This window comes from Methylosarcina fibrata AML-C10 (genome assembly GCF_000372865.1).
In the GTDB taxonomy this organism is placed as follows: domain Bacteria; phylum Pseudomonadota; class Gammaproteobacteria; order Methylococcales; family Methylomonadaceae; genus Methylosarcina; species Methylosarcina fibrata.
The window spans coordinates 321,390-379,060 of the sequence record NZ_KB889965.1; the positions used below are offsets into that span (position 1 = coordinate 321,390).

49 protein-coding genes (2 of these 49 cut by a window edge) are annotated in these 57,671 nt (G+C 54.9%); 24 read left to right on the plus strand and 25 right to left on the minus strand.

Going from position 1 to position 57,671, the window contains the following annotated elements; genetic code table 11:
• The 6 genes from infB to A3OW_RS0101635 form a co-directional block, all read left to right on the plus strand.
• Positions 1-1,222, plus strand: partial view of a translation initiation factor IF-2 gene (infB, locus tag A3OW_RS0101610; RefSeq protein WP_020561684.1) — the 3' end only. The gene continues 1,421 nt to the left of window position 1, outside the view; the window shows 1,222 of its 2,643 coding nt (coding positions 1,422-2,643); its start codon lies beyond the left edge, outside the window; its stop codon occupies positions 1,220-1,222.
• Positions 1,223-1,229: 7 nt separating this feature from the next.
• The gene (gene rbfA, locus A3OW_RS0101615; protein WP_020561685.1) at positions 1,230-1,592 is read left to right on the plus strand and encodes a 30S ribosome-binding factor RbfA; all 363 of its coding nucleotides are present in this window, start codon (positions 1,230-1,232) and stop codon (positions 1,590-1,592) included.
• A 6-nt stretch (positions 1,593-1,598) separates the two neighbouring features.
• Positions 1,599-2,501 (plus strand): tRNA pseudouridine(55) synthase TruB, encoded by a 903-nt coding sequence (truB, locus tag A3OW_RS0101620; RefSeq protein ID WP_020561686.1) that lies wholly within the window; start codon positions 1,599-1,601, stop codon positions 2,499-2,501.
• Between the two features lie 129 nt (positions 2,502-2,630).
• Positions 2,631-2,900, plus strand: coding sequence for a 30S ribosomal protein S15 (rpsO, locus tag A3OW_RS0101625; RefSeq protein WP_020561687.1), 270 nt, complete (start codon positions 2,631-2,633; stop codon positions 2,898-2,900).
• 99 nt (positions 2,901-2,999) lie between these two features.
• Complete coding sequence (gene pnp / locus A3OW_RS0101630; RefSeq protein ID WP_020561688.1) at positions 3,000-5,078, plus strand: polyribonucleotide nucleotidyltransferase; 2,079 nt, start codon at positions 3,000-3,002, stop codon at positions 5,076-5,078.
• A 365-nt stretch (positions 5,079-5,443) separates the two neighbouring features.
• Complete coding sequence (locus A3OW_RS0101635; protein ID WP_026223255.1) at positions 5,444-6,640, plus strand: thrombospondin type 3 repeat-containing protein; 1,197 nt, start codon at positions 5,444-5,446, stop codon at positions 6,638-6,640.
• A 99-nt stretch (positions 6,641-6,739) separates the two neighbouring features.
• Here A3OW_RS0101635 and A3OW_RS0101640 read toward each other — a convergent pair whose 3' ends face one another.
• From A3OW_RS0101640 to A3OW_RS0101660, 4 genes are all read right to left on the minus strand, one after another.
• Positions 6,740-7,525 carry an alpha/beta fold hydrolase gene (locus tag A3OW_RS0101640; protein WP_020561689.1) on the minus strand — a complete coding sequence of 262 codons (786 nt, stop codon included), beginning with the start codon at positions 7,523-7,525 and terminating at the stop codon, positions 6,740-6,742.
• Entirely contained in the window at positions 7,518-8,534 is a 1,017-nt protein-coding gene (locus A3OW_RS0101645) for a M14 family zinc carboxypeptidase (RefSeq protein ID WP_020561690.1), read from the minus strand. The genes A3OW_RS0101640 and A3OW_RS0101645 overlap by 8 nt, the downstream gene beginning before the upstream one ends.
• Positions 8,535-8,770: 236 nt before the next feature.
• Entirely contained in the window at positions 8,771-9,583 is an 813-nt protein-coding gene (locus A3OW_RS0101655; protein WP_020561692.1) for a lysophospholipid acyltransferase family protein, read from the minus strand.
• A gap of 19 nt (positions 9,584-9,602) precedes the next feature.
• Positions 9,603-10,388 (minus strand): GNAT family N-acetyltransferase, encoded by a 786-nt coding sequence (locus tag A3OW_RS0101660; protein WP_020561693.1) that lies wholly within the window; start codon positions 10,386-10,388, stop codon positions 9,603-9,605.
• 320 nt (positions 10,389-10,708) lie between these two features.
• On the opposite strand from A3OW_RS0101660, the gene A3OW_RS0101665 reads away from it, so the two are divergent.
• The gene (locus tag A3OW_RS0101665; RefSeq protein WP_020561694.1) at positions 10,709-13,738 is read left to right on the plus strand and encodes a tetratricopeptide repeat protein; all 3,030 of its coding nucleotides are present in this window, start codon (positions 10,709-10,711) and stop codon (positions 13,736-13,738) included.
• 13 nt (positions 13,739-13,751) lie between these two features.
• On the opposite strand, the gene A3OW_RS28795 is transcribed toward A3OW_RS0101665, so the two are convergent.
• Positions 13,752-13,883, minus strand: a complete 132-nt coding sequence (locus A3OW_RS28795) for a hypothetical protein (protein WP_020561695.1) — start codon at positions 13,881-13,883, stop codon at positions 13,752-13,754.
• Positions 13,884-14,079: 196 nt separating this feature from the next.
• Entirely contained in the window at positions 14,080-14,805 is a 726-nt protein-coding gene (locus A3OW_RS26170) for a hypothetical protein (protein ID WP_020561696.1), read from the minus strand.
• 146 nt (positions 14,806-14,951) lie between these two features.
• Here A3OW_RS26170 and ppnN point away from each other — a divergent pair, with 146 nt between their 5' ends.
• Positions 14,952-16,340: a nucleotide 5'-monophosphate nucleosidase PpnN gene (ppnN, locus tag A3OW_RS0101680; protein WP_020561697.1), complete on the plus strand. Its 1,389-nt coding sequence runs from the start codon at positions 14,952-14,954 to the stop codon at positions 16,338-16,340.
• A gap of 49 nt (positions 16,341-16,389) precedes the next feature.
• Positions 16,390-18,717 (plus strand): DNA topoisomerase 3, encoded by a 2,328-nt coding sequence (locus tag A3OW_RS0101685; RefSeq protein WP_232422433.1) that lies wholly within the window; start codon positions 16,390-16,392, stop codon positions 18,715-18,717.
• A gap of 347 nt (positions 18,718-19,064) precedes the next feature.
• On the opposite strand, the gene A3OW_RS0101695 is transcribed toward A3OW_RS0101685, so the two are convergent.
• From A3OW_RS0101695 to A3OW_RS0101715, 5 genes are all read right to left on the minus strand, one after another.
• A complete protein-coding gene (locus A3OW_RS0101695) occupies positions 19,065-20,951 on the minus strand; it encodes a fibronectin type III domain-containing protein (RefSeq protein ID WP_083918115.1) in 1,887 nt (628 codons plus the stop codon).
• 605 nt (positions 20,952-21,556) lie between these two features.
• The gene (locus A3OW_RS0101700) at positions 21,557-21,865 is read right to left on the minus strand and encodes an EscU/YscU/HrcU family type III secretion system export apparatus switch protein (protein WP_020561701.1); all 309 of its coding nucleotides are present in this window, start codon (positions 21,863-21,865) and stop codon (positions 21,557-21,559) included.
• Complete coding sequence (gene fliK, locus A3OW_RS0101705) at positions 21,862-23,034, minus strand: flagellar hook-length control protein FliK (RefSeq protein WP_020561702.1); 1,173 nt, start codon at positions 23,032-23,034, stop codon at positions 21,862-21,864. The genes A3OW_RS0101700 and fliK overlap by 4 nt, the downstream gene beginning before the upstream one ends.
• Before the next feature lie 6 nt (positions 23,035-23,040).
• Positions 23,041-25,920: a bifunctional diguanylate cyclase/phosphodiesterase gene (locus A3OW_RS0101710; protein WP_020561703.1), complete on the minus strand. Its 2,880-nt coding sequence runs from the start codon at positions 25,918-25,920 to the stop codon at positions 23,041-23,043.
• Between the two features lie 12 nt (positions 25,921-25,932).
• Complete coding sequence (locus tag A3OW_RS0101715; RefSeq protein ID WP_020561704.1) at positions 25,933-26,664, minus strand: PEP-CTERM/exosortase system-associated acyltransferase; 732 nt, start codon at positions 26,662-26,664, stop codon at positions 25,933-25,935.
• A gap of 91 nt (positions 26,665-26,755) precedes the next feature.
• On the opposite strand from A3OW_RS0101715, the gene A3OW_RS0101720 reads away from it, so the two are divergent.
• The 10 genes from A3OW_RS0101720 (at position 26,756) to mutM (ending at position 39,478) form a co-directional block, all read left to right on the plus strand.
• Positions 26,756-27,541: a methyltransferase domain-containing protein gene (locus tag A3OW_RS0101720; protein WP_020561705.1), complete on the plus strand. Its 786-nt coding sequence runs from the start codon at positions 26,756-26,758 to the stop codon at positions 27,539-27,541.
• 515 nt (positions 27,542-28,056) lie between these two features.
• Positions 28,057-30,159, plus strand: a complete 2,103-nt coding sequence (locus tag A3OW_RS0101725; RefSeq protein WP_020561706.1) for a V-type H(+)-translocating pyrophosphatase — start codon at positions 28,057-28,059, stop codon at positions 30,157-30,159.
• 527 nt (positions 30,160-30,686) lie between these two features.
• Complete coding sequence (locus A3OW_RS0101730) at positions 30,687-31,256, plus strand: ANTAR domain-containing response regulator (protein ID WP_020561707.1); 570 nt, start codon at positions 30,687-30,689, stop codon at positions 31,254-31,256.
• Between the two features lie 28 nt (positions 31,257-31,284).
• A complete protein-coding gene (locus A3OW_RS0101735; protein ID WP_020561708.1) occupies positions 31,285-32,208 on the plus strand; it encodes a GAF domain-containing protein in 924 nt (307 codons plus the stop codon).
• A 30-nt stretch (positions 32,209-32,238) separates the two neighbouring features.
• The gene (locus A3OW_RS28420; protein ID WP_020561709.1) at positions 32,239-32,511 is read left to right on the plus strand and encodes a hypothetical protein; all 273 of its coding nucleotides are present in this window, start codon (positions 32,239-32,241) and stop codon (positions 32,509-32,511) included.
• A gap of 340 nt (positions 32,512-32,851) precedes the next feature.
• Positions 32,852-34,249, plus strand: coding sequence for a CmpA/NrtA family ABC transporter substrate-binding protein (locus tag A3OW_RS0101745; protein ID WP_020561710.1), 1,398 nt, complete (start codon positions 32,852-32,854; stop codon positions 34,247-34,249).
• Between the two features lie 133 nt (positions 34,250-34,382).
• Positions 34,383-35,399 carry an ABC transporter permease gene (locus A3OW_RS0101750; RefSeq protein WP_020561711.1) on the plus strand — a complete coding sequence of 339 codons (1,017 nt, stop codon included), beginning with the start codon at positions 34,383-34,385 and terminating at the stop codon, positions 35,397-35,399.
• A 12-nt stretch (positions 35,400-35,411) separates the two neighbouring features.
• The gene (locus tag A3OW_RS0101755; RefSeq protein ID WP_020561712.1) at positions 35,412-37,217 is read left to right on the plus strand and encodes an ABC transporter ATP-binding protein; all 1,806 of its coding nucleotides are present in this window, start codon (positions 35,412-35,414) and stop codon (positions 37,215-37,217) included.
• A gap of 108 nt (positions 37,218-37,325) precedes the next feature.
• Positions 37,326-38,522, plus strand: coding sequence for an alginate export family protein (locus A3OW_RS0101760; protein ID WP_020561713.1), 1,197 nt, complete (start codon positions 37,326-37,328; stop codon positions 38,520-38,522).
• Positions 38,523-38,662: 140 nt separating this feature from the next.
• Entirely contained in the window at positions 38,663-39,478 is an 816-nt protein-coding gene (gene mutM / locus A3OW_RS0101765; protein ID WP_020561714.1) for a bifunctional DNA-formamidopyrimidine glycosylase/DNA-(apurinic or apyrimidinic site) lyase, read from the plus strand.
• Between the two features lie 13 nt (positions 39,479-39,491).
• Here the strand turns inward: mutM and A3OW_RS0101770 are convergent, their stop codons facing one another.
• Complete coding sequence (locus A3OW_RS0101770; RefSeq protein ID WP_020561715.1) at positions 39,492-39,716, minus strand: hypothetical protein; 225 nt, start codon at positions 39,714-39,716, stop codon at positions 39,492-39,494.
• 148 nt (positions 39,717-39,864) lie between these two features.
• On the opposite strand from A3OW_RS0101770, the gene A3OW_RS27560 reads away from it, so the two are divergent.
• Positions 39,865-40,056 (plus strand): hypothetical protein, encoded by a 192-nt coding sequence (locus tag A3OW_RS27560; protein WP_157385764.1) that lies wholly within the window; start codon positions 39,865-39,867, stop codon positions 40,054-40,056.
• 305 nt (positions 40,057-40,361) lie between these two features.
• On the opposite strand, the gene queG is transcribed toward A3OW_RS27560, so the two are convergent.
• The 13 genes from queG to A3OW_RS0101850 form a co-directional block, all read right to left on the minus strand.
• A complete protein-coding gene (gene queG, locus A3OW_RS0101780; protein WP_020561717.1) occupies positions 40,362-41,447 on the minus strand; it encodes a tRNA epoxyqueuosine(34) reductase QueG in 1,086 nt (361 codons plus the stop codon).
• Between the two features lie 152 nt (positions 41,448-41,599).
• Positions 41,600-43,504, minus strand: a complete 1,905-nt coding sequence (gene ftsH, locus A3OW_RS0101785; protein ID WP_020561718.1) for an ATP-dependent zinc metalloprotease FtsH — start codon at positions 43,502-43,504, stop codon at positions 41,600-41,602.
• A gap of 180 nt (positions 43,505-43,684) precedes the next feature.
• Complete coding sequence (locus A3OW_RS0101790) at positions 43,685-44,140, minus strand: tellurite resistance TerB family protein (RefSeq protein WP_020561719.1); 456 nt, start codon at positions 44,138-44,140, stop codon at positions 43,685-43,687.
• Between the two features lie 41 nt (positions 44,141-44,181).
• The gene (locus A3OW_RS0101795; protein ID WP_026223260.1) at positions 44,182-45,369 is read right to left on the minus strand and encodes a TerD family protein; all 1,188 of its coding nucleotides are present in this window, start codon (positions 45,367-45,369) and stop codon (positions 44,182-44,184) included.
• Between the two features lie 32 nt (positions 45,370-45,401).
• Positions 45,402-46,346, minus strand: coding sequence for an HpcH/HpaI aldolase/citrate lyase family protein (locus A3OW_RS0101800; protein ID WP_026223261.1), 945 nt, complete (start codon positions 46,344-46,346; stop codon positions 45,402-45,404).
• Positions 46,343-47,455, minus strand: a complete 1,113-nt coding sequence (locus tag A3OW_RS0101805; protein WP_232422310.1) for a cysteine protease StiP family protein — start codon at positions 47,453-47,455, stop codon at positions 46,343-46,345. Before A3OW_RS0101805 ends, A3OW_RS0101800 begins: the two co-directional genes overlap by 4 nt.
• On the minus strand, positions 47,452-48,210 hold the full coding sequence (locus tag A3OW_RS0101810) for a hypothetical protein (RefSeq protein ID WP_020561723.1): 759 nt from the start codon (positions 48,208-48,210) through the stop codon (positions 47,452-47,454). Before A3OW_RS0101810 ends, A3OW_RS0101805 begins: the two co-directional genes overlap by 4 nt.
• On the minus strand, positions 48,179-49,372 hold the full coding sequence (locus A3OW_RS0101815) for a phosphoribosyltransferase domain-containing protein (protein ID WP_020561724.1): 1,194 nt from the start codon (positions 49,370-49,372) through the stop codon (positions 48,179-48,181). The genes A3OW_RS0101810 and A3OW_RS0101815 overlap by 32 nt, the downstream gene beginning before the upstream one ends.
• Before the next feature lie 75 nt (positions 49,373-49,447).
• Positions 49,448-50,458, minus strand: a complete 1,011-nt coding sequence (locus A3OW_RS0101820; RefSeq protein WP_020561725.1) for an ATP-grasp domain-containing protein — start codon at positions 50,456-50,458, stop codon at positions 49,448-49,450.
• A gap of 4 nt (positions 50,459-50,462) precedes the next feature.
• Positions 50,463-51,059 (minus strand): TerD family protein, encoded by a 597-nt coding sequence (locus A3OW_RS0101825; RefSeq protein WP_020561726.1) that lies wholly within the window; start codon positions 51,057-51,059, stop codon positions 50,463-50,465.
• Positions 51,060-51,338: 279 nt separating this feature from the next.
• A complete protein-coding gene (locus A3OW_RS0101835) occupies positions 51,339-51,917 on the minus strand; it encodes a TerD family protein (protein WP_020561728.1) in 579 nt (192 codons plus the stop codon).
• A gap of 288 nt (positions 51,918-52,205) precedes the next feature.
• Entirely contained in the window at positions 52,206-52,781 is a 576-nt protein-coding gene (locus A3OW_RS0101845; RefSeq protein ID WP_020561730.1) for a TerD family protein, read from the minus strand.
• Between the two features lie 302 nt (positions 52,782-53,083).
• Complete coding sequence (locus tag A3OW_RS0101850; RefSeq protein WP_020561731.1) at positions 53,084-54,247, minus strand: hypothetical protein; 1,164 nt, start codon at positions 54,245-54,247, stop codon at positions 53,084-53,086.
• A gap of 326 nt (positions 54,248-54,573) precedes the next feature.
• On the opposite strand from A3OW_RS0101850, the gene A3OW_RS0101855 reads away from it, so the two are divergent.
• The 4 genes from A3OW_RS0101855 to nhaD all read left to right on the plus strand — a co-directional run.
• Positions 54,574-54,993 carry a hypothetical protein gene (locus A3OW_RS0101855; protein WP_051091781.1) on the plus strand — a complete coding sequence of 140 codons (420 nt, stop codon included), beginning with the start codon at positions 54,574-54,576 and terminating at the stop codon, positions 54,991-54,993.
• 141 nt (positions 54,994-55,134) lie between these two features.
• Positions 55,135-55,929 (plus strand): RMD1 family protein, encoded by a 795-nt coding sequence (locus A3OW_RS0101865; protein WP_020561734.1) that lies wholly within the window; start codon positions 55,135-55,137, stop codon positions 55,927-55,929.
• Between the two features lie 42 nt (positions 55,930-55,971).
• Complete coding sequence (locus tag A3OW_RS0101870) at positions 55,972-56,814, plus strand: 23S rRNA (adenine(2030)-N(6))-methyltransferase RlmJ (protein WP_020561735.1); 843 nt, start codon at positions 55,972-55,974, stop codon at positions 56,812-56,814.
• 155 nt (positions 56,815-56,969) lie between these two features.
• Positions 56,970-57,671 carry the 5' portion of a sodium:proton antiporter NhaD gene (gene nhaD / locus A3OW_RS0101875; protein WP_083918116.1) on the plus strand. It continues 972 nt past the right edge of the window, so 702 of the gene's 1,674 nt are visible here — the first part of the coding sequence; its start codon is at positions 56,970-56,972; its stop codon lies off the right edge, out of view.

The window sequence follows — 57,671 nt, forward strand, 5'->3', positions numbered from 1 at the left end:
GGAACACGCCCGGGCCGCCAATGTGCCGATCATCGTCGCGATCAACAAGATCGACAAACCCGACGCCAATCCGGACAAAGTGATGCAGGAACTGGCCAACATCAACGTGATTCCGGAAGAGTGGGGCGGCGACGTCCAGTTTCTGAAAATTTCCGCCAAGACCGGGGAGGGCATCGACGAGCTGATCGAAGCCTTGATCGTGCAAACCGAGATTCTGGAATTGAAAGCGCCGGTCGAAGGTTCGGCATCGGGCATCGTCGTCGAGTCGAGGCTGGACAAGGGCCGAGGCGCCGTGGCCACCGTTCTGGTACAGAAAGGCACCCTGGAAAACGGTCAGATGGTGCTGTGCGGACAGGAATACGGACGAGTCCGCGCGATGTTCAATGAAAACGGCAAGGCGCTCAAGGAAGCCGGACCCAGCGTGCCGGTCGAGATTCTGGGCTTGTCGGGCACGCCCAATGCCGGCGACGAGTTTCTGGTCGTGCAAAACGAACGGATCGCCAGAGATCTGGCGAAACACCGGGAGGAGCGCAAAAAATCCAGCCGTCATGCAGCCCAGAGCGCGTCGAAACTGGAGGAAGTCTTTTCCAGGATGTCCGCGGGCGAGATCGCCAGCCTCAATCTGGTCATCAAAACCGACGTTCAGGGCAGTCTGGAAGCCTTGCGCAGCTCGTTGACCGACCTCTCCAGCGAGGAAGTGGAGGTCAAGGTCGTCTATGGCGGCGTCGGCGGCATCAACGAAGGCGACGCCAATCTCGCGCTTGCCTCCGGGGCCATTCTGATCGGTTTCAACGTGCGCGCGGACGCGACCGCCAGAAAACTGATCGAGGAAAAAGGCATCGATCTGCATTATTACAGCGTCATTTACGACGCTATCGACGAAGTCAAGAAATCGATCAGCGGCATGCTGGCGCCCGAAATCAAGGAACAGATCGTCGGCCTGGCCGAAGTCCGGGATGTGTTCCGTTCGCCGAAATTCGGCGCAATCGCCGGCTGCATGGTCGTGGAAGGCTACGTCAGGAGAAACCTGCCGATCCGGGTTCTGCGCGACAACGTGGTCATTTACGAAGGACAACTGGAATCGTTGCGCCGCTTCAAGGACGACGTCAGCGAAGTCAAAATGGGCATGGAATGCGGCATCGGCGTGAAGAACTACAACGACGTCAAAGTCGGCGACCAGATTGAAGTATTTGAACGTACCGAAGTGAAAAGGGTCCTATAATTATTTTATGAGAAAAGAATTCGGCCGTAGCGACCGCGTTTCATCCGAGATGCAGAAGGAGCTTTCCTTCATTCTGCAGCGGGAAATCAAAGACTCCAGGTTGGGTTTCATCACGATCACCGAAGTGAACGTGTCGAAAGACCTGGCAGTCGCCAAAGTGTACGTCACCGTCCTGAACGTCGACGAGCAGGGCAAGCGGGACAATGTGAAACGGCTTAATGAGCTGGCGCCCGTGATCCGGCATGAATTGGCGAAAAGAATGCGCTTGCGCCACATTTCCGAGTTGCGTTTTTATTACGACAACTCCTTCGATACCGGCATGCGGGTGGCGGAGTTGTTGAGCGATCTCGACAAGCCTTCCGAGCAGTAGGAACGCATGGCGAAACGCAAGTCGGGACGAAACGTCCACGGCATCGTGCTGTTGGACAAGCGCTTGGGCGTGTCTTCGAATAAGGCCCTGCAGGAAGTCAGGCGTTTGTTCGACGCCAATAAGGCAGGACACACCGGCAGCCTCGATCCGATGGCTTCCGGACTGTTGCCGCTTTGTTTCGGCGAGGCGACCAAGGTATCGGGAATGATGCTCGACGACGACAAGCGTTACCGCGTAGTGATCCGGCTGGGCATTCTGACCGAAACCGGGGACAGCGAAGGCGCCGTGCTGGCGATCCGTCCGGTGCCCGGGATTTCCGGGGAGGCGTTGCAGGCCTGTCTTCAGAGCTTCACCGGTGAAATCGATCAGATTCCTCCGATGTATTCGGCGCTCAAGCATAACGGCAAAAAACTGTACGAATTGGCGCGGGCCGGAGAGACGGTCGCGCGCAAGGCCAGACTCATCCGGATTTACGAACTGAAGCTGCTCGATTTTTCGGAAGACCGGCTGACCCTGGAGGTGTTCTGTTCGAAAGGAACTTATATCCGGTCTCTGGCAGAAGACATCGGTCATTATTTCGGCTGCGGCGGCACGGTCATCGAGTTGCGGCGTTTGCAAGCGGGCATTTTCGATATAAAAAACGCAAAAACTCTCGAGCAGTTGATGTCGATGAACGAAATCGATTTGCGCCAGCAACTGATTCCGGTCGACGCGCCGTTGCAGTCGCTGCCGGCGTTGCGATTGTCGGAGCGGCAGGCGGCCGGCATCCGGTTCGGCCAGTCGCTTCATGATGTTCCGGCGGCTCTGGGAACGGTCCGGCTCTATCATGAAAGTGCGTTTTTAGGCTTGGGAGAAATGCTATTGGATGGTAAACTAGCGCCCAGAAAGTTGTTCAATATGACTGATTAAAGGCAAGAAGAAACCAGCCCAGGCGATGAATTTTTGCTTTAACTCCGTTTCTACACCCTATCGTGGAAACGGAAATTTACCGGCCCTTTATGAAAGGGCTTTATTTTTTAATCTTAATAGGGATTAACCATGCCATTTACTGCAGAACAAAAGAAAGCCATCGTTGAAGAGTACCGTCTTTCACCCACCGATACCGGTTCCCCGGAAGTGCAGATCGCTTTATTGACGGCGCACATCACTCATTTGACGCCGCACTTTGCAGAGCACAAAAAAGACAATCATTCACGCCGCGGCCTGTTGCGGATGGTGAATCAACGCCGCAAGTTGCTGGACTATCTTAAAAATAAGGACGTCAACCGCTATCGCACCTTGATCGACCGGCTTGGTTTGCGTAAATAACCGCTTGCTTGAAAACGGCGCATTTTATGTGCCGTTTTCATTTTTGCAGCGACCCACACGAGAAACCTCTATATAACCTCTAAGCAAAGGAACCTTATAGTGAATCCTATCAGGAAAGAATTTCAGTACGGCGATCAACTCATTACGCTGGAAACAGGCGAAATAGCGCGCCAGGCCAACGGCGCCGTTATCATCGACGTCAACGGCACATCCCTACTGGTCACCGTCGTTGAAAAAAAAGAAGCCAGTGGCGGCGATTTTTTTCCGTTGACTGTCAATTATCAGGAAAAAGCCTATGCCGCCGGAAAAATTCCGGGTGGTTTTTTTAAACGCGAAGGCCGCCCAAGCGAACAAGAAACATTGATTTCGCGTTTGATCGACCGACCGATCCGCCCTCTCTTTCCTGAGGGTTATACCAACGAAGTTCAGATCATTGCCACGGTCATTTCGCTGAATCCCGAAGTGGATACCGAAATTCCCGCCCTGCTCGGCGCGTCCGCGGCGCTGGCCATTGCCGGCCTGCCTTTCAACGGCCCGATCGGCGCGGCCTGCGTCGGTTATAAAGACGGTCAGTATCTGCTGAATCCTTCGCCGTCGGCCTTGAAGGAATCCCGGTTGCAGTTGGTCGTTGCCGGCACCGCGAGAGCCGTGCTGATGGTGGAATCGGAAGCCGATTGCCTGAGCGAAGAAGACATGCTGGGCGCCGTGCTGTTCGGTCACGAGCAAATGCAGACCGCCATCAACGCCATCAATGAATTTGCGGCGGCGGCCGGCGCCGGCGTCGTCGAATGGACCGCCCCGGAACCGGACGTCGAACTGGTCAAACACATCACCGACGAAGTGGAAGAACCCATCAAGGAAGCTTACCAGATCGCGCAAAAACTGGTTCGCCAGGAACGGTTGAAAAACATCCGGAACGCGGCGGTCGAAAAGCTGATGGCGATGGGCGACTATTCGGAAAACGGCATTCGCGGCATCATCGAGCATCTGGAATACAAGATTGTGCGCAACGCCATTCTCGACGAAGGCAAGCGCATCGACGGCCGCGACCTGGACTCGATCCGCCCGATCACGATCCGCACCGGCGTCTTGCCGAGAACCCACGGCTCCGCCTTGTTTACCCGCGGCGAAACCCAGGCTTTGGTCGTGACCACGCTGGGTACCCAGCGCGACGCGCAGGTGATCGATGCCCTGGCCGGCGAATATAAAGAGCTGTTCATGCTGCATTACAATTTCCCGCCGTTCAGCGTCGGCGAAACCGGTTTCGTCGGTTCGCCCAAGCGCCGCGAGATCGGCCACGGCCGTCTGGCGAAACGCGGCGTCGCCGCCGTCCTGCCCAACATGGAAGAATTTCCGTACGTCATCCGGGTGGTTTCCGAAATTACCGAATCGAACGGCTCCAGCTCGATGGCTTCGGTTTGCGGCAGCAGTCTGGCGCTGATGGATGCCGGCGTGCCGATCAAGACGCCGGTCGCAGGCATCGCGATGGGCCTGATCAAGGAAGGCGACCGTTGCGCGGTCCTGTCGGACATTATGGGCGACGAAGACCATCTGGGCGACATGGATTTCAAAGTGGCCGGTTCCGCCGACGGCATTACCGCGCTGCAAATGGACATCAAGATCGACGGCATTACCGCCGAGATCATGAAAACCGCGCTGGAACAGGCCAAAAAAGGCCGTATCCATATTCTCGGCGAAATGAACAAGGCGCTGCCCGCGACCCGCGAGCACATGTCCGACTATGCCCCGCGCATCATTACTTTCAAGATCGATCCGAGCAAAATACGCGAAGTCATCGGTAAAGGCGGCGCGACCATTCGCGGCATCACCGAAATCACCGGCGCCAGCGTGGATCTGACCGACGACGGCGTTGTCAAGATTGCCTCGGTGGACAAGGCCGCGGGCGAAGAAGCGCGCCGCCTGATCGAGGAAATTACCGCCGAAGTCGAAGTCGGCAAGATCTACGAAGGAAAAGTCGTCCGGCTGATGGATTTCGGCGCGTTCGTCACCATTTTGCCCGGCAAGGACGGTCTGGTTCATATCTCCCAGATTTCCGACGAACACGTCGACAAGGTCAGCGACAAGTTGGCCGAAGGCGACATGGTGCGGGTCAAAGTCCTGGAAATCGACCGGCAGGGTCGGGTCCGGCTCAGCATGAAGGAAGCCGACAAGGAATAAAGGCGAACGGAAAAATATTGTTCCTATAAAGGGCCGCAAGGCCCTTTTTTATTGCGCCAGGAAGAATGAGAGTCGAATGACGAGGTTTTAATTTTATATTAAGAATTTCTTTTTATTATGATTTTGTAACAAAACGTTTTCATATTTCAGTGAGAACCTATAGTAGCCGGGCCTGGTCTGCGACAGAACATTGTTTTTATCGATTTGCTATTTACAGTCCCATAAAAAATATCCATTCGATGAGTTTCATGATTTGCCCAAGAATAACTCATGATTTAAGGCATTTTCCAGGACAGCTCATTTCAAAACAAGGTTTTTTCCGATGAAGTTTTCTTTTTTACTTATCAGTGGAGCTCTACCTTACCATGCACGTTCACTTCAAAAAACTTCTGAGCATTCCTTCGCTTTTGCAATCTGCCCTGGTGGGTCATCAGGCCTTTGTCGAATCTCCAGGTCATGTTTCGAATGAAAAACGTCTTCGTAAATCCATAAAACATGGCGCGGATCCGCGTCGAAACGGGCTTTTTTTCGTCCCATTCCTGTTCGTTTTGTTTTTGGCCGGAACCGGGCAGGTCAAGGCCGTCGTCAATGCCGAACAAATCGGTTACGTCGGCTGCTCGATGACCGTTGATGCCGTGGAAGGTTATCTGGAACTGGGCGGCGGCAGCTTGTGGCCGAGTGCCGAAGAAAATTACAGCAGCGGCGGCGTGACTTACTGGGCCGAGAATTTGAGTGGAATCAACCATTATTGGGACTGGTTGCAAGAGGCCTTGATCGATCAGCCCGATACAACCGTCATCTGGTGGCAATTGTGCGCCTTGTCCAAACAAGACGGCAACGATCGGACTTTACTGGAAGATGCCCGAGCCGTCCGCGATGAAATTAAACGGCTGGCTCCCGAGGCTACGATTTATGTTTCCGCGCAGCCGAGCTATTCAGACCCGAACAGTCCGGTGGACCCCGTTTGCCGTATTGCCGGTGCGAACGGGCCTCAACGGATGGAAGAGCTGGCTGCCGAGCTGGTTTCGGAAGGCGGAGTCGAACAGGGTCCTGTGCTTGGCCCCTTGACGCCGGACCTGTTATTGGATGACGGCTGTCATGCCAACAGCGAAGGCGAGCTTTTCATGGGGCAGCAACTGGCCGACTTTTTTGGAATGGGCGAAGGAAATAGCGAAGACAGCGACGGCGATTCGGTTAACGACAACCTCGACAATTGCCCGACCGTCAGCAATCCCGATCAGGCCGATACGGACGACGACGGCGTCGGCGACGCGTGTGAATCCGGCTCATCCGCACCATTGACGGTTTCGCCCAATCAAATCGGACGGGGTACTCAAACAACGCTGGCATTGACGGGGCAGGGATTCGACTCGGGTATGACGGTTTCGATTGTTCCGTTTCCGGCAGGCGTCCGGATCGAGTCGGTGACTGTCAAAAGCTCGACCAGTGCGACGATCGGGGTCAATGTGGCCTCCACCGCTCGCCAAGGCGGACGAGGAATCAAAGTGATTACTTCCGCCGGTCAGACGGCAACCAGCCAGTTCGCATTCAAAGTGCAATAAGCCGCTGGTAGCGTCGGGATTGCACAGGTCCAGGGACGGACGCCAACCGGAAAACCGGCATGGCTTGAAAAAGTCAATGCCGGTTCCGGAAGACCGGACTTATTTTTCGTCCGTTGGTTCAGGTTGGTTCAACCAGTTTTTGATCCGGCCAACCACCCATTCGCCGTCATCGACCGTCAGATCGTGCCCCCCCCACGGATGCGTGTCAAGCGTCAGATGCCATTGGTTGCTTATCGCTTCCGAACAGCTCGGAGCGACCAGCCGGTCGCCCCGGCTGTTTAACAGCAAGACCGGTTGGCCGGGCTTTGGTTCTCCCGGATCGTAAGTGGCGGCCGCCAGGATCTGGCAGCAGGTGTTCTGGGGGCTGACCGGGCGTTCCTTTTGAATTCTTTCCCAGTCGCGGGCCAACTGTGGATAGTGCTCTTGCCGATTGCTCAGCAAGTGCAGCAGGGCCGATTCCCGTTCCAGTACGCCGCGTTTCCACGTCAGGGCGGCCAGTCTGCCATAGATTTGCCAACGCAGACGCCGATAAAAAGGGCTGATTCCGGCAAAACTGCAATTGATCAGCACCGCGCCGCCGATATCGTCAGGATAAGTTCGCATCCATTCCCAGGCCACCATCGCGCCCAGCGACAGGGCCAGAATCGTTGCCGGCCGTTGCAGGGCGCCCTGCTCAAAAGCTTCGGCTCGGACCTTGTCGGCGATACCTCTGATCGTCTTGGGGCTGACGGACCGGTAATGGCGGCCGGTGCCGGGCAGATCCAGCGGCGTCACCGTTGCTTCCGGAAAGGCCGCTTGCAGCGTGCCGATGAAGTCGCCCCAGTGCGCCGATTCGCGGGTCAGACCGCGAAGCAGGATCCAGTTGTTTCCGGACGGATTATTCATACCATAATTCCATTGCTTTTTGTTCATGGCGGGTTTTCTGATGCGGGTCCAGCGATGCCCAGGCCCTAGGGAATAATAAACAGCGGTGCAGAAAATCGAATAGCAGGAAATGACGGCGGAAAATCCGCTGCTGCCGATGCGGCAGCAGCGGATGAAAAAGGCCGTGTCGGGAGAAAAGATGCAGCGGGCTTTTACGCAGCCAGAGCCACGACCCCATTTCCAGCGTTAGTGGCAGAAACAGTCGGTCTCCCGTATTGATTTGCTGAAACCGATCGAACAGATAGTCCCACAGGTCTCCATTGATCAGATATTCCACGCTGGTCGGTTCGATTTTATAAACGTGATACGGATAGCACCGGTCGAACAGCTCCTTCAGGGCAAGCGTTTCGGCCAGGAAAGCGAAAGGCGTTTTACGCGAGGCATAAGGAAACCACAAACGGTCCCGGATGCCGAATCCCGAATGCAGATCGAGCGCTATGGACAAAGAGGAATTGAACAGGTGCCGTTCGACGACCCGGCACAAGGCCAGGGCTTCTTTTTCCATGCGCGCGTGATGGCCCCGGTACCAGGGCAGGCGGGAACTCAGCCGCTGGCCGCCGTAGAGGCGGGCGGCGTCCCGGCTTTCCACCGGGGAATTGCGCATCAGATCGACGCCGTTGCCGTTGCAGCGGGTACCTGCGTAAACGCCGACGGGATTGACGATGGGGACGAAAACCAGCCTGGATTGGTCAAGCCTGGCCAGAAATTCCTCGTCCCAGTCCAGCAGCCGGCTGATCGATTGCAAATAGGATAGAATCACTTCGGAACCTATTTTTTCGAGTCCGTGCACGCCGCCGAAAAAAGCCTGGACCGGCACGTCGTCCTGCCGGGAGCCGAGCGCAATGCAGTAGATCGGGAATTCTGCGTTTTTGTAGGGTATGCGCTCGACGATCTCGACCCGAGCGTGATCGCCCAATTGTTCGATGATCCGTTCCAACTGGTCGAGTTCGGGAAATCTCAAACCGGTCATCATGAGTCCTTATTGGCTTTTTTCAGGGTCATACAGCGTGAACTGCCGTCGAATGCGATGCGTCCATGGTATCAGATCTTGATCCGATCGGATAAGGAAAGGCGCCTGCCCGTCGATGAGTCGATCGGGTTGAGGCAGGCCGCAACCGGGATACATCGAATTTTCCCAGAACATGGACGATAAAAAGCGCGGATTTCCGGACGGAAGGAACCGTTGCCAAGGCGCGGCCGTTTATCCTAAACCGGGCCCATGGGCAACGCGATTGGTTCAAACTCTGTATCCGGTTCGGCGGATGAAGGTTCAATGGACAGATGAGCCGCAATCTTTTCCCTGGTTTCCTGACTGATTCTGTGGCGGGTTTTTCCTTCGGTGGCAATGCAGGGTAGAAAACAGAGCGTCGCTTCGATCTTGTCCAGCATCAGCATCTTGAGCAAATGACCGATAAAAGTCTCGTCGCCGATAAAAGGCGCCAGATCTTTGGTCGCGCCCTGATATTGAATGCTGACCGGCTGCACGGCGGACTTCGTCGACAAGGCGGGCTGAAACAGGGAGGCATGAAAATTCAGCACCTCGTTGCCTGCCGTCGTCGTGCCTTCGGGGAAGGCGATGACGGTGCAGTTCTGTTCGAGCAGACAGGCGATTTTATCCGAAGTGACCGCGATATTTTTCTTGTCGCCGCGGCGAATAAAGACGGTGCCGGCCTGCCTCGACAAAAAACCGATCACCGGCCAGCCGGCTATATCGCTTTTGGCGACGAAATAAGCCGGCAAATACTGGCCGATGACGATGATGTCCAGCCACGAGACGTGATTCGCGGCCAGCATCGCTCGTTGCCCGGACGGCTTGCCTTTTAGGTCGACCCGGAGGCAAATCAGTACGGCGAAGCATTGCAGCCATCGCCGCTTGATCGCATCACGCAGGGTTCTGGCGCGGATGTCGGAACAGGCGCAGCCGATCGCCGGGAAAAGGCCGGCGGCGATGATCAATCCCGCGCCGAACAGCAAAAGCAATGAGAACAGCCTATAGCACAGACGAATTTTCGCTTTCATCGACTTCCTTTCATTCAATTCAAGCAAAAACGGATACGGCTTCCTTCGTCTGAGCGCCTCTCAGATAATGTTTGCTGTAGCGTTCCTGAAGCTGTTCCAGCGGCAATAAAATGAATACGTCCATGCAATTGAAATCCTTGTCCCAATAAGGTTCTCCGCAGACCAGCGCGCCGAAGCGCAAATAGGCTTTCAGCAGCGGCGGAATGCCGGACTCGTCGCGGCCGCATCTTAATTCTTCGGGAACGGGAACGGTCGGTTTGACCTGAAGGCCGGGCGGCGCCATGTTCCTGGCGTCGAAGTGGCGATAGACCGCGTCCACGGCGTAACCGCTGGGGCCGGGCGTGATGCTTGCGCAGCCCAGGAGATAATCGAACCGGCCTGCCGATGCGTATTGAGCGAGCGCGGACCAGAGCGTGGTCAGTACGGCGCTGCCGCGGTAATCGGGATCGACACAGGTGCGGCCGATTTCGAGAAATCGGCCGGGCAGGGCCAGAACCTGGTCGAGTTCGAATTCTTCCTGCGAATAGAAACGCCCGAGCCGCCGCGCCTGATCCTGTCCGAGCAAGCGCGTATACCCGACGATTTTACGATGAATATTGTCGTAGACGATCAAATGATCGCAATACTCGTCGATTTCGTCATAATCCAGACCTTCCGATTCGGTCTTCAGCCGGGCGCCCATTTCCTTCGCGAAGATCCGGTAACGCAGCGCCTGGGCTTCTTTGACCAAATCCTCCGAGTCGGCTAAAAAGCACGAAAGTTTTTTGACGGATTGTGTCGAAGTGTCCGTTTCTGTATGTTTCATCGGTAACCCTATCGTTGAATTGAGATAGGGATACCTTAGGCAAGCAAGATGTCAGTTTCGTGTCGGTTCGGTTAACGCTGGATGACAATCCGGAGACAATAGGATGACCGGCGGCGCCTCGGGCTGGATAATCCTCAGTAACGTCCAATCGCAGTGCTCCGGTTTGAGTTCGATTCGAAAGGATAGGGGACTTGCATCACGTATCGCCAAATAGAATGCATAGGAATTGCGTTAGATTTTTGCAAAATTACCGAGGTCGGCTAATCTTGGACGATAGCGGCGGAACCGATTCGCCGACATTGTTTATGGAGTAGCCGATCATGTTGCGCAAGACTTTGCTATTAATGATGTTATTGGGCGTATCGGGGTTGTACGTCTGGACCCATTTGCCACAATTTCCGCCCCTGTTCAAACTTTATCTCAAAATGGCGCAACCGGAGAGCGAAACCGCATCACCGGCTTCGATGAAATGGGCGAATCTCAGTTTACAGCAAATCAGGGAACAGCGCCGCGAGCCGTACCGAGTCAAGCCGGACCGGCGCTTTTTGTTGGCGCTGGACGAAATCCGCCGATTTGCCGACCCTGAGGCTGCATCGCTGCCGCCGCCACGTTTCGAAAACGGGCGCTGGCGAATCGATGCCGGCAACAACCCAGCGTTCGAATTCACGGAACTGCCCGATTTTGCGTCCGGCCTGGCCGTTTTGCAGAAAGCCGCGACCGAAGCGTTGACCGGCATGCCTGTCAAGGCGTCTGAAACGCCGCCGGCGATGCCGTCCGTAGGCTTCGATCCCGCCAGGCTGCGACATAATCTGAAGACGTTGAACCAGCGCTGGCAAGCCGGGAATCATGAGGCCGGCATTCTGTTCGAGGCCGCTGAAAATCTGACCCATTGGGCCTTTGTCGGTCTGGACGAAATGGAAATCGCCGACGCCGTTCAGGCCAGGGCGCTGGCCTTTCTGGCATTGGCCAAGACGGCGAACGCTCAACCTTTGACCGAAACCGAAAGCATGCTCGCTACTCGGATGGGTTATGGCGGTCATGGTCTGGCGTTAGCCGAGCGCTTGTCGGACGACTCGTTGTGGCGCTTGTATCTGACTCGAAAAGACGACGAGCTGGCAAAGAAATCCAGGGAGCGGGCTTCTGTCGACAAATATCTGCTGCTCCGCCGTCTGGCCGAGTCCGGACAAATCAAGGCCTGGATCAACGTTATCCGGCGCAACTTCGACGATCAGCCAGTGCCCATCCACGCGTTTGCGACCATTCTGGATTCCGGAGAATTTCATCCGCGCAGCGACATTGCCCGATCCCTGCATTACCTGGTGTTCTATCACTTGCTGCAGGATTCCGGCCAGCAGGCGGCGAACGATCCGAAGAGTTCCGCATCGTCGTTGATCGAAGCGGCGGGACTGAGCGTGCTGAGCCGATTCATCGATGGCTTCGACGGCGTTCTGATCCATCATTTCGATTCCGTTTTGAGCAACTTGGGCGGCGATTTGAACGGCCCCTTTCTGGACCGGCCCGTGTTCGAAACCTATTACCGGAGTTATTTTTTCTCCGGACTGTATCATTACGGCAATTTTCTGCTGAATCAATACAGTTCGACCGAAGCCGCCTCCCGATTTGCCGCCGTCCTCGGGAACTCGAAGCAAGGCATCGCCGGCGAATTTTCGGTCTGGTATCATCGTTCGATCGCAGCCGAACAAGGCGAGGCCAGGGTTGCCGATTTGATCGGTGATTTGGACGGTCTGCCGTCACTCGGTCTGCCGCCCCTGAGTCATACGCTGGCAGCCTCGTTGCAACGCCTGTCTTTCGGCGCGCCTGAAATTGCCGCGACCGCCGGGAAAATCTGGCCTCGCGCCGACTCCCGAATCTCTCACCGCTTCGAGCTGGCCTCTTTGTTGAGTCAAAGTCTGCTGGATTTGAACGAAGCCGAGCGCATTTACCAGTCCATTGTTCGCGATGCACCGAAAACCAACAGCCAAGTGCAAGTCTGGCTGGCGCATTACAACGGCAACGACGATCAATTGCTGGCGATGGCGCGCGACGACGATTTGCCGCCCAACGTTCGGGCCAAAGCCTTGTCGCTGGCGGACGACGAAGCGCTCGAAAGCACCGTTCAGCAGGTGTATCGGGAACTCGTCCAACGTGCTCCGGACGACTGGACGACATTGTCCTACTATCTTGAATTTCTTAAGGAACGCAAGGATTACCAGGCGATCGTCGAACGGGTCGTGCCGTGGATCGAACACGACGGCCGAAGCAGCACCGGCTTCGATTCTCTGAAAGCCCGAGTGACTCTGTCGAATGCTCTGCTGGCTCAAGGCAAAAAGCAGGAAGCCTGGAGTACTCTGAAGGATGTCATCGGCAGCGATTACGGGCTGGTCTTGCGGCAAGGCGTCAAAGTTCTGTCGGCTCTGGGCGACGACGAGAAGGCTACACAACTGGCGTTGCACGCGGTCGAACGCTATCCGTCCAGTCTGAACTCGTTAACCGGTTTGCTGGAAGTCTTGTGGCGGCAGAAAGCCAGCGACGATGCCGCCAGATTGTTGAAACAATGGCCGCATCGCATTTCCGAAGCAGACTGGCGCTGGACGGTCGGCGACAGCTTTGCGAGGCAGTTCGGCGACCGGCCCAAGGAAGCCGAACAGGCATTCGGAGCACTGATCCGGGCCGGCGTCGATCCATGGTCTTTACAGGGAATTGCTGCGGCCATCGCCAACCGGGGCGACAGCGCAACGGCCTTTCAACTGCAATCGCAGTTGCGCTGGAATGGCCCCGGTTATCTCGAGATGCTGGTCAAATCCTACCGTTATCTGAAAGAGGCCAAAGGGAGGGACGCGGCTTTGGCCTGGTTGAGCCCGCAAATTCCGCCCCGGATTCGCAACATGGCCAGCATGATCTATTTCGGCCAACACGAATACGATTTGCTGTGGGATCTTATTCCAGACCCGGAAGCAGGCGATTATCCGGAAGCGGTCTGGTTGTACCGAGCCGCCGCTTCCCTGATGCAAACCGACCTGGCCGACGACCGGCACCGCCTGTTGCTTGACCATTACCGTTCGGAAAGCAGTGACGATTATCACCGTCTGGGCCGATACCTGCTGAAATTGATTGACGAGCCGGAGCTTACGGCACAAACCTTGGCTGCCAAAGAGGTCTGTGAAACCGCGTTCTTTCTCGGTTGGCGGGCCAAGTCGGAGCGCCGTTATCACGATGCCGCCGACTGGTTTCTGACCAGCGTCGCCACGGGGCTCCAACAAAACGGTGAATACCGTTGGTCGTTCGAGCAATTGTATCTTTGGCACAACCAAGGTCTCAGCTTGAAGGTATTGGCCGATCGAGGCGCCTGACGAGTTTCGGAAACTACGTTTCGGTCTCGGGCACGATTTGCAACAAAGCCGTGGGCTTGACCGAAACGTCGCCGGAAAAAGGCCGGCTGTGGGACGCCAACAGCAGCAATGACGTGGCGATGGCGATCGAAAAAATGGTCAGCATGATCCGATTGGTCGGCGCGCCTCCAGCACCAGCATGAAATGCAGAGTTTTCGCCAAGTCCACTGGCAAGATCTTCATAATCATTTGCATTGGCAGTGATGAGTCCCCGCAGGATGTCTTATTAAAAAAAAGACCTGCGAGATTTTTAAAACCCCGCAGGTCCGTGTTCCGTCTTTTCGTTTCTTCAGGACTGACTACTAATGATCTTCATAGCCTGCAAAACGCTGCTGCGGGTCTTTGCGCCGATGGTCCCGCTGATTGTTCGGCGGTTCATGACGTACCGTCTGGGCACCGTTGCCCTCTGGATTGTCGAAGCGTGGACGGTTGTCGTTCGAGTTGTTTCGGTCGTTCCTGCCTTGAAGAGGGCGGTTTTGCCCGTAATTGCCGGCATCCTGACGGGGACGGCCGTACGGATGGCCGGCAGGCTGATGACCGGGATTCGAATCCGCTCCGTTCCAGGATTCCCGAGGCTCTTTCCGTCCGTAGCGGGGAGAGCGGTCGGGTGCATCGTTTACCGGTTCCCTTTTTCCCCATTGCGGGTATTCGGGCTCGGAATGACGAGGGTGACGATCGTCCGGCTCCGCTTTCAATCTACCTTCCTTAGGCCAGGGCGGATTGGCATGATAGATGACCGGAGGGTGGTCATGATGAGCGTGATCGTCATGGTCGTGGTCATAATTTTTATAAACGGGATACGGTTTATAAACAGGATAAGGTTTATAAACGGGATATGGGGCGGGAAGGTAGCTGGGGGGATAAGCGCCGTAATAGCTCCTCTGGGTAATCACGGTACCGCCGCCGTACACCGGATAGGAGGCGGCGGCCGGGTAATAGACGGCCTGCCGGTAAGGCGCGCAGGCGGCCAGCCATAAGACGGCAACGCTTAAAAACAATCCCTTGGCTTGTTTGGCGGATCTGTTCATGTTCTATCCTTTTGCGCTGGTTGATTTTAGCTAAAGGATAGCGGATCGATGCTGAATGTTGGATGAATTGCTGTAAAATTCCTTTACTGCCGGCTGGAACCAAAACGCTCGGCAATCAGGTCAAACAAAAATGAATCAGGAGTCCGATGAAAAACGAAGTCATTGATGCAATTGTCTCGCCCGAAGGCCGGCTGGACGTGCTTTCCCGCGCCGAAGTGAACAAGCTTCTGGATACGAGTCAGGGCGGGCTGTACAGGACCTTCAGAAACTGCTCGCTGGCGGTGCTGAATTGCGGTTCCACGATGGACGACGGCAAGGAGCTTCTCGAGCGGTATCCGTCCTTCTCCATTCGCGTCATTCAGGAGCAGCGCGGCATCAAGCTGGAGGTGAAAGACGCTCCGGCCAGCGCCTTCGTCGACGGCAAAATGATTACCGGCATCAAGGAGCATCTGTTCGCGGTATTGCGCGACATCATTTATGTCAGCGACGAGATTTACGATACTCCCAAATTCGACCTCAACTCGTCCTACGGCATCACCAATGCCGTATTCCATATTTTGCGCAACGCCAATATTTTGCGCCCGAGGATCAATCCGAATCTGGTCGTTTGCTGGGGAGGCCATTCGATCAGCCGCAAGGAATACGACTACACCAAGCAGGTAGGGCATGAAATGGGCTTGCGCGGCCTGGATATCTGCACGGGGTGCGGGCCGGGCGCGATGAAAGGGCCGATGAAAGGAGCGGCGATCGGCCACGCCAAGCAGCGCATCAAGCACGGGCAGTATCTCGGCATTTCCGAGCCGGGTATTATCGCCGCCGAGTCGCCGAATCCGATCGTCAACGACCTGGTCATTTTGCCGGATATCGAAAAACGTCTCGAAGCCTTCGTTCGCGCCGGCCACGGCATCGTGGTATTTCCGGGCGGCGCCGGCACCGCGGAGGAGATTTTGTATTTGCTCGGCATTTTGCTGCATCCGGACAACATGGACATGCCCTTTCCTCTGATCTTTACCGGACCGGCAAGCGCGGCCGACTATTTCGACCAGATCGATCGCTTCATCGAGGGGACTCTCGGCAAGGCCGCCCGGCAGCGTTACCGGATCATCGTCGACGATCCGGCCAGAGTGGCGGTCGAAATGCTGGCCGGCATCAAGGAGGTGCGCGAGTTTCGCAAACAGACCGGCGATGCCTATTATTTCAACTGGCAACTGAAAATCGACAAAGTGTTTCAAATGCCTTTCATTCCGAGCCACGACAACATGAAGAATCTGGCATTGCACAAAAATCAGGAAACCCACCTGTTGGCCGCCCATCTGCGCCGGGCTTTCTCGGGCATCGTGGCCGGCAACGTGAAAGACGAAGGCATCCGGGCGATCGAGCAGTACGGTCATTTTGAAATTCAGGGTGATGCCGGCATCATGCAGTTGATGGATTCGTTGCTGGCGTCCTTCGTCACGCAGCATCGGATGAAACTGCCGGGAAAAAAATACGTGCCTTGTTACCGGATCAGTCAAAACGCGGAGCCGGTGGCCTGACGCATTCGGCATCCGATTCAAGAGGTAAAGCAATTCATCGATCATGAAAGTGATTTTGACTGAAAAACCGTCGGTAGCCCGTGACATCGCCCAGGCTCTGGCGGTACGGAGCCGGAAGGACGGTTATTTCGAAGGCAACGGCTATCAAATCACCTGGGCGTTCGGGCATCTGGTCGGCCTCAAGGAGCCGGACGATTACAATCAAGCCTGGAAGCGCTGGTCGCTGCAAACGCTGCCCATCATTCCCGAGCCATTCGCGCTGAAAGCCCGGGGCGATGACTCTGCGATCAAACAATTGGCCGTCATCACCCGTCTGTTTCAAGGCAGCGACGAAATCATCTGCGCAACCGACGCGGGCAGGGAAGGGGAACTGATCTTTCGCTACATTTTAACCTGGACCGATTGCGTGCATAAACCGGCCAGACGCCTGTGGATCAGTTCGTTGACGGATGAAGCGATTCGTCAAGGTTTTCAACAGTTGCAGGATTGCCGTGTCTACGAGGGACTTTACCGGGCGGCAAAATGCCGAAGCGAAGCGGACTGGATCGTCGGCATGAACGCCACCCGGCTGTATACTCTCAAGTTCGGCCAGGGCGGCACGCTGTGGACTTTGGGGAGGGTGCAGACGCCGGTACTGGCGCTCGTGGTGCAACGCGACCGGGAGATCGTTCATTTTATTCCGAAGGACTTTTGGGAGTTGATCACGGTTTATCGTGAAACCCGCTTTCAATATACCGGCGGGCGGTTTGAGCGGTCGGACGATGCAGAAGCGCTGTTGAATCGCATCAAAACCGATGACTTTCGGATTACCGGCGTCAAGGGCAAGCAGGAGCAGATATGGCCGCCTCTTCTCTACGATTTGACCGATTTACAGAAGGACATGAGCCTGCGCTACGGTTTTACCGCAGAGAAAACTTTGAATGCGGCCCAGGCGCTGTATGAAAAGAAACTGATCACTTATCCGCGCACGGACAGCCGCTGCCTCGGCAGCGACATGAAGCCGCTGATGAAGCCGCTGCTGGAACGGTTGGCCCGGCGCTTCGCCGAGGCTGTGGCCGGCCTCGATCTTGAGCGTCTGGTTATGGGCGATCGCCTGTTCAACGACGACAAAGTCAGCGATCATCACGCCATCATTCCGACCATGACCTTGCCGGGCCTTCTCGCCGACGAGGAAGCCAAAGTGTTTGACGCCGTGGCGCAACGATTGATCGCGGCTTTTTATCCGCCTTGCCTCAAGGAAGTTACCAGCGTTCACGGCCAGGCCGGCGGCACGGAATTCAAGACCACCGGAACGGTCGTTATCGATCCGGGCTGGCAGGCATTGTTTAAAATCCCGGAACCGGCTTCGGAAGACAAAGAGCAAAAGCATCTGCCTCGGTTTGTACCCGGCGAATCCGGGCCCCATCAACCTGCCGTTACCCAGGGCAAAACGACGCCTCCCAAACCTTTCACCGAAGCCAGCCTGCTCGGCATGATGGAATCGGCGGGAAAGACTTGCGACGACGAAGAGCTCCGGGAAGCCCTCAAGGAAAAAGGTCTGGGCACGCCCGCCACCCGCGCGGCGATCATCGAAACGCTGATCCGGAGAAATTATCTGCAACGCCAGAAAAAGACGTTGCTGAGCACCGAAGCGGGCCGTCATTTAATCTCGCTGATCGCCGATGAGCGGTTGAAATCGGCGGCGATGACCGGAGAATGGGAATCCAAGCTCAAAAAAATCGAACGCAACGCCTACGATCCGGATCAATTCATGGCCGAAATTGTCGCTTTTACCCGTAAAATGCTGGAAACGCAGCACCGGATCGATGACAGCCGGTTCGGCGATTGCCCTTTATGCGGCCATGCTGTAATCGAAGGCAGGCAGGGGTACGGCTGTAGCCGATGGAAAGAGGGATGTCGTTTTGTTTTGTGGAAACAGGTCTTCGGCGTCGAGGTCAACCACGAGATGGCTCGTCAGTTGTTGCAGAACTTCCAGACCGACTCGGCTTATTCCGTTCATGTCGATGACGAGATCTTTCAGGCTCGGTTGACGCTGAACCCACAGGGGCAAGCAGGCTATCTTAGATACCAAAGTCAGTCGAGCCCGGTAACGGCCGCTCTGGCGGATTGTCCGCTCTGCGGCGGCAAGATCGTCGAAACCGCCAAAGGCTACAGTTGCAGCGAATGGCGCAGCGGCTGCAAAATGGTGATCTGGAAAACCCTCGCCCATAAAGAAATCACTCCGGCGATGGCGAAAAAATTGTTGACTCATGGCGAAACCGGCGTGCTGACCGGCTTCAAATCGGGCCAGGGCAAAGATTTCAGCGTTAATCTGAAGCTGGTCAACGGACAAGTCCGGATGGAGTTTGCCGGTCGCTCCGGCTCCAGGACAAAGTAATAAAACCATCGAAGCGAAACTCGATGGTTCCGGTAACGCCCAAAGGCTTTTTGAATTGCTTAATTTGTTTCTTGTCGCGAACTTGTCGGCGATGAAATGTCATCGGAGCAGAGAAAGGCACGGATGAAAACCGTTTAATGACGGTCCTGATGAATGCCTTGGAGACCGTTGGAAGAGGTGGGGATAACGAGGAGCTTATTGAAAAAGGCAGAGCCGGGGATGTTGCACCCCGGCTCGATTGATGTTGAATGAAATACCGATTTCCCTGTTCCGGTGCTGCGTCAGCATGACTTACCGCAGCACCGATTTCCCTTTCATCGAATCCTTGATAAATTTTTCCGGACGGGTTACTGCAGGCTGCCGGCCGTCATGGAATCTTCCACCACGTTGTGCTCGCCGTTCATCAGAATGCCGTCGCCCCAGGTGTCGTGGACGTTGACATGACTGATTTTGTTGTTGCTGCCGGTGATTTGGATGCCGTAGCCGCCGAGGAACTCGCCGTTGACGTTGCTGTTTTTGATTTCGAAGCCGGACACGGTGTTGCCGCTGCCTTCGATGGACAACAAGGCGCCGTCGTCGAGACCGGGCAAGGCGGTGTTGCCGTCGATCACCGGCTTGTCGTTGCCGTAAGCGCTCAGCGTAACGCCGCTTTGGGTGAGGCTCACGGTTTCCGCGTAAGTGCCGCCCATGACGTAGATGATGTCGCCGCTGGCGGCGCTGTTCAAGGCGGCCGTGATGGTTTTCAACGGTTGCGACGTCGAGGCGCCGCTGTTGCTGTCGGAGCCGGCGGCCGAAACGTAATACACGTTGCCGGCGGTCAGGCTGCTGCTAGTCACGGCGCCGCTGGACAGTGCGGACACGCTTCCGCTCGCCGTGGACGTGCCGGTGCCGGCCGTCGATACGCCGTTCAGCTTAGCATTGTCGGCCGTGATGCCGGTGCTGTCGCCGGCAGTGGCCGCTGTTGTTGCGGTGGAACCGGATACCGCCGTTGTCGTGTCGGCCGTTGCGGCGGTCATCGACGACGTGGTCGCCGTGGCCGAGAACACACCGTATTTGGTGTACCAGCTCTTGACGGTATTCATGATGTTCGTGTCGTTGCGGACATCTTTGTGAGAGTAACCGGCATAGATCTTCAACTCATGAGTCACGCCATTGCTGGTCAGCAGCGAGTCGAGCGTTTTATCGTCCTCGACAGGCACTGTGGAATCGGCGTCGCCGTGGTGCATCTGATAAGGCACCTTGATGCCGTTGGCTTGAGCCGAAGAAGTCCAGGTCGGCGCTTTCTTGTCGCTGACGCCGCCGGCGGTATGCGAGGCCGCCTTGAAATCGTTCGGATAGGAACCGACCAGCGCGGCGGTGACGAACGCACCCATGCTGTGGCCGTGAGCGACTATGCGCTTCATGTCGACATAACCCAAACCGCAGAGAATGTCCCAGGTTTTATGGGCCCGCTGAATATTGGCGGTACTGGCTCCCTGATCTCCTGTAGGAGAGCCTGTATCGTTGCTCGCGTGAGTATAGTTGGTACCGATCGCCACCATGCCCCATTGCTGGAACAGTTTGGCCGTTTCGACCGGAGCCGTGCCGCCCAGGCCGTGGCTGACGATGCCGCCGGGGAACGAGCTGCCGCCGGTGCTGGGTTTGAAGAGGATGCCCTTCAGGTTATAGCTGACGCCGCCGTCGGTAGAAACGTAGGTCCAGGTGGCACCGCTATTGGAAGTGGGATCGCCACTCAGCTTGAAATTCGACATATTGGCGTTGCAGGCACTGCCGTCGCTGCCGCCACCGCCACCGCCACCACTACCGTCAGAGGCGAGAGTCGTCGCACTGACCGATCCGGATTTGGACGAGGTATTGCCCGCAGCATCGTAGGCCGCTACTGAAAACTGATAACTTGTAGAAGGGCTAAGACCGGTGCTGGAGTAAGAAGTGCTGCTAACGGTCGCGACTTGAGTGCTGCCTCTATAAACTTTATAGCCTTTTACGCCTACGGAGTCGGAGGATGCTTTCCAGCTCAGATCGATCTGTGATGAAGAGGAGGCGGTCGCTGTAAGTCCGCTGGGAACGGTAGGCGCCGTCCTGTCTCCCCATCCGCCGCCCGGCCATCTGGCCGCTTCGGCAGAATTTACTTGAACGATACTGATTAATAATGCTAGACAAAAAATAATAGTTGCTTGTAGAATGATTCCCGTAGACGGACTTCTACCGCGGGTATTTAACGTAGAATATTTCATAGGTTACTCTCGTTCGTACTCGACTGTACTTGTCGTTTGAGTGATATTAAGTAATCGATGGGAAACTGGTCATTTCCTGTCAATTACTCGTTACTAAAAATAAAAAATAAAAAACCTCCTCAGATAACTGGATAAGCGCGAACTTGAACATTATTTGAGGGGGTACCTTAGCCAATCTTCTTGGCAACAGCGATAGTGTGCCAGTCGTTTCTTAACTAAATGTTAAGAGCTCTGCAAATCGGCTTTTTTTTTGAGTTTTTTTATCGCGTCCTTCCAATTAAAGCCTATTTTCGTGATTCTGGTAGTCTTCCGGAGAAAATTTGCAGTTACTTTCACAAAAATGAGCGAGTGTCTGAGGTCACAAAATACGTCTTCAAGACGCTGCTGGAATGGAAAGACCGCCCCTTACCGCTCGACATAACAGCTTTCAGAAATCTGCATTCATCGGGATAAATAATCCGCTGCCGCGGTATTCGGGCATGATGGTCCGGCTTTTCCTACGGCGCTCTTTAAAGCCTCGCCGCAGATAGAGGCATTGTCAAAAGCTGATAAAAAAGTAAAGGAGTGAACGTTCAGGATGGGCGAATTGAGCGGGTCAAAATTTTTTAATCGTTGCTTTCTTTTATAGCCATTCCCGGCCGTTTACCGCTCAGCAGATAAGCAAACGCGATGACTTCAGCCACGGCCAGATAAAGTTCGCGGGGAATTTCTGCCTCTAACGGCACTTTGGCTAATAAGCTGACCAAAGCGGCATCCTGTTGTAAAGGAATTCCATGGTCTCTGGCCAGATCGACGATTTGATCCGCCAGAAATCCTTTGCCTTTGGCGGTTACTTTGGGCGCTCCACTGCCGTCGTAATTCAAAGCAACGGCGATATTAGGCTGATGAGGAGCGGGTTTGGAGAGAGAAGTCATGCGTGAAGATCCAATAGCGGCAGTGCATCGGTTTTCTTTGGCGTAGATACCGGGGGCTGATTCAGGACCGTTATATTTCCGGTTTCCAGGCCCGCCTGATCCAGCCTGGCCCGCAATAGTTCGCAGTAGCCTCGCATGAGTGCGCCGGTTTCTTCCCGATCGCTCCACATGGTTGCCTCGATCCTCGATCCGTTCCAGACGAGCCGGGCATTGAATTTGCCGATTCCGGGCGGTTGCAGTTCGATGGTGGCTGTCCAGGACGACGGCGAGTCTTCACTGAATGCTTCGGAAGTGTCCGGCGTAATGAATAACCTGGCGCTGTCCTGATAGTTCCCGTCCGTAAAAGGAATCGTTAATTGCAATGCGGCTGGACCGCCATCCTGAGGTTGCGAGGCGAGTTGATCCACGGTAATTTTAGCCAGGGCTCCTTCCGCCTTGAGCGCCAGTCTATCCAGAATGGTCATTTCCGGAAGGGCATGATCGTTCCCGGTTTGAAGCGGTGACGGCTGTGCCGGAGAATTTTCCGGGAATTTGGCTGCCGAGGTTTCTTCCGCCGTTCTCGGCATGGCGGCACGGACGACAGACAGTAGATGAAGCAGGCGGGCTTTTAAATCATTTCCGGGAAAAGGAGTTCCGGAGGTTAACTGAGCAGCCAATTGGGCCTCATGAAACAGACCGGATTCGAGCAAGGCTTTTTTCAAGCCGTCGGCAGTAAAAAGCTGCGTCTTTTCGGGTAGTGCGGCGATGAGGCTGTCCATCGCGAAACGGATGGAATCGGGCGGATTCGTATCAGGGTTCCGGGACAAGCCTTCCCAGAATTTTATCAATTCGCCGATATCCGCCTGTTTAGGTAAAAACTCGCGCAAAACTTTCGGGAGGATGGCCTCTTCGGTTCGTGCAGGCAAGGGAAGGAGGCGGAATTCCGGTGGATTTCCCGGGTGAGCCAACTGAAGATGCAGCTTTTGATTGAGCGGCAGGTCGATCCGGCTAAAAGCCGACAGCGTTTTGCCGTCCGCTGATCGCTGAAGCAGGAACCGGTTTTCTCCCAAACGCGCCTTGACCGTGACTTCGATTACGCTTCCCGGTTTGAGCGGCTCCTGCTGCGGTGCCGGCGCGTCCGATAGGGGGGAGGTGGCTGAGACGGGACGAAGGAACGGTGGAATCTCCATCGCTTGCTACTGGATTCTCTCCGTCTGTTTTTTGACGGATTTTGCAATGTGAAATTCCGGTTCGGGCATGGGTTTGCCGATGTGGTAACCCTGGGCATAATCGATGCCCATGGCCGAAAGTACTTCCAGTATGGCTTCGTTTTCGACAAATTCGGCAATGGTTTTTATACTCATGCCTTGCCCCACGCTCTTGATCGCATTGACGAACAGTTGATCTTCATATGAGTTGGTAATGTTTTTGATAAACGATCCGTCTATTTTCAAATAATTGACTCGCAGTTTCTTGAGGTAATTCATCGAGGAAAAGCCTACGCCGAAATCGTCAAGAGCAAAGCTTCCGCCGATGCTTTTGATATTGAGTATCAGATCGTGAGCCGCCTGGAGGCTGGTCACCGCCTGAGTTTCGGTGACTTCAAAAATAAAATTGCTGGCCTCGAGCCTGTAAGTGTCGAGAAGGCGCGTAATGATGTTGAAAGTTTCTCTGTTCGAGAGCATTTCGCCGGACAAATTCAGTGATAATTTGACGTCGAATCCTTGCTCGATCAGTTCGGCCTGCTTCATGAAGGCCAGTTCGAGCACGCGCTGATCCAGATGCAAAATCAGTCCCGTCTTTTCGGCGGTTTCTATGAACATGCCCGGAGGGATAATCTCGTCGGTTGGGCTTAGCATTCTGAGCAGACACTCGTAGTGCGTTATTTTTCTATTAGCAATGCTCATGATCGGCTGGTAATACAGCATCAGCCGATTATCTTCCAAAGCTTTTTCGATGTTGGTTTTCCAGGTGACCCGTTTTCTGATTTCATGCCGGTTGATGTCCTCGTTGCTGGCCAGACGCCAGCCCCCGCGTCCTTGCTCTTTGGCCCGGTACATCGCGATGTCGACGGAAGCCAGCAGATCCTGAGCCGTACAATTCTGTTCGGGGAACATCAACAAACCGGCGCTGATCGATACCCGATGCTGTTCGTTGCCGTCGGCGATGACGACCGTCGTCATTTCCGAACACAGTTTCTGCACGAAGTCTTCGGCATGTCTTTGAGTTATATTCGGAGCGAGAATGATGAATTCATCTCCGCCAAAGCGGGCGACCACGTCGGATTTGCGGGTGGTCTTCTGCAATTTTTCGGCGACCTTGATCAGCAGTTCGTCCCCTATTTGATGGCCGCTGCTGTCATTGACATACTTGAACTGATCGATATCGAAGAAAATAAGAGCCGAAGTATGATCGTATCGGCTCGCGACGGAGATGGCCAACTCCAGCTCTTTTTCGAATTTTCTTCGATTGTAGAGGCTGGTTAAGGGATCGTGCTCGGCTAGCCAGGTGAGCTGGTTTTCGGACTTTTTTCTTTCGGTCAGGTCCAGCCCGACGACGAGCGTGTTCGGTATGGCATTGGATTCGGAATCTTCGACGACCAGAGGCGACAGGAACCAGGAAATGTATAACTCGTTTCCTTCGAGGGCGTGAATCGGGCATTCAAACTGAAATGTTTTCTTACGCTTTTCAACGAGGTAGGTTTTCGAAGCCTGGATAAACTCGGAAATCTCTTCGGTCACGAACAATTCAGTGAATTTTTTTCCAAGCAGATCGGTTTCCTGATAGCCGGTTAGAAATTCGGCGTATTTATTGGCCGAACTGATCAAACCGGTACTATCGATGGTTAAGATAATGACCTGGGTGGTGTCCAGTATTTTGTCGATAAAGTTTTTTTCATTCTGCAACTCGCGTGCTTGATCGGAAAGTCTCAACGTTCGTTGTATGACCTGTTCGTCCAGTTCTTTCAGAGTATCGATAAGATCATGAGCAGCCGATTCCAGCACATCGATTTCATCCTTGAATAACCACCGTTTTTTAGAGGTAAACACATCGGTAATCAGCGAATACTGTTTCCTCGCGATAAGAGGCAACAGGTTGACCAGGTTTTTCAGCCTGCTGCTCGGGCGAAGCAACAAAATCAATAAAACCCAGCCCGAAAAGAGCATGCTCAACAAGCCGCCGATTCCGTACAAGGCGGTGGCATGGTTCAAGGCCGTAATACTTTCGGTGATGTCTTCGATAATCAGCAGCGTCGTATTGTTGTTGTCCTTGAAAGGAAACGTGATCAGTTCGTACGTTTTACCTTCTGAATTCAAAATTCTTGCCTTTCGAGGCAAACCGGAAGGATGTTTCTTACTGAATTCCAACAGTAGGGGCGTGTTTTTTTCCAGTTCGGTCAAGGCCAGGACATTAATCGACCAGGGTTGAATTTGCAGCAGGCCTTTCCGGGAAAGTTTTGAAACGGGCGTCAGAATACCTACGTCCGATCCGGTGATGTTTTTCATCTGCAGCACCGTATCGGCCAGATCGATGCCGAAAATGAAAATTCCTATGAAATCGCCGTTATGCAGAAACGGGGAAGCATGGAAATGAATGCAGCTTTCCATGCACAAAATGCTATCGAACGGCGATTCGTTTTTGGCGACAAAGTCGAGGCCTTCCTTGAGCTGCTCTTCATATTGAGAATTACCCCAGTTGCCTACCAGGCGGCCTTCTTTAGTAAACAAAAACGCGGATTCGATATCCGATTCGAGCTCGATTTGAAACCAATTGCCGTCGATGAGTTTCTTGATGACTTTGAGAGCTTCCGTTTTGGCTATGGAGCCATCGAGCAGAGTCGGAATCAGCCAGCTCAGATCCACCCGGTCGCTTTTGATGTCTTCCATGATGCCCTGAAAAGCTTGATGATACGAGCGCTGAATCCTGGCTCGTTCCTGCTCGTAATTATTGTCCAGGGTCATCTTGCCGAACAGCACGATGCCCGCCGAGGCAAGGAAAGTGGCAAAGCTGACGGACAAAATCGCTTTCCATACCAGGCTCAGGTAGCGCTGCTGCATTTTCTTGAAAGAAATCATAAAAGATGAAAATCAGGCGCTTTTTAATTCTTGCCGGATCAAATCGAAAAGATCTTTATAGTTGGCGGGCAAACCTTGATAAGTAGTGTCCGGAAAGATCAGGTAGGGTGCACGTAAACCGAAATAGTCCATGGGCTCTCCTATTTGTTTTAAGTCAATACCGAATCGAGCCAATAATCTGGCCAGCTTGGGCTCCATTAACGCGGCGCCGTAGTCAAGATCGGCTTCCATCATTAATATAATAGCGGTAAATGCCAAACACATGGGGATATAATTAAGCGAAAATCGTTTTTCACCCTTTCCGTCATCATTTGAATCGGTTTCGAAGCGATATATTTTGTCACTGGCTCGACGCCGAAAGGAGGGAACGATGGCCATCCTTGAAATTTCACCGGTTTTACCCTGACGCAGGTGATTGATGGGCATATCCTGAAAATCGAATGTTCTTGTATAGTGATCTTCGATAGGCAACGTAAAAGTGGAATGGCTATCCAGAGGAATCAGCCGGACATTGCCGATGGGTTGATTGCTGGGCTTATGAAATTGCAGACAATGGATTGAATGAGGATCCCAGACGTCGGTTTCGATCTGGCCTTCGACTTCTTCGGAGGAAATTATTTTTTGTTCTTCATAATAAACCTGATATCGAAGATGATAAGCCAGCTTCAGCATTTCCGACGTGGTTGCCTTGACCGTATAAAAATACTTCCGGTAATGCGCTGTCATGTCCAGATCATCAATCATTTAAACTCCCTTCTCTGTTAATTTTTAGGATCCTGACTAAGCTGTATAGCATAGTTCATTGAAATGATTAGTCTAGGAGTTAACGGAGATTATGAGCGGTTTCCATGGCAATGTCAGCCCCGGTTATCTGGCCAAAGCAGCGACCCTGTTTTTACCCTTGAAACTGATGAGTTATGAAAGAATGAACATCGGTCGGGGGCATCATGTTCTGGATGTCGGTTGCGGTCCTGGAACCGATGTTCTGAATCTGGCGGAACGGATAGGAGCCGGCGGCAGTGTCACCGGCGTGGACTATGACGGCCTGATGTTGAAGGAGGCCAATCTCAAGCTCAAGAAGGCGCCGTTGGGAGAATGTGTCGGACTGCTTCAGGGCGATGCGGCGGCGTTGCCTTTTCAATCCGACTATTTCGACAGCAGCCGGAGTGAACGGCTGTTCATGCATCTTGCCGATCCCGAAAAAACCTTGTCGGAAATGGTCAGGGTGACCCGACCCGGAGGAAGAGTCGTCGTAGTCGATACCGACTGGAGCAGTTTGTCGATAGACAACCCGTTGCCCCGGATGGAACGGATCTTTTCGGACTACCGCATCAACCGCATCTTAAAAAACGGCTATTCCGGACGGAGCTTGTACCGGCAATTTCAAAAACATCAATTAATCGAAGTGGAAGCGCAAGCTTTCCCGATCTGTATTACCGATGCCGAACTGTTCTACTTCATTTCCATGCAGCAGGCCGTTGAAGATCAGGCTTTGGCCGACGGATTGGTTGCCCGCCGGGAATTGGATGACTGGCGAAATGCATTGAATGAAGCGTCCTGCTGTAAAAGTTTTTACGGCAGCGCGACGGCAGTCATGATATCGGCTACCAAACCTCATTAGAGGCAGCCGGCAGCCCTTCAAACTTTTGAGCTTTTGTTGGACAGGGTTAAAAAACCTTGTCCTCTGCCTCGACCATGCCTCCCCGCCATCCGTCTTTTTTAAAGAATTAGCGAAACGACTTTCCTCGCGATTTCTACTTTATTTCCTGAATATTCTTTCGACGTCCTGGACAAAAATTGAGCAGGACGTTCGGTATTTCTTCATTTGGAAAACGATGGCAAAAGCCGATGCAATATTTTTTATTGTGGATGGATGAACTTTTCAGTACTCTACTCGATGGCTGAGCACTGGAAAGACGCTGGGCTTACGGTAATAAAAAGTTGTCATTCAGGCTGATGCGAATTAAACGACGGGAAAGAAAAACCTATAAGAAGCAGTAAGATTGTTGTATGCCTTGATCGTTTACCGGTGTTGTCGGCTCATGACTGAATCATGAAAAACTATAAAAAATAATAAGACCAACAGGGGAGGATAAGGTGTTACAAGCATCTGTTTCAATCATTATTGCGTTATTGATGGGCATCGGAGGAGTGGGGTACGTCCTGTGGCAATTGAGGCGAATCCTCAATTACGAGCGGGGAAACAATGCCATGCAGGCCATTGCAGAGGCCATCCAGGAGGGCGCTTCTGCTTTTTTAAACCGGGAATATCGCGTATTGGCGATTTTTGTTGTGATAGTTGCTTCCGTCATATCGTCCTTCCTGCATTGGCAAACCGCCTTGTGTTTCATCGTCGGGGCCGTCGCATCTGCCGGAGCCGGCTATTTGGGCATGTACGTGGCCGTAAGAGCCAACGTGCGCACCGCGGCGGCCGCGAGCCGTGGTTTGCACGAGGGACTGCGGGTCGCTTTCGGCAGCGGAGCCGTTATGGGCATGTCCGTCGTCAGTTTCAGTCTGATCGGCATGACGATTCTGTATCTGATCTTCAGTGGTGATCCGAACCAGTTGGTGTACGTCACCGGTTTCGGTTTCGGCGCCAGCAGCATCGCTCTTTTTGCTCGCGTGGGCGGCGGCATCTATACCAAGGCCGCCGACGTGGGCGCCGACCTGGTGGGAAAAGTCGAAAAAGGCATCCCTGAAGACGATCCGCGCAATCCTGCCGTTATCGCCGACAACGTCGGAGACAACGTCGGCGACGTGGCCGGCATGGGCGCCGACTTGTTCGAAAGCTACAGCGGCTCGATTATTGCCGCCGCTACCTTGGGCGCTTCCCTGGGAACGGAAAAGGCCGCTGCTTTTATCGGTCTGCCTTTTCTGGTCGCCGCGGTGGGCGTCATTGCCAGCCTGCTCGGGATTTATATGGTGATCGGCGAAGAGCAAAGCCCGACCGAGGCCGCCAATATTTATAGTAAATTCTCGTCGTTGCTCAGCAAGCTGGCTCATCTTCTCAAACCCCTGGTTTCCAGGATCGACGAACGCGCTACGCTCGAAGATCTATTGGGCGCTTTACGCCGATCGGTCTGGGGCGCTTCCGTCGCGGTTTTAGGCTTGACTTTGCTGACCGTATTGATTTCCGGCGTCAGCATCAATTACTGGTTGGTCATTCTGGTGGGTTTGATTGCCGGCAATGCCATCGCCTATGCGACGGAGTATTTCACTTCCTATACCGATAAACCGACCCAGGCGATTGCCTTCGCCACGCAAACCGGCCCGGCTACGACCATTATCCAGGGCATGGCGGTAGGCATGCTCAGCACCGCCCTGCCGGTAGTGATCACGGCGGCGGCCATTCTTCTCAGCATCTGGTTGGGGCATAAAGCCGACGGGTCCATTACCGCCGGCCTGTATGCCGTCGCTCTGGCCGGAGTAGGCATGCTCAGTACCCTCGGCGTCACTCTCGCTACCGACGCCTACGGCCCGGTCGCCGATAATGCGGGCGGCATTGCCGAAATGGCGAAGCTTCCGGCCGAAGTGCGGCACCGTACCGATGCTTTGGACAGTCTGGGCAATACCACCGCGGCCACGGGCAAAGGATTTGCGATCGGTTCCGCGGTTCTGACCGCCCTGGCGTTGCTGGCGGCCTATGTCACCGCCGCCAGGATCGAAAATCTGGACATCCTGGGACCGACGATGCTTCCCGGCATCTTGATCGGCGCCATGATGCCTTATCTGTTCTCGGCGTTGACGATGATGGCAGTGGGCAAGGCGGCGCATCAAATCGTGGTCGAGGTGCGCCGACAGTTTCACGAAATCTCCGGCTTGATGGAAGGCACCGCGCAACCCGATTATAAGGCGTGCGTCGACATCAGTACCCAGGGGGCGCTCCGCCAAATGATCCTGCCCGGGTCACTGGCGGTGGTCGTTCCTTTGTTTGTCGGTTATCTGTTAGGCAAGGAAGCTTTGGCGGGTCTGCTGATCGGAACCATGTCGTCCGGATTCCTGCTGGCGGTGATGATGGCCAACGCCGGCGGCGCCTGGGACAACGCCAAAAAATGGATAGAGACCGGACAATACGGCGGCAAAGGCTCCGATCCTCATAAAGCGGCGGTGGTCGGGGATACCGTGGGAGATCCCTTCAAGGATACCAGCGGTCCGTCGTTGAATATATTGATCAAGCTGATGAGCATCGTCAGCCTGGTTTTCGCCACCTCTTTCGGATCGGGATGGCTCGCTTTCTAACGTATTTCCGCTTTGCAGGAACCGGGACTGTGCAAATCGGGTGTAGGGCATAAAATCGCTCTGCACCCGAAAGAAAGTCAGCCGGTTGATTCGAGCAATCCTTTCCAATGATGTCCCTCACGACGGCCGGCCTGGCTCCGCCGAAATGAGGGGTCTCGCATTCGTTATCCGTTGAGCGCGGTTGAAAAAAGATCGACCGCGTTTCCTCAGTTTTTAATCTTTTTTCTTCGAAAGTCGCCGGAGGCTTCGAGTTCCATCGGCATTTTTGCTTTGAAACATGACCGGTCCTCATGTCGTTAAAAGGGATCAAGCGAAACTTCCCGGCACGAATTCAAGACACCATTTTGCACCGAAAAACACGAGGATGGCTGCCTTTAATGTTGAAAACGGTATTTCAACTGTAGTATCGTTAATAGAACGTTCGGACGTCCGAAGTTAAAAACAGACCGGAATGGACGATTGTTCAACTAAGCGACGAATGCCTTCATCTTCCACCCACTTCTTTGACGCCGCGCATCCTCCGGAATATGCTGAACGTATTGTTAGTTGAGAGCGGTGTTGACGACACAATTCTCGAAAACGCCCTTTGCCGCGACGGCGCCCATATTCTGAAAACCCAGTATGGGCCTTTCTTTTTGACCCTGGTAAAAGAAACCCGCCCGGACGTGGTGGTGATTCATCTTGAGACGCCTTCGGCAAACCTTCTGGCGGATCTTTATCGACTGAATCAGCAATTTCCGTTGCCGGTAGTCCTATTTACCGGCGACGGCTCCAGCGAAACCATCGACAAAATCATCAAAGCCGAAGTCAGCGCTTTGATCCTGAACGGCGTGGACAACCGGCGCATCGGCGGCATCCTTCAAGTGGCGATGGCCCGGTTCAGGCATCAACAGGAGCTCAAGCGCGCCCTGGAAGAAGCAAGAACGCAGTTGGAGGCCAGGAAACAAATCGATCGCGCCAAAGCCATCCTGATCAAAACTCGGAATTTTACCGAGAACGAAGCCTACCATACGCTGAGAAAGCTGGCGATGGACAGAAACACCACATTATGCGAAATCGCAAGAAACGTCATCGCCATGGCGGAACTGCTGAAATAACAGAAACCCTAAGCTCTTTCATAATGATATGAAAACATTCATCAAAGCGATAGAAATATGGATTCCCGACCGGGAACGGACTCAGTTGGAGCTGGGTTCAGGCTTATACGGCACGTTGACCGATTTTAAAACCGCCAGCGAGTGGCAGCATTTTGCCTACGGTGAAGGCCTGCCCGGCAAAGCCTGGGCGGAAGGTCATCCGATCGTATTGACGAAATTCGAGCATTCCTGCTTCAGGCGGACAGAGGTTGCTCATCAGTCCGGCCTGACCTGCGGCATCGCGCTGCCGATTTTTTCCGGCGATTTTTTAATGGCGGTCGTCGTCTTTTTATGCGGCGACGATGACGAACAAATCGGCGCGATCGAAGTCTGGCGCAACGATCCGGCCGCCGGCGATTTACTCCGGGTCATGGACGGTTATTACGGCAAGCTCGAACAATTCGAAAAAGTATCCCGGCAATTGCAAATGCCGAAGGGTCAGGGGCTGGCGGGGATGGCCTGGGAGACGGGCATGCCGGTCTTGAGGGAGAACTTTAACCGAATCGCCGAGTTCGATCAGGAGGCTGATGCTCAACAAACCGGCATCACCACCGGTCTCGGCATTCCGGCCGCTCACAGCCACGATCAAATTTACGTCATGACCTTTCTGTCGGCGAAAGCCACTCCGATCGCCAAAAGGGTTCAGATCTGGATTCCGGACGATGAAAACGATCGGCTGGTCTGCCGGCAGGGTTACAGTAAAGAGAGTAATAATCTGGCGGAAATATTCGAAACCCTCACGGTTAAAAAAGGCGTGGGCGCTCTGGGCCGGGTCTGGCTGACCGGCATGCCGCTGATCACCGGAAATCTGGACATTCAATACAATCCGGAACTGGACAGCCTGAGCAGCATGCTGGCCATTCCGGTGATTGAACGGGGAAAGTTGAAAGCGATAGCGACCTTCTTATTCTAAAGAGCATTTTCATCCGCGGTACGAAGACGAATGGATTCGTCTTTGATACTCGCCTCGGCGGCCGATGATCCCGCCTGTGCCGCCGGCGGCACAGGCGAATCGAAAGCGTTTGAGCGCAAACCCAAAAAACGTCAGCCGCCCGCGCCCGGTGAAGCCTGCGGTCGCGTGCACCGGGCCGAAGACGGACAAACGCTTGTTAATCCAGCGATTTTATCCAAAACACGGTCTCTCGATTCGACAAAGAGCCTGCCTCTCCCCATTGTTTCCTCCGATGCTGCCTTTCGCCTGCTTCAGCCGGGCTGATTTGGTGCGATTGCACTGCCGTCATGCACATAAGTTGCGCAAGCTCTTCGGCTTCGAGAATTCCGAAAAAACGGCAAATTCAGCGAATGATCCCGGTTTCGAATCATAAGCATATGAAAATTCAAGTAAATAAATAGATAAAAGGAGAGTATTCAATTTTGGCATAAGTCCTGCTTATAGTTACGGTAAAGGCTCTAACGAAGGAGCCGAACATCAAGCTCACCGTTGAGCACATCTGACAAAGGCGTCAACTATCCCGTGCGTGTCTTGGACGGCAACGACACAACCGGGTGGAAGACGTTTTTTTTTGCCCTAAATTCGTAAACAGGACAATCGACTTATGAAATCATCTGGAAAACTTAACCTGCCCAAACTGGCTGGAGCCTTATCCACCGTAGCGGCCGTTGCTCCGTTCGTTTTTGCTACGTCCCTCGGCGCGGCCGAACTGGAAAAGGACAGCCTGAGATTCGGGTTTATCAAACTGACCGACATGGCGCCGTTGGCGGTGGCTTTCGAAAAGGGATACTTCGAAGACGAAGGGCTTTCGGTGCAGTTGGAAGCGCAGGCCAACTGGAAGATTTTACTGGATCGGGTCATCAACGGGGAACTCGACGGTGCTCATATGTTGGCCGGTCAACCCTTGGGATCGACCATTGGTTTCGGCACCAAGGCCGACGTTATCACGGCTTTCAGCATGGATTTGAACGGCAATGCGATAACGGTATCGAATGAAATCTGGAAGCAGATGAAACCGGGCATTCCGATGAAAGACGGCAAACCGGTGCATCCGATCAAGGCGGACGCCTTGAAGCCGGTGGTTGAAAAATTCAAAAGCGAAGGCAAGCCGTTCAACATGGCCATGGTTTTTCCGGTATCGACCCACAATTATGAATTGCGTTACTGGCTGGCCGCCGGCGGCATCAAACCCGGCTTTTATTCTCCTCCTCAGGACACTTCCGGCCAGATCGATGCCGACGCTCTGTTGTCGGTAACGCCTCCGCCGCAAATGCCGGCTACTTTGGACGCCGGCACCATCAGCGGCTACTGCGTCGGGGAACCCTGGAATCAGCAAGCCGTATTTAAAGGGATCGGCGTGCCGGTGATCAGCGATTACGAAATCTGGAAAAACAATCCGGAAAAAGTATTCGGTGTCAGTAAAGAGTGGGCGGATAAAAATCCCAATACGCATCTGGCTGTCGTCAAGGCGCTGATCCGGGCAGCGATGTGGCTCGATGCCGAAGATAATAAAAATCGCAAGGAGGCCGTCGAGATGCTGTCGCAGAAACAGTACGTCGGGGCCGATTACGACGTGATCGCCAACAGCATGACCGGGACCTTCGAATATGAAAAAGGCGACAAACGGGCATTACCCGATTTCAATGTTTTTTTCCGTTACAACGCGACCTATCCCTATTACAGCGATGCCGTCTGGTATCTGACGCAAATGCGCCGCTGGGGGCAAATCAACGAAGAAAAACCCGATTCCTGGTACATGGAAACGGCCAAGAAAGTCTACCGTCCCGACATTTACAGGGCCGCTGCGAAAGCGTTGATCGCGGAAGGCAAAGCCAAAGCCGGCGATTTTCCTCCGGAGAACGAAAGCGGCTTCAAAGCGCCGTCGGCCGATTTCATCGACGGCGTCGTGTTTGACGCCACCAAACCCAACGACTATTTGACCAAATTCGCCATCGGCCTGAAAGGCAAGCAAAAAGTCGTAGGCGGCAAGATCGTCGAATAACATTTTGAAGACGCTGTATGGAATCCGCCACTGATGAAAGTAAGGGACGACACTGGAGCGCAGGGACGTGCTCATTTTTTTACCGGATCGCCTAAGAGAGCGTTGATTTCAGCAAAATGGAAAGAGGCATATCATGAGCAATAGACTGATCAAGTTTTTTAATATCACCGGCCTGACCTGGTTCGTTCCTTTCGTGAAAATCGCAGCCGGAGACAACCCCGTCCAGCAACTGAGGCAGTTGTTTTTAATGATGGGCGTTCCTCTGATCGCTTTCGCCTTTTTCCTGGGCATATGGAGTTTTTCGGCCGCCAAGGTCAATACCAGTCTGGGAGCCATTCCAGGGCCGGGCGCTGTCTGGGAAGAAGCGAGGGGGTTGCTGGAAGAGCATTTCGCCGAACGGGAGAAAGAAAAGGCGTTTTATCAGCGTCAGCAGGAACGCAACGAACAAAAGCTGATCGAAGACCCCAATGCCCAAATCAAGAACCGTCCGTACAACGGCAAAGACACGTATCTGGATAAAATCGGAACCAGTCTCTACACCGTGTTTACCGGCTTCTTGATCGCCACCTTGGTGGCGGTGCCGGTAGGCCTTTTGTGCGGCATGAGTCCGATCGTCAACACCGCCATCAATCCCTTGATTCAGATTTTCAAACCGGTGTCGCCTCTGGCGTGGCTTCCGATCGTCACGCTGGTGGTCAGCGCCGTATACGTCAGCACCGACGATTCCTGGTTCGAAAAGTCGTTTCTGACTTCGGCGATCACGGTGACCTTGTGTTCGCTCTGGCCCACCCTGATCAACACCGCCGTCGGGGTATCGTCCATCGACAAGGACCTGGTCAACGTCGGCAAGGTGCTGCGTCTGAGTTGGGGCACCCAGATCAGGAAAATCATCATTCCCTCGTCGCTGCCTTTTATCTTTACCGGCATGAGACTGTCTTTAGGCGTGGGCTGGATGGTTTTGATCGCGGCGGAAATGCTGGCGCAGAATCCGGGCCTGGGCAAGTTCGTCTGGGACGAGTTTCAGAACGGCAGTTCCAACTCTCTGGGAAGAATCATGGTGGCGGTTTTTACCATCGGCATCATCGGCTTCATTCTCGACCGAATCATGCTGTCTCTGCAAAAAGTCTTCTCGTTCGATCGGGTAAGCTAAAGGAGACGCATCATGGCATCAGCAAATCTCAAGTCGAAAAGCCTTCATCTGGTCGATTTTTCCGGCGGAAAAGCCGTTGCGTTCAACGACAAGGCGGGCGGAATCGAGCCGGTCGGGAAAGAACCCGTGCTGGCTGCCGCCAAACCTCTGCTGGAATTAAAGAACGTATGCAAATTCTACGGCGACGGCCAGCAAAAAACGAGTGTCCTGAACAACATCAATCTGGAGATCAGGGAAGGCGAGTTTATCGCCATCGTCGGCTTTTCCGGCAGCGGTAAAACCACTCTGATCTCGGCGATTGCCGGACTCATCTTCCCCGACAGCGGCGACGTCCTGAAGCAGGGCAAGCCGATTACGGCTCCCGGACCCGATCGGGGCGTGGTGTTCCAGAACTACTCGCTCATGCCGTGGCTGACCGTTTTTGAAAACGTCGCGCTGGCGGTCGATGAACTATTCAAAGACTGGCCCGCGGAAAAACGCAAGGCCCATACCGAAAAATACGTGCGCATGGTGAATCTGGGCGCGGCGATGGACAAAAAACCCGCCGAGCTGTCGGGCGGCATGAGACAGCGGGTCAACGTGGCCCGGGCTCTGGCCGCCAGCCCCGACATCCTGTTGCTGGACGAGCCGCTCAGCGCATTGGATGCGTTGACCCGAGGCAATCTTCAGGACGAAATCCTGCAAATCTGGGAGCAGGAAAAGAAAACCGTCATTTTGATTACCAACGACGTCGACGAAGCCATCATCATGGCCGACCGGGTAATTCCGCTCAACCCCGGACCCGACGCCATGTTGGGCCCTGCGTTTACCGTCGACCTGGCCCGGCCCAGAGACCGTACCGCATTGAATCATGAGGAGGAATTCAAGCGCTTGCGGGCCGAAATCACCCGCTATCTGATGCACGTGGGCATGGAAAAGGCGAGCCAGGAAGGGACGGATAAAATCGTTCTGCCGAACGTCCGGCCCAACACCAGCAACGACTGGCAGAACGACAGCTCGGCTTTGAAGCCGTCGCAGGACGATTTGGGCAGGCCCCGTTATCTGGAATTTTCCCAGGTATCGAAGATTTACCCGACGCCGGACGGCAACGGCACCGTCAAGGTGGTCGACGGTTTCGACATGAAGATGAAGAAAGGCGAGTTCATTTCGATCATCGGCCATTCCGGCTGCGGCAAATCCACCGTTCTGTCGATGACCGCCGGTTTAAACAGCATTTCCGAAGGCGGGATTATTCTCGACAACCGGGAAATCGACAGCGCCGGACCCGACCGGGGCGTCGTTTTTCAGGCGCCCAGCCTGTTTCCCTGGCTGACTGCCTTTGAAAACGTCGCTCTGGGCGTCGATAAAGTCTATCCCCATGCGACTCGGCCGGAACGGGACGATATCGTCGAATATTACCTGACGCGCGTCGGATTGGGCGACTCTCTTTTCAAAAAGGCCGCCGACATGTCGAACGGCATGCGGCAACGCGTCGGCATTGCCCGCGCCTTCGCCTTGTCGCCCAAATTGCTGCTGCTGGACGAGCCTTTCGGCATGCTGGATTCGTTAACCCGTTGGGAATTACAGGAAGTACTGATGGAGGTCTGGGAAAGAACCCACGTCACCGCCATCATCGTCACTCACGATGTCGACGAGGCCATTCTTCTGGCCGACCGGGTGGTGATGATGACCAATGGACCGAAGGCCAGGATCGGAAAGATACAGGCCATCGATTTGCCGAGACCGCGCACTCGCAAAGCCTTGCTGTCGCATCCCGACTATTACCGCTATCGGGAAAGCTTGTTGACCTTTCTCTCCGAATGCGACCACACACACTGACTTTTGTCGTCATCAGATTTTAAAGAGGACTTTATGCCTAAACGAGCGAACATATTTTCGAACGCGACGTCGCTTTTATCGCTGTCATTGGTTTGCAGCGGCACCGCCATGGCCGGGATTACGCAGGACATCGAGGATGCCTTCAATTTTTATCATTACGGCCATAACGGAGCGATCCAGGCCGATCTGAACTACCGCTGGGAAAACGTCGACCAGGACCAAGGAGGCAACCCCAATCCGAAAACGGCGAACGCGAACACGGCCCGGCTGAGGTTGGGCGCGCTGTCGCCGGTGCTGTCCGGTTTCCAGGGCTACGCCGAATTCGAAGGGTTGTGGGCGATGCAGGAAGACTACAACAGCCTGCGGAACAACAATAAAGCCTATTCGGTCGTCGCCGACCCCGAGAAAACCGAGCTGAACCAGCTCTGGATCAGCTATTCGGGCATCCCCGACACCGTCGTCAAAGGCGGCCGTCAACGGATCAAGCTGGACGACGACCGCTTCATCGGCAACGTCGGCTGGCGGCAGTTGGAGCAAACTTACGATGCGGTCCTGTTGACCCACAACAACCAGCAGATTTACGGTCTGACCGTCAACGCCGGCTTCATCGGCAACGTCAACACGTTCACCTCGACCACCGAAAACATCGATGCGCCGATTCTGAACGTCAACTACAAAGTCGGCGATTACGGCAATCTGGTGGCCTATGGGTACTGGCTGGATTACCGGGAAAAGGAGAATTTCGAAAAGTCGAGTCAGACCTACGGCCTTCGCTTCAACGGCGTCTCGCCCACCTTCTTCGACCATTACAGCCTGTTGTACACCGCCGAATGGGGCAACCAGCGGGACTACGGGCACGGGCCGACTAAATACGAAGCCGACCGGTTCAACTTCATGGGCGGCGTCAAAGCGTTCAACGTCACCGTGCAGGGCGCCTGGGAGCAGCTCAACGGCTTCGGCCCGAACAAGACCTTCGACACGCCGCTCGGCACCAACCACGCCTTTCAGGGCTGGGCCGACATCTTTCTGGTGACGCCGGCGAACGGCATTCGCGATGTGTTCGGCACCGTCAGCGTGGCTCTGCCCCGCTACGATACGGTCGTGACCGCGGTGTACCACGACTTCAGCGACGATACCGGGCAGCAGCAATACGGCAAGGAATGGGATTTTCAGGTGGTCAAGAAGTTCGGCAAGCATTATTCGCTGCTCGCCAAATACGCCAATTACAATGCCGACAGCGGCCTTGCCACCGCCAACAATACCGATACCCAGAAAATCTGGTTCCAGGCCAACGTCAGTTTTTAGTTAAATGAGGTAAAAGCCAGGGCAGGTTCGCAACCGTCGGCAGCGGATGGTTATGAACCTTGTCCTTTCGGAATCGGCATCCGGGTTACGCCGGTACGTGTTAAACTAAGCGAAGTTTAACCGTAGTCCGTATTGCTCCAATGCCCGAATTACCTGAAGTTGAAACCACTCGCCGCGGGGTCGCCCCCCATATCGAAGGGAAAACGATTGAAACCGTCATTATCCGTCAGTCCAACCTGCGCTGGCCGGTTACCGAAAACCTCGAGGAAAAGATGGCGGGTCTTCGCATTCAGTCGGTCGAGCGCAGAGGCAAATATTTGCTTTTTGCTACCGCAGAAGGCACCTTGCTGCTGCATTTGGGCATGTCGGGCAGCTTGAGAATCGTTTCGGAAGAGCAATTGCCCGGAAAACACGACCACGTCGATTTTATATTTTCCGATCGGACGTATCTGCGTTTCAACGATCCCAGACGGTTCGGCTCGGTATTGTGGACTTCGGAGCCGGCGTTCGAGCATCCGCTTCTGAAGGATCTGGGGCTGGAGCCGCTGTCGGCCGATTTTAACGGCAAGGCGCTCTATACGCTGTCACGAGGCAGGACGGCCGCGGTAAAATCCTTTATCATGGACAGTCGCATCGTGGTGGGAGTAGGCAATATTTATGCGAACGAAGCCTTGTTCATGGCCGGTATTCTGCCTACCCGCCAGGCGGGGCGAATTTCCTTGCAGCGCTACGACAAGCTGGCCGAATGCATTCGAAAGGTCTTGCAGCAAGCCATCCAGCAGGGCGGCACCACTTTAAGAAATTTCGTCAACGAATCCGGAAAACCCGGTTATTTCAGGCAGCAACTGACCGTTTACGGCCGCACGGGCTCAGCCTGCCTTCGCTGCCGTCATCCCTTGAGCGAAGTCCGGATTGCCAACCGTTCGACCGTTTATTGCAGCCGCTGTCAGCGCTGAGAGGGCAGACGTTTCAGCCGCCTTCTCCGATGTTTTCCCACATATTGCAGGGGGCTTCCAGACCGTGCAATTGTTGGGAGGCGGCGCGGTGAGCATCGTACAGGGCTTTCAGTTCCTGACCGTATTGCTTCGCCGCCCGTTCCGCCTCGTTTTTTTTCAATGCCGTCGTTTCGATTTGAAGGTTCAAATCCTTAATTTGATTCTTCAATTGTTGAATGCTCTCGTCGTTTGTGTTCATAACCCTTTCTCCCGAACGAATCAATAATACAGCCTTTCATTTTTTGACCGGTTTTTTATGTATTTTTCTTCCTTTCCGTGACTTGGCCAAATCACACGAACCTATCCAAAATGATTTGGATACGCCGAGTCAGGAGTAATGTACTCCTATGGCTTTAAAAAGCAATGCCAGTTTTCTTTCAATTCAGGACAAAATGAAATGCAGTGTTCACGATGGAAAAATTTCTAGTGCAGGGATGGCGGCGGCACGAACGGATAATTTTGTAATAAAGCCGAAATCAGTCCGAAAAGAAGAGCCGTCAAAAGAAAAACGCTCGTACCAAGCAGGATCCGGATCATAACGTCGAACACGCTCCGATCTTTGCGGCGAGGTTGACACGTCAGGACCGATGCCGCCGTTCCCAAGCCGGCCGCGAAAATCACCGATAAACTACCGGCCCCTAGGGAAGCACACCAGGGGCACGGATGGCGGCTTGATGGATCATGGATATTGCAGAAAGATTCCAGACCCAGGCCGGGCCACGTGCAGCCGCAGGCGAAAAGAAAACCGCAAAAAGGAGTGATCGTAACGGCTGCGATGAGCAACGTGGCGACGGCCGCGGTTTTTTTGTCTCGGCCGGCCCCGCGCCATCTTGCTCTTGTCCGGTCAAGCGGCAGGAAGGGTTTCATGCCGGGAATGACGGTTTAACGCCCAGGCCACATGCTCTCTGACCAATTCGGAGGGATGATCGAGCCTGGTTTTTAAAGCGTCGGCCACCAGGGGGGAAGAAGGCGCATTGCCCAAAGCCACCGCGATATTGCGCAGCCATCGCTGATGGCCGATGCGGCGGATTGCCGAGCCTTCGGTACGCGCCAGAAATTCTTCTTCGCTCCAGGTGAAAACATCGAGCAATTGCCGGGTATTCAGCCGGTGTCTGGGATGGAAGTCGTTTTCTCCGGTCGGTTTGGCGAACCGGTTCCAGGGGCAGATCAATTGGCAGTCGTCGCAGCCATAGATCCGGTTGCCGATCAGCGGACGTAGCGGTTCGGGAATGGACCCTTTCAGTTCGATGGTCAAATAGGATATGCAGCGCCGGGCATCGACCCGGTAAGGCGCGACAATGGCCCGAGTCGGACATACTGCCAGGCAGGCCGTGCATTGTCCGCAATGGGAGCCGGCTTTCGGGTCGATCGGCAAGGGCAGGTCGGTATAGAGTTCTCCCAGAAAAAACCACGACCCGGCTTTCCGGTTGATCAAATTGGTGTGTTTGCCTATCCAGCCGAGCCCGGCTTTTTCGGCCAGCGCTTTTTCCAGCACCGGGGCGCTGTCGACAAACGCACGGTAGCCGAAAGAACCACAGGCTTCCTGAATTTTATCGGCCAGTTTTTGCAAGCGCTGGCGCATTAATTTATGGTAGTCGCGTCCCAGCGCATAGCGTGAGATATAAGCGGCGGTTGGATCGGCCAGAGCCGTTTCCATTGTCGATCGGGATTCGGGAAGATAATCCATCCGCGCCGAAATGATCCGGAGAGTGCCGGGAAGCAGCAGTTCCGGCCGGCTGCGCTTATCACCGTGGCGCTGCATGTAATCCATTTCGCCGTGAAAGTTGTCGTCCAGCCAGTGCCGTAGATGATTTTCGGCATCGCCAAGTTGGGTATCGGTAATGCCGATTTGCTGAAAACCCAGTTCCAGCCCCCACTCCTTGATTTGCTCGGCCAGTAGGGCCATGTCGGACAGGGGAATCGGATTCATCGGGTCAAGGGTAACAGCGGAAACAGGAGGTAAAAACGGAAAGGGAACGGTCTGACCCGTTCCCTCGAAGAAGAAAGAGCGCCGTTCATCTCGATCGGCCGGCTACCCGAAGAGGTCAGCCGGCTCTCGCAACGGTGAATGGTTTCAATCTCTTAAACCTGCCCGACCGGTTTATGAGTATTGACGCTCTTGTCGTCGGGTTTATCGAGTTTGGGTCCGGGCGATGGGATGCCGGTATCGATCTCGTCCATCGGCGGCCGGGGATCCTTGCCGGCCATCAGATCGTCGATCTGATACTTGTCGATGGTTTCCCATTTCATCAGGGCCTCGGCCATCTTGTGCAGAATCCCGAGGTGATCGGTCAGGATCTGTTCGGCCTTCTGATAATTGCGGTCGATCACCGCGCGGATCTCTTCGTCGATCTGGTGCGCCACCTCGTTGGAAACCTTGGCGCCGGGCGAGGCGTAGCCCATGAACGGCTGGCCGCTCTCTTCGCCGTACACCTGCGGCCCCAGCTTGTCGGAAAAGCCCCAGCGGGTGACCATGTTGCGCGCGAGCTCCGTGGCCCGCTCGATGTCGTTGGAGGCGCCGGTGGTGACCCGGTCGCCGCCGTAAATCATCTGCTCGGCGATGCGCCCGCCGAACAGGCTGGCGATCTGGCTTTCCAGCTTGCGCTTGCTGGCGCTGTACTGGTCGCGCTCGGGCAGGAACATGGTGATGCCCAAAGCCCGCCCCCTGGGCATGATGCTGACCTTGTACACCGGATCGTGCTCGGGCACGAGACGGCCGACGATGCAGTGGCCGGCCTCGTGGTAGGCGGTCAGGCGCTTGTCGTCCTCGGTCATCACCATGGTGTGCCGCTCGGCGCCCATCAGGATCTTGTCCTTGGCTTTCTCGAGGTCGGCCATGGTCACTTCCTGCTTGTTGGCGCGGGCCGCGAACAGCGCCGCCTCGTTGACCAGATTGGCCAGATCGGCCCCGGAAAAGCCCGGGGTGCCGCGGGCGATGTATTTCAGTTCGACGTCGGCCCCGGCCGGCACCTTCTTGATGTGCACGTTCAGGATCTGTTCGCGCCCTTTGACGTCGGGCAGGCCGACGTTGACCTGGCGGTCGAAGCGGCCGGGACGCAGCAGCGCCTTGTCGAGCACGTCGGCGCGGTTGGTCGCGGCAATGACGATGACCCCTTCGTTGCCGTTAAAGCCGTCCATTTCCACCAGCAATTGGTTCAACGTCTGCTCGCGCTCTTCGTTGCCGCCCGAGAATCCGGCGCCGCCGCGCTGCCGGCCGACTGCGTCGATCTCGTCGATGAAGATGATGCAGGGCGCGTGCTCTTTCGCCTGGGCGAACATGTCCCGCACCCTCGAGGCGCCGACCCCGACGAACATCTCGACGAAATCGGACCCGGAAATGGTGAAGAACTTGACTCCGGCCTCGCCGGCAATCGCCCGGGCCAGCAAGGTCTTGCCGGTGCCCGGAGGCCCCACCATCAGAATGCCCCGGGGAATCTGCCCGCCCAGCTTCTGGAACTTCTGCGGATCGGACAAAAAGTCGACCAGTTCGACCACTTCTTCCTTGGCTTCCTCACAGCCGGCGACGTCGGCGAAGGTCACCGTGCGCTTGTCTTCTTCGAGCAGTTTCGCCTTGCTTTTGCCGAAGCTGCTGGCGCCCATGCCGCCGCCCTGAGTGCGCCGCATGTAAATGACCCAGACCGCGATCAGCAGCAGCATCGGAAACCAGGAAATGAAAATCTGCATCAGGAACGACTGCCGGGGCGGCTCCAGGGTGCGGATCTGCACCCCGGCGTTGACCAGGTCGTCGATCAGATGCGGATCGTCGGGATTGATCGTCTCGTAGTCCTGCCCTTCGTTGGTGCGGATCCGGATGTGCTTGTCCATGATCTCGACCCGGGCAATCTGCTTGGTTTTGACCATGCTCAGAAATTCCGAGTAGGCAATCGAATCCCGCATCGGCGGCGCCGTGTTGAGCCGGTTGAAAATCAGCAACGATCCCGAAATGACCGCAGCCCACAGCAGGAGGTTGAATAGGTTTGTCTTCATGGATTTGCTCCACAGCCAGGGAAATCAAAAATTTGAAACAGTCCGCTGAAATTAAGTTCCCGAAGGGAGTTCCAGGAAAACGAATTTCGCTTCTTTATACCTTTCAGATTACCATTATTTACATAGACTGCAACAGAAAATTCATTTTTCCCCAGGCCGCGGAGAATGGCAGATTCCGTGTTAAAGCAATTCAAATTCGGCCGGGCTGAGACCCAGCTCGACGGCGACCTTGACGGCAACCTTTCTCTCGTTGACGTCGATAATTCCGTCCGAAGCGGCGATGGCGATGATCATGCGCATCAACAGGCGTGCCGCTTCCGCATTGGATTTCATGCGGCCCAGGGCCTGATAGGCTTTGGCCTCACCGATGTCCTTGTCGAATTCGAGCTGGCCTACATGTTCCTGAAAGGCCTTGATGACGTCGCTGGTCGAAAAAATCGACAGTGAATCGTTGCTTTCGATGAATTTGATCATTTTTTGTTTTTCTTCCGAACTGATGCTGCCGTCGGCCATTGCGATCAAGGCGGATCCGGCCATCGCCGCCTGTAGAAAATCCTTGTTCTTGAATTTCAAGGCCTCGGTTTTTAATTCGCCGGCTTTGCTTTTTAACTGGGAAAGAAAGTTTTCGAAACTCATGGCAGAACTCCTGGGTTGGTGTGGAAGGTGGAAAGATAAAATTATTTGCTGCCCGAGACATAATTCAGGCCCCAGCCGAAAGCATGGTCCAGTTGCTGGTGGCCTGAAAAATAATCGATCAGCTTGGTGATCTTGAGTTGATTGTCGATGTTTTCCAGCATGGCGATGGCGCACATGAACTGGTCGTTGCGATGGCTGTCGAGGCGCACTTCGATTTCGGGCTGGTTTTTGCTTCTGATCGTGATGACGGCATCGACATGGGACCAATTGGGCACGCCTTCGTAGATAAAAGTGAAAATCAGGACGCGGCTGAATTCGTGCCAGTGGTTGCCGTTGATCCTCAACGTTTCGCCGGCTACCGAGCGGCCGCTGCGGTCGTCCTGATCCAGTTCGATGTACGGAAATTGATGGAAATTGCCGAAGTGGCCGCCCAACGCCTGCACCGCGCCGATGGCGCCGTCCCGGAATTCCCACAGGCAGGCGAGATCCAGGTCGATGCCCGCCGCCGCTTTCCGGAACGGACCGGTTTGCTTGACCGGAAGCGAATTCCAGTTCAAATTGATCAGAATTTCGCCGATGCCCCCGGCGGGTTTTTCCAGCGAAATGGATTGACCCTTTTTTTCCAGGGTAATCTTGCTTAAATTGACTTTTTCAGCCGGACGCGATTCCGTCCGGGCAGGGGGTGAAGACTCCCCTTCGCCGACATCGACCCCGAAATACTCGGCCAAAGGTTGCAATCCGCCGATAAAACCCTGGCCTACCGCGCGAAATTTCCATTTATCCTGATGCCGGTAGAATTCGCCCAGGATTAAGGCGGTCTCTTTGTTTTCTCCGGTCGTCATCGGAAAACAGGCGATTTCCAGTCCCGTCAAAAAATCCTTGATCAACACGGTCGCCTGCTGGACCAACGTAAAATTTTGCTGCCTTGCCAGGCCGTCGGCAATCGTCATCGTCAATGCGATTTTCCGAACATCGTCCCGAATGCGCTCCAGATGCAGTGTAAACCGCCCGTGTTCGGGTACCAGCAGGATCCCCTGGCGGCTGTCCGACAACTGATTGAAAAAAATGAAATCGTGATCGGAGGCGACCTTGCCCCGGTCATTCAACATGAACGCGCTGATGTCCACGTCGAGCCCCGGTATGTTCCTGCCCGTAGTCATCAGCACGTGCAGATCGGCCGTCGGTAACGGGCAGTTTTGTCCTGCCACCAGATCAATTCGTTGATTCATGTCGGTACCCTGTCGGTTGGTCATAAAGCGCATTATATCGACAACTCATTGTATTCCTGCATCGGGAGCAGCTGTTTTTCGCCGTAGCAGCCATGCCTTTCCAGAATGCCCCGGCTCCATTGTTTATGCGTCGCTACTTCGCACATGGCATTATGCATCCGGAAAACCGCCGGAGCCATTCGGTCGCTTAACGACAGCGCCATTTCATAGTCTTCCCGTTCCACTGCGTAATTCTTTTCGATCGCGGAGACTTGATCGGGATGAATCGCGGTTTTGCCGGTCAAGCCGTAGGCCAGATCGAGGCGAATTTCTTTTTGCAGGGTCGCAGGGTCGTCAAGATATTCGAAAACCGGGGCCGACAGCGAAAAACCGTACGGCTTGAAAGTCGTCACCAGTTGCGAAATCAGGCTCCCCAGCGGCGTTTCGTAAAGCGTCATATGGCGCGGCCTGCGGATGCCCAGAAGGTTCATCAGATCGTTTCCGCCTATGCGGAGGATAAGAATGCGCTCTTTTATTTCGTCCTGTTGCAAGGCCTGGCGTAATTCGAGCATGGCGCCGGGATCGAAGACTTCCCGTGTTTCCAGGGTCGGCATGATGCGGAAAGACGTGCCCTGCAGCAGGTCGAAATAAGCCCGGAAATTGCCGATGGTGAACTTGGGCAGAACGAATCCGTCGATTCGTTCGATTTCGGGAAGATCGAGCAAGCGGGCGAGAACTTCGGGATTCCGGGCTCGGATGAAACGGAAACGGTGGGCGGACGGCCGGAACCCCTGCAAGGAGAGGCCGAGATGCCGAATGCTCGTTTCCAGATCATGGGCGGATAAGGCATCCTCGGTGCAAAAAATCATCGAGCGCAGCATGGGCAGTTTTTCTCCGTTGGCGATTTCCATGACGTCGCGCCGATTGGCCGGCATGTATAAGGGAGCCCCCAACAGCCAGGGCGATAACGGGCAGGTTAACGGGAATGCTGGATTCATGGGGATAAGGTGACCTCTTTGATTAATGCCGCCGCCCGGTAAGGCAGATCGTCCGCCAGCTCGATCGGAACGTTTTTTGCTGTAGCCAGCCAATGCAAATGCCGAGTCGATTCCGAATGCAAATCCTTGAGCAGCAGCAGTCCGGCTTCGCGCCTTAATAAAACACGGGTCGACTCGCCGATGCCGGGTTTGATGTAATGGCTGTTGCCGACGCCGTAATGCCGGCCGATGCGCTCCAGCCATTGCCGCGATTGAGCTTTCAATTGTTCGGCAGGCACAGGGGAGAGAGAACATCCGGCTTCATTGCCTTCCAGCCGGATTTGCTCGACATAATGCAGTATCCTGGCAATAAAATAGTTGGAGAAATCGTGTCGGCTGAATTCGCGGTAAAAATAACAGCCGTGAAAATCGCCGGCATGGGCCGGATGCCGGTTGAATACCGTGCGGCTGATCAGGCCGGAAACGGTCGCGTTCAGGAGGCAGGAAGGAATCAGATAGTCTTCGGAGGAGGCCGCAACGCTGGCCTCGCCGGAGAGGTCGGCCAGTACGTACAGTTCGGCGGGAACGTCGACGCCGTATTCATCTGCAAACTGTTGCAAACTGGTGGCCAGTTCGCGGGCAATGACGCCTTTGGCGGTCCAGCCGTCGATAAAGGTGAGCTCCCGTGGCGCATGTCTTTGCAGAATATACCGCAGCGCATTCCGGTCGATGCCGAAATCCCTGACGATGGAAACGGAATAATGAGGCGCTTCGACGCCGAAATAACGTTTGAGCACGTGCTTGAGCAGCACCCCGATCGGCGTGCCCGCCCGCGCCAGCGAAACCAGGACGATGCCGTGCGGGCGGGTGGCCTTGATCCGTTCGGCCAGATGCCACAGATGCCCGGCCATCCGCATCCCGTTCAATTCCAGCGCTCGGTAAAACAGGCGCACATAGTCTTCGGAAGGCAGCGGCTCGCGGCTCAGCATTTCCGAATAATGTTTTTGCCCGGACTGAATCAGCGCTTCCTTGACGTGCAGGGGCGTATTCTCGATTGCGATAGGCTTGAGCAGGAACTGGACGTCTTCGCCCGCATAACTGCCGGAAAAGGGAGCGGGCGGAGCCATCATCCGGTAACGGCCAGAGTTTTGAACAACTGGGTATTTTTGGGGATCAGCGCGTAGTCGCACAACGAGATGAAGGCGGCGTCGGTGTGGCTGTCGCCGGCGCCGAACGTCAACAGTTCCGGATGCTGTTGCCGATAACGGTCGAGCAGATAGCCGACCGCGGTTTCCTTGTTGATGATTTTGGGCAGGACCGCCAGATTGTTGCCGTTCAAATGCCAATACAGGCTGCCATCCACGAAATAAGGATGCTCTGTTATCACCTCGTCCAATATAAGTTTCAGCGGTGTTTCGGAGCCGGACCGGTGTTTGACGACGCCGTACCAGAGCCGGCCGAAGTCCTCGACCAGTCTGAGTTTATAGCCGGTCTCGCGCAGGACGTAATCGGTCACCCGGTCCCAGACCGTCTGTAACTTTTCAAGGTACGAGGGCATCGTCGAGACCATCCGCTCCATCCAGACCTGATCGACCCGGCCTTGCCGGTCCAGGATCACTGCGCCGTGATTGAGCACGGCTTCTTCCTGAAAAGGCAGATCGACCCGAGCGAACGCCCGGGCATCGCGGGCAGTTACCGGAACGATTCTGAAATCTTTGGCGAACCACTGCCACAGCCACTGTTGTTTTCGCGTCGCGTACGAATTGGGCGTGCCGTCGGGAAGATAAGCGCGCACCTTCAATGCCGGATCGTCGGGCCCGTGTTCGCATTTCCTCAACGTTTGAAACAGCGTGTCATCCAGGTCTAAAAAAATGTAGTTTTGCATTCGAGCTTTGGGGATCGAGTTCAATCCGGACGCTGACGGCCTGCCACTCGCGCAGGCGGTCGAGCAAGGCATCACAGAGCGGCGTTTCATGGCAGAGGATGATCTTCCGATAACGGCCGGGATTCAGATTGTAAATAAAATTATCGATTTTATCCTGATAATTGTCTTCAAAACGGCAAACCGAGGCAATATCGTGGCCCGGCCGGATCGGCGAGCGCGTCGTGCTTTGCACTTTCACGGGCCACCCCCGTCTTTCGAGCTCCCGTCCCAGAAGATAAGCGGGAGCGTTGCATTCGCCGGTTCCTAAAACCAGGAGGGGGCGCCGGTCGGCGGGTGAGTTCACCAGGCCGGTCAAAATGGCCATATCGGCCGCTGCCAGCGATACCGGGTGTCTCATGCCCAGGCGTCCGGGCCAGGCCAACAGGTGTTTCTTGCATTCCCCGTTGCCGGAAGCGTTGACCCGGACGGCATCGCAGGCTGCGTCGGTCCGCTCGTCGAACCGCAGCAGGCCGTGTCGGATCGCGATCCATTCGAGGTCGACGCCGGCCTCGGCTGCAACCGTAGCGCGGTCGTTCGCATGCGCAAAGTTGACCAGGCTGACGATCAGCACTTTGCGCAAACGGGGATTGACTGCCCGATAGGCCTGGATTAGGCGGGAGAAAGTCCGCCCCGTGCTGATTTCATCGTCGATCAGAACCAGCGTGTCGGCGGCCAGAAAAAGATCCCGTTCCTGCGGGAGAGGCGGATAATACAGAAAAAAGTCGGTCGCGTGGCTGTGTGCTTCATCGAACTCCAGGCGGGGCAGCCCTTTCAGATGATAGCGCGTCGTCTGCATGAACAGGGCGTTATCGAGTCCTTCGCGGCGGGCGGCTTCGAAGACGCCGTAACCGAGGCCGGTCGCCGTTTCCGCCATGCCGATCCAGAGCGAACCGCCGGCGATGCCGCTCGCCAGCGCGGACCGGGCCAACGTGCGGTAAGACCAGCTCATCAGCCGGGGGGCAACGGGATAATGCTTGCCGAGAATTTTACTGACCAGCAGGAATTTGCGCTTGCTGCCGATTCTGGAAGCGAATCCGAGCAGGCGGCGAATCGGTACGCGGCCCGGCGTCAGTTCCAGATGCAACGTTCCGGTATCGAGCTCGATCGAGAGTGTTTCAGGCATGTGGATGCGGTCAGGACAGGCAGGACGGCGTCTTCCGGCGGGAAACGGGAAGAAGAATTGCTCTCACGGGCTCTCCTAGAGTACTACCGGAGTATTGATTTCATTCACTTTGAGGCCGTAATGGATCCGTGCCGGCTCCGGCGTTTCTCCTTTCAGGGCCTGCAGGGCGATTTGCGCCAGATTGGCGCCCGACAGGCAGGACATGCCGAAGCCGCCGGAAGGCCTGGGATTGATTTCCAACAGGCGCGGCCCGTGGACGCCTTCCCTGAACTGGATGTTGAACAGGCCGTTGAGACGGTAATGCGAGGTCAAGCGGCCGACCATGCCGGCAATCGCATCATCGTGGTCGATGACCTGGCCGTGCCCTGCCTGCTGCGATTTCTTCCGGGGCACTGCGCACAGCAATTCGCCGTTGCGGCCGGCGCAATCGACGCTCCATTCCGGTCCTCCCAGATGCTCCATGACCAGGAGTGTGTCGAAATGCGGCGTATCGAGCATGCCCTGGCGCAATTCCTGCAACGGAATCTGATATTCGACGCCTTTCAAAAGATGAGCAATGCTGGGGCGTTCTTCGTCCAGCACCCGGAAACCCAGGCCGTAGACCGAAACGGCGGGTTTCACGCAAAGCTTTTTGTGCTTTTTCGACAATTCCGCCACCGCGGCATCGAAGCCGGCCAGATCGTTCACGGCGACGAAATCCATGGTTTCGGCGATCTTCGGGCTGAGGTCGGCGTAAAAATCGGCCTTGTTCTGCAATAAGGTCAGCGTGTCGTATTCGGCCACCGACACGACGTCGACGCCCATCGCCCGAAACAGGGCATGATCCCTGGCGATCAGGGCGGCTTCCTTGCCGGGCCAGAACAGATCGATCCGGTGCTGCCGGCAGAATTCCAGACACCATTCGATGTAATCGACGCCCTTCAACTCGGCCGGTTCGAGATAGCTTTCGTCGGCGGCGAGAAAAGCGGTGGCGGTCCCGTGGGTATGGGTGCAGATCAGCGTGACGTCGTCGGCGGACGGGCCCTGTTTCAGTTGCCTGAGCACGGCGCCGATCGTCGAAAACGTTTTATTGAACCAGATTCTCATACACTTACAGATGCACGATGATTTGCGGCAACAGGCTTTCGATGGTGCGGCCGTTTCCGTTTTCGCCGATGGCGTGCATTTTCCATTCGTCGTTGTGGCGGTATATTTTCGCCATGATCTGCGCGGTGTGCGGTCCTTGCGCACTCAGGGTGTAACGGGCGATTTCCTTGTTGCTGCCGCTGTCGACCAGCCGGCAATAAGCGTTTTCGACGTTGTCGAAGGTCTGGCTGGTAAAGGAATTGACGGTAAAGACCAGGGCCTTGACCGTGGCGGGAACTTTATTCAAATCGACGATGATCTGTTCGTCGTCGCCGTCGCCTTCGCCGGTCAGGTTGTCGCCGGTATGAACCACGCTGCCGTCCTTGCTTTTCAATTGCCGGAACCAGACGGTATCGGCCACTTTGTTTTGCGCGTCGAACAAGACGCAGGAGGCGTCCAGATCGATCGAGCCGCTGCCTCCGCCACCGCCGAACATGCCTTTGAGCAGGCCGCCGCCCGATTTTTTAGCGTCCCAGCCGAGGCCCATGATGACCTTGCTTAAAGAACCGCCGGCTTCCTTGGCCAGCGATATTTTTTGACCTTTCTGTAAATTGATGCCCATTTCAGCTACCTCGGTTTATTATTTTTATAGGGGGTATTTTTTACCAATGGATTCGATTCATCGTCCGTCCGTTCCTTGAATTCGGTGCCGCCGCCGTTTTTCAAGGTCTTGCAAATTCTCGGGACGAGAGACGCTCTTTAGATAACCGATTGGATAAAAGGCCCCGGCTTTAGTTTCTTTCCGGCGGCGGAAAAGCGCCGTGCCGGCGATAACCGCATCGGTTCACCCGAAGCGGTATGATCACGCTATCGCCGCGATCCTTTTCCAGGCCGGATGAGCTTATCCGACGTTGACGCCGTAAGAAGCCGCCAAAGGCCCAAGGCCTCCGGCAAATCCCTGGCCTACCGCCTTGAATTTCCAGTCCGCGCCGACCCTATAGATCTCGCCGAAAATCATCGCGGTTTCGATGGAAGCGTCCTCGCTTAAATCGTAACGGGCGATTTCCTGTCCGCCTTGTTCGTTGACGATCCGGATATAGGCGCGGCTGACCTGGCCGAAATTTTGCTTGCGCGCCTCGGCGTCGTGAATGGTGACGGCAAAAATGACTTTGTCCAGATCCGCCGGAATTTTGCCTAATTCGACCTTGATGCATTCGTCGTCGCCTTCGCCGGCGCCGGTCAGATTGTCGCCGGCATGCTGGACCGCGCCGTCCGCGACCGATTTGTTGTTATAGAAGCAAAAATCGTTATCCGAACGCACTTTTCCGTCCAGTTTGACCAGAAATGCGCTGGCGTCCAGATCGAATGCGGCGCCGTCGGTAACACGCGCATCCCAGCCGAGGCCCACCACGATTTTATTCAAGCCCGGGGCTTCCTTGCTCAGATTGACGTTGCCGCCTTTGCTTAATGATATTGCCATATGAATCTCCTGTTGATGTTGTTGTTTGAATGGACCCGGAGAAAATCGTTCGGAACGATTTCAACCGCAGGCGTATGGTTATCGGAAACTTTAATAGTAACGGATCGGTGATGTTTTATCGAGGCCGGAGGCAGAGGCAAATACTGCAATATGTCGTTTTGTTCTGGCATGAACGGTTCATGCACTGTCCGACCTTGCTTCGGGCGAGGGCAGGGGGGCGTGCCGCCGCAGCGCCCGGCCGCTCGGAAACCGTATTTGAAAGGAAAGATTGGACGGCAATTTCCCGGGTTAAACATGGACCCCGTATTGGCGGGCCAAAGCCGCCAGTCCGCCGGCATAGCCCTGGCCTACCGCTCTGAACTTCCATTCGCCGCCGTGCCGGTAAATCTCTCCGAAAATCATCGCGGTCTCGACGGAGGCGTCTTCGCTTAAATCGTAACGGGCGACTTCGTTATTGGAATCCTTGTTGACGATTCTGACGAATGCCCTGGCAACCTGACCGAAATTCTGTTTGCGGGCGTCGGCTTCATGAATCGTGACGGTGAAAACGATGCGCTGGACGTCGGGAGGCACTTTATCGAGCAGCACGATGATCGTCTCGTCGTCGCCTTCGCCGGCGCCGGTCCGGTTATCGCCGGCGTGTTCGACGGAACCGCAGGTCGACCGGATCTGGTTGTAGAAAATAAAGTCGCTGTCGGACCGGACCTTGCCGTCTTCCTTAACCATAAACGCGCTGGCATCCAGGTCAAAATCGGCGCCATCGGTCGCCCGGGTATCCCAGCCGAGGCCGACGATGACGTTTTTCAGGGTCGGATCTGTCTTGGACAGGCTGATATTGCCGCCTTTGCTTAAAGAAATCCCCATGATTTAACCTCCAAGTAATTTTTTGTTTGCAACAAAATCGGTTTTATCAACTTTCCGGCGTTAACTGAAACAGTTAACAAGAATAGAAGATTAATATGATAAAACAATGAATTCCGTTTTTGTTAAATTTCCTGGGCACGGACTAAAAGAATAGCATAACCGCAAACCGGGAGATTGCCTAGAGTCGGCCAACGGCAGAGAGCTCTTCCGGAATGCGCGGGTATCGAAGAGCATTGCAGGCTTTCGGAGCCGGTTGCCGGAGCGCTGTCCCTTGTCGTTTTCTGCATACCGGTCCCGAAAGTTCAAAACCGGATGCCCTTGCCGTCGTCCCGGTCCGTCCGAGACGGAAGCTTTCCCACCGGGCCTGCCGCCGGCTCCGATCGTTCCTGCCGCCCGGCGATCAGCATTCGGCCCAGCCGGCGCAGGCCTTCCGAGGAGATTTCCAGACCGAAAGGCCGGCCCAGATTTTCCAGTTCGTAAATGACGTCGGTCGCCGCGATAAAAGTCATATACCGCAAACCCTGAATTTCGGGCAGTTGTCTGGCCAGCGTTTTGAGTTCCGGAGCGAGGCGCTGCCAAGTCTGGGTAAAAAATACCCGCACCGGATCTTCGCCGCCGGTTTTCCGATCCTGCAAACCGGCCTGGAAAGCGCTTCGGGATTCCAGCAGAATTTCGGTCAGGGCGTCGCGCAGTTCCGGGGAATCGGTTTCGAGGGAGGCCTGTTCGACGGCCTTGGTCAGAAATTCGTCCCACGGCTGCCAGGCGGCCTGCCATTGTTGCTGTTCGGCCGGAGTAAAAGGCGCGGTCGGCCCGGAAGCCGCCGGTTTGATCGGAGCATCGAACGTGAATTGCACGGCGATGCTCTCGTCTTTCGCGTCGACCCCGGCAAATTTCAGGGTGTCGATCATCTGCTTGATTTCGGCTTCATTGTCTTTCGGTAAAAAATAGGCCGCATTGCGTTCGATGTCTCGGCGGGATTGCAGCAGATCGATCTTCAGACTGCCGAGCCTCGGCTCCACGAAGCGCGTAATCAAATCCTGGAGCTTGTCGATGGTTAATTGCCGGCCTTGTGGATCGTAGGCGCTGGCTTGGGTCACCGGAAAGCTCAGGGCGGTCCGGTCCGGGTTGAGCGTGGGTTTCTGCCAGGTTTCCAGAACGCCGCTCCATTCCAGGACGGTCAGGCATTGACCGCCCATGCCGGTGCCGAATCGGGTCCGTACCTGATTCAACAGGCGTATCTGGCCGTTTTTGCCGTCGATTCGGGGATCGGAGAGCTTGAGATAACTGCATCCGGACCGGTCTTTCCATAAGTCGGCCGTCTGCCCGGGACCGGTGTAAAGCTGACTGACCAGTCCGTTTTTGATCAGGCTGTAGTCGACTTGCAAGGGAAGATGGAATGTTTCGGCCGGAGCGGACCCGGCAAACAGGGCGGCAAAACCGATGACGATCGGAAGCAGTCTTTTCATAAACGGTATTTTACGGAAAATGCGATGGATTTTTAGCTTATCACAATTCAGGCCGGTTTCTTCCGAAGAAACCGTCTTTGACTTTTAAGGCGGTTCCGCAAACTTTCCCAATTCCCGGTTTTAATCCGGGCTTTGGAAAGCACACCGGCGCTTTTTGTTTTTTTAACATGAATACAGCCATTTGTGAATATAATGGGCGCGGGGGCATTGCCGCCTTGCGCGGACGGAACAAAATGGTAACGATCGTCTCGGGTTTGAGGAACACTCCGCCCGAAACCGAATGTTTTTGTCACATACAGTAAAGTTAAAATAAGGAAGGGGAGTCAATGATAAATCCACGATTACGCGCCATGTTTTTGATCATCTGCCTGTCGGGTTTGACGGCGGCGGAAGCGACCGAGCACCACAGCGGCCACGGCGGCGGGCAGATGGGCGGAGGCGGCAGCCGGAGTGCCTGTCTGAAAGCCCGGCTGGAAAAATTTTTACCGGCGCCTCTGGCGACCGTTGCGCCGGGCTCGCCTTTTTCGTTTTATGCTTTCAACGTCGACAATCCCGAACAGATTTCGGTCACCGTCAAGAAAATTCCGGTGGAAATCAGCACGGAATACAAGGAGCCGTTTTTTGTGGTCAGAGGCAAGCTGCCCGAGTCCCTGACCAATACGGCCGCCCGGATCGACATCAAGGTGAAGGCCAAATCGCCCCATTGCGAAGCCGAAAAGGGATGGCTGGTCAAGATTGCCGAATAAGTACCGAACTTTGTTCCGGCGGAAGGAGCGGGAACAGATCGTTTTTCCTTTGGGCAACGGGCGCTTGAAACAGGGATTGCAAGCCGTGCCGGATTCCGCGAATGAAATCATTTTTCACCTGTCAAGCTGCGTTAAATCACGATGATGGAAAGTAATACTCTATATAAATGCGCCGCCTATTGCCTTGCGCAAAAGTTCGATATTACCTCGCTGTCGACGTCGCTTTCGGATTCGGCCTTGATCAGAATCATCAAAGGGGCTCTGATGATCGAAGAGGAGGATTCGCTGTCGATCATCATGGCCTACGGCGTGGTCGTCCACTGGAACGCCAGCAAACCCAAGGAAGAAAAGCTGCATCAACTGCTGCTGAAACATGCCGAAGGGCCTTTGCCCAATGCGGAGGAAGAGCACTTTACCTTTACCCTCGGCTGTCCGACCACCCGCATCATCGAGGACCATATCGAAATCGAATCGGCCGATCCCATCCTGTTATTTTCGCTGTCCCAGGGCATGGCGCAATCGATCAAGCTGGCTTCGTTCGAAACCCATGCCCTGACGACAATCCAGAATACCGGCTATATCCCGAAATCCCTGGCCGAAACCGGAAAAATCGGGCTGAACCGCGGAGACATCGCAAAGATTCGCGGTCAACTGTTTTTGACCAAGAGCGACATCATCCTCAATTTCGATTTGCTGGATAAACCCGAGTTTTTCTGGGAATATCCCGAATACGAAGAGTATTACGGCATCGCGGCCAAATATCTTGAAATCGCGCCCCGCACCGAGGTGCTGGCCAAGAAGCTGGAAACGATTCACGAGTTGTTCGAAATGCTGGCGGACGAGCAGAAGCATCGGCATTCGTCGCGATTGGAATGGATCATCATCTGGCTGATCGCCCTGGAAATCGCCATGACGGTCTTCGATAAAATTTATTGAGAAGTTCCGCCTTTTCTTTCGCCATTTATTCTCTATTGCTTCATGCTCAGCTACCGGCACGCCTTTCATGCGGGAAATTTTGCCGATGTTCTCAAACATCTGGTGCTCATCGAAATTCTCGACCATCTGAAAAAAAAGGACAAACCGTTTTGTTATATCGACACGCACGCCGGCCCCGGCGAGTATGCGCTGACCGGGGAGTTTGCGCTGAAAAACCGGGAATTCGACAACGGCATAGGGAAACTCTGGCTGCGCGAGGATCTGCCGTCGAGCGTGAGGTCTTACGTCGACGTGGTCAGAGCTTTCAACGGCTCGGGTCGTTTGAAGCGCTATCCCGGTTCTCCTTCGATTGCAAGGCAACTGCTGAGGCGCAACGATCGTCTGTTTTTATACGAACTGCATGCCACCGAAATCAGGCAGCTCGTCGCCTTGTTCGCGCACGACCGGCGCGCCCAAGTGCTCCATGCGGACGGCCTTCGGGACAGCCTGGGCGTCCTGCCTCCCGCCCAGCATCGCGCGCTGGTGCTGATCGATCCTTCTTATGAGATCAAGACGGACTATTCACAGGTTGTGGCAACGCTGGTGAAAATGCACCAGCGGTTTGCGACCGGAACCTATGCCTTGTGGTATCCGGTCATCGAACGCAGCCGTAATCACCGCCTGGAACGGGCCGTCGAGGGCAGCGGCATCAAAAACGTGCAGTTGTTCGAGCTGGGCATCGGCCCCGACAGCCACGGCCTGGGCATGACCGCCGGCGGCATGATCGTGGTCAATCCGCCCTGGACGCTCAAAGAGACGATGAAGCAATGTCTGCCGTGGCTTGCCGAGGTTTTAGCCGGGACCGGCGAAGGCCATTGCCGGATGCAAACGCTGGTTGGTGAGTAACGTTCAATAAGTTACAGCCGGCGGCCGACGCCTGAGCGCTCATTGATTCGGCCGAAACGATGGATTGGTCTCCAGTTGGCCGCCATTTCCAAGTATAATGCTAAGGATCATCTCCGATTGTCATTATCTTTAGCTTTCTGCCTGCTGTGAGTCGAATGAATCTTGAAGTGCTGTTATTCTGTTTTTCCTTAATTTGTCTTCTATTCGGCGTCGTTCAACTGGTTCTTAACCCATGCCGGCGTCCATGCGACGGATACACCGAAGCGGGACGGACGGCTGTCCGGAATTGTTTCGCCGCGGTGCTTTTCCTCTTGGTTCCGGCGGCGGGCTTTGCCGCCGAAGGCGCGGAAGCCGCAAGTTCCGAGCAAACTCTGGACCTGACCCGGCATTGGGTGGGTTATCTAGCGATTGTTTTATTCGCCGCCGCGTATTTCCTGGCCATGGTCGAAGAAGTGACCGAGCTCAGGAAATCCAAGCCGATGGTGTTCGCGGCCAGCCTGATCTGGGTATTGATCGCGATCTATTATGCTTCCGGCAGCATGACCGCGCAGGCGGCGGTGGCCTTCCGGAATACGCTCGAAGCGTATGCCGAGCTGTTTTTGTTCATCATGGTCTCGATGACCTATCTGAATGCGATGGAAGACCGGTCGGTTTTTGAAAGGCTGAGAGTCTGGCTGCTGAACAAAGGATACAATTATCGCCAGCTTTTCTGGATCACCGGCTTTCTGTCGTTCTGGATATCGGCCTTTTGTAATAACCTGACCACGGCCTTGCTGATGGGCTCGGTGATTCTCGCACTGGGCAAGGACAACCGGCGTTTTGTCGCTCTGTCCTGCATCAATGTCGTGGTCGCCACC

Bases quoted from the DNA above. Each gene is read 5' to 3' on its own strand.
- rbfA (WP_020561685.1), top strand. From the start codon at position 1,230: ATGAGAAAAGAATTCGGCCGTAGCGACCGCGTTTCATCCGAGATGCAG.
- truB (WP_020561686.1), top strand. From the start codon at position 1,599: ATGGCGAAACGCAAGTCGGGACGAAACGTCCACGGCATCGTGCTGTTG.
- rpsO (WP_020561687.1), top strand. From the start codon at position 2,631: ATGCCATTTACTGCAGAACAAAAGAAAGCCATCGTTGAAGAGTACCGT.
- A3OW_RS0101635 (WP_026223255.1), top strand. From the start codon at position 5,444: ATGCACGTTCACTTCAAAAAACTTCTGAGCATTCCTTCGCTTTTGCAA.
- A3OW_RS0101640 (WP_020561689.1), bottom strand. From the start codon at position 7,525: ATGAATAATCCGTCCGGAAACAACTGGATCCTGCTTCGCGGTCTGACC.
- A3OW_RS0101645 (WP_020561690.1), bottom strand. From the start codon at position 8,534: ATGACCGGTTTGAGATTTCCCGAACTCGACCAGTTGGAACGGATCATC.
- A3OW_RS0101655 (WP_020561692.1), bottom strand. From the start codon at position 9,583: ATGAAAGCGAAAATTCGTCTGTGCTATAGGCTGTTCTCATTGCTTTTG.
- A3OW_RS0101660 (WP_020561693.1), bottom strand. From the start codon at position 10,388: ATGAAACATACAGAAACGGACACTTCGACACAATCCGTCAAAAAACTT.
- A3OW_RS0101665 (WP_020561694.1), top strand. From the start codon at position 10,709: ATGTTGCGCAAGACTTTGCTATTAATGATGTTATTGGGCGTATCGGGG.
- A3OW_RS28795 (WP_020561695.1), bottom strand. From the start codon at position 13,883: ATGCTGACCATTTTTTCGATCGCCATCGCCACGTCATTGCTGCTGTTG.
- A3OW_RS26170 (WP_020561696.1), bottom strand. From the start codon at position 14,805: ATGAACAGATCCGCCAAACAAGCCAAGGGATTGTTTTTAAGCGTTGCC.
- ppnN (WP_020561697.1), top strand. From the start codon at position 14,952: ATGAAAAACGAAGTCATTGATGCAATTGTCTCGCCCGAAGGCCGGCTG.
- A3OW_RS0101695 (WP_083918115.1), bottom strand. From the start codon at position 20,951: ATGAAATATTCTACGTTAAATACCCGCGGTAGAAGTCCGTCTACGGGA.
- A3OW_RS0101700 (WP_020561701.1), bottom strand. From the start codon at position 21,865: ATGACTTCTCTCTCCAAACCCGCTCCTCATCAGCCTAATATCGCCGTT.
- fliK (WP_020561702.1), bottom strand. From the start codon at position 23,034: ATGGAGATTCCACCGTTCCTTCGTCCCGTCTCAGCCACCTCCCCCCTA.
- A3OW_RS0101710 (WP_020561703.1), bottom strand. From the start codon at position 25,920: ATGATTTCTTTCAAGAAAATGCAGCAGCGCTACCTGAGCCTGGTATGG.
- A3OW_RS0101715 (WP_020561704.1), bottom strand. From the start codon at position 26,664: ATGATTGATGATCTGGACATGACAGCGCATTACCGGAAGTATTTTTAT.
- A3OW_RS0101720 (WP_020561705.1), top strand. From the start codon at position 26,756: ATGAGCGGTTTCCATGGCAATGTCAGCCCCGGTTATCTGGCCAAAGCA.
- A3OW_RS0101725 (WP_020561706.1), top strand. From the start codon at position 28,057: ATGGGCATCGGAGGAGTGGGGTACGTCCTGTGGCAATTGAGGCGAATC.
- A3OW_RS0101730 (WP_020561707.1), top strand. From the start codon at position 30,687: ATGCTGAACGTATTGTTAGTTGAGAGCGGTGTTGACGACACAATTCTC.
- A3OW_RS0101735 (WP_020561708.1), top strand. From the start codon at position 31,285: ATGAAAACATTCATCAAAGCGATAGAAATATGGATTCCCGACCGGGAA.
- A3OW_RS28420 (WP_020561709.1), top strand. From the start codon at position 32,239: ATGGATTCGTCTTTGATACTCGCCTCGGCGGCCGATGATCCCGCCTGT.
- A3OW_RS0101745 (WP_020561710.1), top strand. From the start codon at position 32,852: ATGAAATCATCTGGAAAACTTAACCTGCCCAAACTGGCTGGAGCCTTA.
- A3OW_RS0101750 (WP_020561711.1), top strand. From the start codon at position 34,383: ATGAGCAATAGACTGATCAAGTTTTTTAATATCACCGGCCTGACCTGG.
- A3OW_RS0101755 (WP_020561712.1), top strand. From the start codon at position 35,412: ATGGCATCAGCAAATCTCAAGTCGAAAAGCCTTCATCTGGTCGATTTT.
- A3OW_RS0101760 (WP_020561713.1), top strand. From the start codon at position 37,326: ATGGCCGGGATTACGCAGGACATCGAGGATGCCTTCAATTTTTATCAT.
- mutM (WP_020561714.1), top strand. From the start codon at position 38,663: ATGCCCGAATTACCTGAAGTTGAAACCACTCGCCGCGGGGTCGCCCCC.
- A3OW_RS0101770 (WP_020561715.1), bottom strand. From the start codon at position 39,716: ATGAACACAAACGACGAGAGCATTCAACAATTGAAGAATCAAATTAAG.
- A3OW_RS27560 (WP_157385764.1), top strand. From the start codon at position 39,865: ATGGCTTTAAAAAGCAATGCCAGTTTTCTTTCAATTCAGGACAAAATG.
- queG (WP_020561717.1), bottom strand. From the start codon at position 41,447: ATGAATCCGATTCCCCTGTCCGACATGGCCCTACTGGCCGAGCAAATC.
- ftsH (WP_020561718.1), bottom strand. From the start codon at position 43,504: ATGAAGACAAACCTATTCAACCTCCTGCTGTGGGCTGCGGTCATTTCG.
- A3OW_RS0101790 (WP_020561719.1), bottom strand. From the start codon at position 44,140: ATGAGTTTCGAAAACTTTCTTTCCCAGTTAAAAAGCAAAGCCGGCGAA.
- A3OW_RS0101795 (WP_026223260.1), bottom strand. From the start codon at position 45,369: ATGAATCAACGAATTGATCTGGTGGCAGGACAAAACTGCCCGTTACCG.
- A3OW_RS0101800 (WP_026223261.1), bottom strand. From the start codon at position 46,346: ATGAATCCAGCATTCCCGTTAACCTGCCCGTTATCGCCCTGGCTGTTG.
- A3OW_RS0101805 (WP_232422310.1), bottom strand. From the start codon at position 47,455: ATGATGGCTCCGCCCGCTCCCTTTTCCGGCAGTTATGCGGGCGAAGAC.
- A3OW_RS0101810 (WP_020561723.1), bottom strand. From the start codon at position 48,210: ATGCAAAACTACATTTTTTTAGACCTGGATGACACGCTGTTTCAAACG.
- A3OW_RS0101815 (WP_020561724.1), bottom strand. From the start codon at position 49,372: ATGCCTGAAACACTCTCGATCGAGCTCGATACCGGAACGTTGCATCTG.
- A3OW_RS0101820 (WP_020561725.1), bottom strand. From the start codon at position 50,458: ATGAGAATCTGGTTCAATAAAACGTTTTCGACGATCGGCGCCGTGCTC.
- A3OW_RS0101825 (WP_020561726.1), bottom strand. From the start codon at position 51,059: ATGGGCATCAATTTACAGAAAGGTCAAAAAATATCGCTGGCCAAGGAA.
- A3OW_RS0101835 (WP_020561728.1), bottom strand. From the start codon at position 51,917: ATGGCAATATCATTAAGCAAAGGCGGCAACGTCAATCTGAGCAAGGAA.
- A3OW_RS0101845 (WP_020561730.1), bottom strand. From the start codon at position 52,781: ATGGGGATTTCTTTAAGCAAAGGCGGCAATATCAGCCTGTCCAAGACA.
- A3OW_RS0101850 (WP_020561731.1), bottom strand. From the start codon at position 54,247: ATGAAAAGACTGCTTCCGATCGTCATCGGTTTTGCCGCCCTGTTTGCC.
- A3OW_RS0101855 (WP_051091781.1), top strand. From the start codon at position 54,574: ATGATAAATCCACGATTACGCGCCATGTTTTTGATCATCTGCCTGTCG.
- A3OW_RS0101865 (WP_020561734.1), top strand. From the start codon at position 55,135: ATGATGGAAAGTAATACTCTATATAAATGCGCCGCCTATTGCCTTGCG.
- A3OW_RS0101870 (WP_020561735.1), top strand. From the start codon at position 55,972: ATGCTCAGCTACCGGCACGCCTTTCATGCGGGAAATTTTGCCGATGTT.